Origin of the sequence: Mycobacterium sp., assembly GCF_035506235.1 — a bacterium.
In the GTDB taxonomy this organism is placed as follows: domain Bacteria; phylum Actinomycetota; class Actinomycetes; order Mycobacteriales; family Mycobacteriaceae; genus Mycobacterium.
This window is the reverse complement of record NZ_DATJPU010000090.1, coordinates 1-41,256: the sequence shown is the minus strand read 5'-3', so window position 1 is coordinate 41,256 and position 41,256 is coordinate 1. Positions and strand designations below refer to the sequence as shown.

The window sequence follows — 41,256 nt, the reverse complement described above, 5'->3', positions numbered from 1 at the left end:
GGCTTTCAGCGTCGCCTTCACGTCGATTTCGGTGAGCACACCAAAGCCCTGATCCGCGAGCGCCTCGCGGGTCCGCGCGACCGCGTCCTGGAACGAGGTCTGCAGCGGCGTCGAAATGGCGATGTTCATCCTGACTTCCTTTCCTTGGTTTCCTTGGTTCCGGATAGCGCTTAAGCGCTCAGGCGAGCGCCAGGAACAGCTTCTCCAGCTCGGCCTCGCTCAGCGAGGTCGTGCCGTCCGCGGTGGCACCCGTGACGCATTCCTTCAGCCCGGTCGCGACGATCTTGAACCCGGCGCGGTCGAGGGCGCGCGAAACCGCGGCGAGCTGGGTGACGACGTCCTTGCAGTCGCGGCCCTGCTCGATCATCGAGATCACCCCGGCTAGCTGGCCCTGGGCCCGCCGCAGCCGATTGAGCACCGCGGCGACGCTGTCCTGATCACCAATCACTGGATCCTCCGTCTCTCGTATTGCTACGGACAGGGTACCCGCCCGGGTATCAACCGATCCAACCCTGAATATACCCCGTAGGGTATAGGTTGTCACGGGCAAGGAGCCGGACCGACCTCCCTCACCCGCGCGACGTTCGAGTCGACCATCGCCGACACCCGCTTGTGCTTGTTGACTTTTCGGCCGAGTACTGCCGCCCCTGTCAGGCGTTCGCACCCGTGTACGACCGGTCGGCGCGGGCGCACCCCGAGGTCGTGCATGCCAAGGTCGACACTCAGGCCGAGCCGGAGCTGGCCGGCATGCTGGGCATCCGTTCGGTTCCGACCGTCATGGCGTTTCGCGACGGCGTGCTGGTCTACAGCCAGCCCGGTGCGATGCCCCCGGACGTGCTGGAAGACCTGATCGCCCAGGTGAAATCGCTGGACATGGATGGCGTGCGCGCCAAGATCGCCGCCCGCAGGGCCGCCGCGACCGGGTAAGCCCTCCCCTCAGAGGATGGCCCCGAGATCCTTCGCCCCGGCGATGGCGTCCCAGTCGACGCCGAGCTCCAGCAGGATCTCTTCGGTGTGCTGTCCGTGTTCCGGGGCGCGGGCGGGCGCCGGTGGGGTCTCGTCGAATTGAACGGGCGCCGCGACGATGCGGTACTTCTGCCCGTGGGCGTCGACGTTTGTCACCACATACCCGTTGGGTTCGACCTGCGGGTCGTTGAGGGTTTCGCGCGGCGTCGCGAGGGCGCCCCACACGCCGGGTTCGTCCGCGAGAACTCGCTGCCAGTGCGCAAGGTCATGGCGGGCAAAGGCATTCGCCACCAGCTCGGTCGCCGCGGCCGCGTTGGCTATCAGGTTGCTCGACGGCACAAACCGCTTGTCGGTGGCCAACTCCGCCAGGCCCATGCGTTCGCAGAACCCGGCCCAGAACTTGTCGGGCTGCAAGAACACCAGCTGAATCCACCTGCCGTCCTTGGTCTTATACCGGTTCACCAGGGGGTTGATGGCCAGGCCGGGTGGCGCACCGGGGATGCCGTCGATATCGAAGAAATCGGCCGCCGAAATCGACGGCGCGATCGCCCACATCGCCTGCGCCAGCAGCGACGAGTCCACGATCGTCGGTTCACCGGTCCGTTCCCGGTGGAACAGCGCCGCGCACACGCCGCCGGCCAGCGTCGCCCCGCCCTGCAGGTCTCCGAAAGCGGGACCCTGGACCGCGGGCGTGTCGGTGCCGAACGGCGTGAGCGTGTACGCCACCCCACCGCGCGCCAGGTACGTGGCGGCATCGAACCCGCCGCGATCCCGGTCCGGCCCCCGCACCCCCAACCCGGTGCCGCGCGCGATGATGATCTTCGGGTTGAACCCGCGGACGTCGTCGACGGTGAGCCGCGCCCGCTCGAGCGCGCCGGGCAGCCAATTGGTCAGGAACACATCCGCACTCGCCAGAAGGCGGCCGAAAAGCTCACGCCCCGGCTCGGACTTGATGTCGATGGCGATGCTGCGCTTGCCGCGATTGCCCAGCTCGAGGATGAAGTCGGCGTCCGGGCGGGCCGCTTCGCGGGTGAACCCGCCGACGACCAACGCGCGTCCGGGATCCCCCGAGGTGACGCCTTCCACCTTGATCACGTCGGCGCCCCAGTCGGACAGGGCGGCACCGGCCGACGGGACGTAGGTCCACGACGCCAACTCGACGACTCGGACCCCTTGGAGCACACCGTCGTGCACACCGGACAAGGCAACCCCCTCGGTCGTCGTCCATTTCTTGCTATTTTAAGTATTCTAGCTACTCTAAGGGATATCGATAGCCCGGCCGTGGCCACGCGCAGTTTTCGTGGCAGAGATGCGATGGAGCCGACCATTGGTTCGCTCCACCTCCACGATGTGGCGAGCGCGCGCCGCGGTCCCCCTCCTCGCCCCATCCGGAGTCGATCCGCCAACTCTTGGGTAGCGAATAGCTTTGGCGCCCAACGCGGATCGCGGATCAAGGCAGCGGGGTAAAAGGACGGCATATGGGCAGGGTAACGGGCAAGGTGGCGGTGATCAGCGGGGCCGCTCGCGGCCAGGGCCGATCCCATGCGCGCCTGCTGGCCGCGGAGGGCGCCGACATCATCGCGGTGGACCTGTGCGCGGATATCGAAACGAACGAGTACCCGCTGGCGCGTCCGGAAGATCTCGACGAGACGGCGCGGCTGGTGGAGAAGGAAGGTCAGCGCGCGTTCACGGCGATCGCGGACGTGCGCGACCGGGTGGCCCTGGCCGCCGCGATCGACCAGGGGGTGGCCGAGTTCGGCCACCTCGACATCGTGGTGGCCAACGCCGGCATCTGCCCGCTCACCGCGGGCCTTCCGCCACAGGCGTTCGCCGACGCCGTCGACGTCGATCTGGTCGGCGTGCTCAACCTGGTGCACGCGAGCCTGAAGCATCTGCGGGCCGGCGCGTCGATCATCGTGATCGGCTCGAACGCGGCATTCATGTCGTCGATGAACACCACCGGCATCGACGGCGGCCCCGGCGGAGCCGGCTACGCGTTCGCGAAACTCGCTGCCGCCCACTACGTCAACGACTTCGCGCTGGCGCTGGCCAAGTTCTCCATCCGGATGAACGCGGTCCATCCGACGAATGTCAACACAGACATGTTGCACAGCGCACCGATGTACCGCGCGTTCCGGCCCGACCTGAAGGACCCGAAACGCGAGGACGCCGAACCCGTCTTCCCGGTGGTTCAGGCGATGCCCATCCCCTACGTCGAACCCGAGGACATCAGCGAGGCCGTGCTGTTCCTGGCGTCCGACGCGGCGCGCTATATCACCGGCCAGCAGCTCCGCGTGGACGGGGGCGGCTTCCTCAAGGTCAAGCCGTGGTCGGGCGGCTGAGGACGGCGCCGCCAAACATGGTGAGGGGCAACGACACTGGAGGGATTCGGTGAGCGACGGTCAGGCCGCAACGGACGTTGAACGTCGCCTGTACGAGTTGATGATCCTGATGAAGGCCGCCGACGACCGGCTGTCCAAGGGCATCGGCACCGGCGAGTTCATGTGCGTGTACTGGCCGTCGCGCGGGCAGGAGGCGATCGCCGCCGCGATGGGGGTGGCGCTGCGGCCCGACGACCAGTTGGTGACCACCTACCGTGGCCTGCACGATCTGATCGGCAAGGGCGTCCCGCTCGAGGAGATCTACGGCGAGATGATGGGGCGCACCGCCGGCGCAAGCCGGGGCAAGGGCGGCGCCATGCACATCGCCAATCCCGAGAGGGGTGTCATGCTCTCGACCGGGATCGTCGGGGCGGGGCCACCGGTGGCGGTCGGGCTGGCGATGGGCGGCAAACGCAAGGGCCTCGACCGCGTGACGGTGGTCAGCTTCGGCGACGGCGCGACGAACACCGGCTCGTTCCACGAGGCGGCCAACATGGCCGCGCTGTGGGATCTGCCGCTGGTCTTCGTATGCCAGAACAACCTGTTCGCCGAGATGACGCCCACCTCGGACACGATGAAGCTCGAGCACGTCGCCGACCGCGCGGCCGGCTACGGCATGCCGGGCGTGCGCGTCGACGGCAATGACCCGCTGGCGGTGAAATCCGCGCTCGACGCGGCCCTGCACCGCGCCCGCGGCGGGCAGGGCCCAACGTTCATCGAGTGCGTGACGTTCCGCTTCCGCGGCCACTACTTCGGCGACCGGATGCCCTACATCCCCAAGGAGCAACTGGCCGCCGCGATGGCGGCCGACCCGGTGCCGCGGTTCCGCGACCACCTCGCGGAGGCCGGAATCTGCGGCCCCGAGGAGCTCGACCGCATCGAGCGCGACGCGCTGGCGAGGGTGGAGGACGCCCTGGCGACGGCCATGGCCGCGGAGCCCCCCTCGATCGACGAGCTCGACCACGATGTGTACGCCACCCCGATCGGGTTTCCGGTATGACGCAGGAAAAAGAGATGACGATGCGCGAGGCGCTGAACCTCGCGCTCGACGAGGCGCTGGGGGCCGACGAGCGGGTGTTTCTGCTCGGTGAGGACATCGCCGATCCCGGCGCATCGGGGCCGACGGCGGGGCTGTCGACGAAGTACGGCCACGACAGGGTCCTGGATACGCCCATCTCCGAAGCCGCGATCGTGGGGGCCGCGATCGGTGCGGCGATCGACGGGATGCGGCCCGTGGCGGAGATCATGATCATGGACTTCATCGGGATCGCCGCCGACCAGCTGATCAACAACGCCGCCAAGTTGCGGTTCATGACCGCCGGCCGGACGACCGCGCCGATCACCATCCGCACCCAGGTCTACGCCGGGCTGGCCACCGGCGCCACCCACTCGCAAAGCCTGGAGGCGTGGTTCATGCACATCCCCGGCATGAAGGTCATCGTGCCGTCCACCCCGCGCGACGGGAAAGGCCTTCTGACGGCGGCGATCTTCGACGAGGACCCCTGCCTGTTCATCGAGACGATCCGGCTGCAGGGCAAGAAGGGGCCCGTTCCCGTCGAACCCGGATTCTCAATTCCCTTGGGCCGGGCCGACATCAAGCGGCCCGGCACCGACGTGACGCTGATCGCCTACGGACGCGCCGTGCACGACGCGCTCGCGGCGGCGGACGCGTTGGCCGAACGCGGCGTGAGCGCCGAGGTACTCGACTTGCGCACGCTGGTTCCGCTCGACGTCGAGGCCCTCGTCGAATCCGCCCGCCGCACCGGCAGGGTCGTGATCGTGCACGACGCGGTCCAATTCGCCGGCCCCGGAGCGGAGATCGCCGCGATCCTGCAATCCGAATTGTTCGGCGAGCTGGCCGCACCCGTCGAGCGGGTGGGCGCCAGGTTCGTTCCCAACCCGGCGGCGGCCGCGCTCGAGGCGCAGGTCTATCCCTCGCCGGCGCGCGTCGTCGCGGCCGCCCAGCGCACTCTCGAACGGGCCGGGAAGGCCAAAGTGCATGGCTGACTTCATTATTCGCATTCCGCGCGTGTCGGTGGCCGTGTCGGAGGCCGAGCTCACCGGACTTCTCGTGGATGCGGGTGAGCGCGTCGAGGAGGGCACGCCGATCTACGTGATCGCCACCGAGAAGGCGGAGCAGGAAATCCAAGCCGGCGCGTCGGGCGTCGTGCAGTGGACGGGACAGGTCGGGACAACCTATGACATCGGCGCCGAAATCGGCGTCATCACTTCGTAAACCGGAAAAGCGAAAGGTAAGGGCCATATGGATCTCAACGAGACCCGCGAGAGAATCGTCTACGAGAAGGAAGGCCCGATCGCCCGCGTCACGCTCAATTGGCCCGAGAAGGCCAACGCCCAGGACCAGAAGCTGGCCGAAGAAGTCGACGCCGCGCTGCTGGACGCGGACCGCGACTACGACATCAAGGTGCTGATCCTCAAGGCCAACGGCAAAGGCTTCTGCTCCGGGCATGCCATCGGCAACAACGCGGTCGACTATCCGGCGTTCGTCGAGGGCGCGAAGGTGATGGGCACTCCGTGGAAGCCGCAGACCGACTTGTTCGTCAAGCCGATCCTGAACCTCTGGGAGTTCCCCAAGCCGACCATCGCGGCCGTGCACGGCTACTGCGTCGGAGGGGGCACCCACTACGGGCTGACCACCGACATCGTCATCGCCGCCGAGGACGCCTATTTCTCCTACCCTCCCCTGCAGGGATTCGGCATGCCGTCGGGTGAGTGCTCGATCGAGCCCTGGGTCTTCATGAACTGGCGGCGGGCGGCCTACTACCTCTACCTCGCCGAGGTCATCGACGCGAAGAAGGCACTGGACGTCGGCCTGGTCAACGAGGTGGTTCCGCGCGACCAGCTCGAAGCGCGCGCTGACGCCATCGCCCGGCACATCGCCCAGGCGCCGATGACCACGCTGCTGGCGACCAAGGCCAACCTCAAGCGCGCCTGGGAGCTGATGGGCATGCGGGTGCACTGGCAGAGCTCCAACGACCTGGTCGCGCTCGCGTCGATCAGCAAGGACGTGCAGCAGCTGATCCAGACGGTCTTCAAGGACAAGGTGCTGCCCTCCGAACAGGCCCGGCGCCAGGCGGCCGCGGCAGCATCGTCGGCCGACGGCGCCCCGCCGGCCTGACGGCATCGTCGCCATTCACCGCCTTCGGCGGTTCGGGACCATTGGACCGCACTTGACGGGACGTTAGCCATATCGAGAGACGACGTTCGGCACTGTTGCGTCACGCGGCGGTGAGCGACGCTGCTCCAGATGACCGCCAAAGAGTTCGTGGCCGAGGCGAATCGACGCGCCGTCGCGACCGCAATTCGAGGTAATCGACGCCAGTCGAACGATCTCGCCGTGTCCACCGGCCCCCGCCGAGAGATCGACCACCGGGCTGCGGTCGGCTAAGGGGCGGTACGGTGTTGGATTTCGGGGTGCTACCGCCCGAAATCAATTCCGGTCGAATGTATTCGGGCCCAGGTTCCGAGTCGATGATGGTTGCCGCGACGGCCTGGGATGCGCTGGCGGCGGAGCTGGGCCTGGCCGCGAGCGGCTACAGCTCGGTGATCGGCGAGCTGACCAGCGCGGCGTGGGTGGGGCCATCGGCGGCGATGATGGTCTCGGCGGTGGTTCCCTACCTGAACTGGATCAGCCTGTTGGCCGGCCAGGCCGAGGTAACCGCCAGTCAGGCCAGGGCGGCGGCAGCCGCCTTTGAGACGGCGTTTGCGATGACGGTGCCGCCCCCGCTGGTCGCGGCCAACCGGGTGCTGCTGATGGCGCTGATCGCGACCAACTTCTTCGGGCAGAACACGCCGGCCATCGCGGCCACCGAGGCCCAGTACATGGAGATGTGGGCGCAGGACGCCGCCGCCATGTACGGCTACGCGGCCGCCTCGGCGGTCGCGGCGCAGGTGCCCCGGTTGACGTCACCACCGAACACCACCACCGCGGAGGCGGACACCGGCCAGTTCGCCGCGGTTTCCCACGCCGTCGGCACCCCGTCCGGCAACTCCGCGCAGACTACGGCGGCCGCACAACTGGCTTCGGCCGCCACCATACCTCAAGCGCTGCAACAGATGTCGTCGTCGGTGGCCGCGTCCACGCACTATTTTATCTGGAACACGATCGTAGATTTCTTCACATACGGGTTGCCCACCCCGGCCAACAACTGGGCCGGGCTCACCCCGGCCAACTACACCACGGTGATCAAGCAGACGCTGCAGGCGTATTTCGGGGTGGGCATCGCGAACTTCGCCTGGTCGATGGGTCAGCAGTTGACATTCGGCACCGGAACGACGGCCGGTTCGGCCGGCGCCTGGTACCCGACGCCACAATTTGCCGGTCTGCACTTGGGGGGCGTGGCCGGCGTGGGTGCCAATACCGCCGGAGCAGTGACGGCGAGCGCGGGGCAGGCCGGCAAGATCGGAGCGTTGTCGGTCCCGGCGAATTGGTCCGCTCCGGCGGCGGAGGCAACTTTGGCCGGCGCCGCGACGGACGAGAGCCCCCCGGCAACCGCCGCTGCCACCAGCGGACCGGGCAACGCCCTGCTGCGGGGAATACCGCCCGGGGGCGTAGGCCGGCGCACCGCCGGCTACGGACACACCAACGTCTATGGGGCCCGCCACAGCGTGGTCACCCGCCCGCCATCGGCCGGATGACGCCATGACCACCGCGATGATTCACCAGATCCCGAAGGTCGCTGAGCCCGAAGGTTATTGAGAAGGGAGATCAGATGTCACTTGTGACCATGCAACCACAGGCGCCGGCGGCAGCGGTCGTAGGCGGCGACCGGGAGGGCCGGCCCGGCCACCGCGGGTTAAGGAGTCAAGATGCTTGATTTTGCCGCGTTACCACCGGAAATCACCTCGGCGCGCATATATGCGGGTCCGGGCTCGGCGTCGCTGATGGCGGCGGCCTCGGCGTGGAATGCGATTGCGGCCGAGCTGAATTCGGCCGCCCTGGGCTATGACCGAGTCGTTACCACATTGTCCGGCGAGGAGTGGCTGGGCCCGACGTCCGCGTCGATGGCCGCGGCGGTGCAACCGTATGTGGAGTGGATGAACAGGACGGGCGCTCAAGCCGAGCAGGCGGCGACCCAGGCCCAAGCGGCGGCGGCCGCCTATGAGACGGCGCTCGCATCGGTGGTCCCCCCGCCGGTGATAACGACCAACCGCGCCGAGCTGGCTCAGGCGACGGCCACCAACGTGCTGGGTCAGAACAACGGGATCATCGCGCAACTGGAAGCCCAATACGCCGAGTTCTGGGCCCAGGACGCCGCGGCCATGTACGACTACGCCGCTTCCGCCGCGCGCGCCGCCGAAGTTGCGCCGTTCAGCGGCGCACCACAGGTCGCCAATCCGGCGGCGCAGGCCGCACAGACTGCGGTCACGTCGTCGGGAAGCACGCAGTCCACGTTGAGACAGCTGGTTGCCGGGTTGCCGGGCCAGCTGCAAAACCTCGCGTCGCCAAGCTCGGCGGCGTCGACCGCGGCATCGATGCCGGTGCTCACCGAAATCTGGTTCCTGCTGACCGGGCAGACCACCTTGCCCACCAGCATCGGTTCATTCCTCAACGGCTACTCCCCCTACGCGAGCTTCTTCTACAACACCGAGGGTTTGCCCTACTTCGGCATCGGGATGGGCAACTTCGGTGTTCAGATATCCAAGACTCTGGGCTGGCTCGGCGGGGCGGCGGCACCGGCCGCAGCCGTCCCCAAGAGCCTGCCGGGGCTGGGCGGACTGGCCGGCGGCGGCGCCGGGCCCGCGGCGCATTTGGGCAGCGCGACCTCGATAGGCAAGCTGTCGGTGCCGGCCACGTGGGCGACGGCCGCCCCGACGGCAGGCCATGCCGGGACTCAGCTGATCAGCGCGATCCGCCCCACCGCGGAGACCGCCGGTGGACCCGGCAACCTACTGGGCGGCATGCCGCTGGCGGGCACCGGCTCGGGCAACGCCGGCGCCGCCGGACCCCGATACGGGTTCCGGCCCACCGTGATGGCCCGACCACCCCTGGGCGGATAGCCACCCACCCGGCGGGCCGCCATCGCCCGGTATCGTCGCGAAGTGGAGTCCACCGACGGCCAGGCAGACGCTTACGGCTCAAAGGGGAGCACGGGTGAACATCGCCGACCACGCGAGCACAGCCGCGGATTCGCCTGCCTTGATCACCGACGGCGGCCCGATATCGTTCGGCGGGCTGCATGCCAGAAGCCGGCGCGTCGCCGCCCTGTTGCACGGTGCCGGGTTGCGGCGCGGCGACGGCGTGGCGCTGGTGCTGCCCAATCGACCCGAATTCTTCGAAATCACTTGGGGCTGCCAGCTTTCCGGGCTCTACTACACCGCCGTCAACACCCATTTCACTCCCGACGAGGTGGCCTACGTCATCGACGACTCCGACGCCAAGGCCGTGTTCGTCGACGCATCGGAGGCTTGGGGGGCCGACCTCGCCGCACACGTCCGCGCGGCCAACGCGGGCGTCGTCGTCCACGTCGCCGTCGGGGGCGAGCTGCCCGGCTGGGGCGCATACGAGGACGCCCTGGCGGCGGCGGGCGACGCCCCGCCACCTTCGGACGGCTCGGAGATGCTCTATTCGTCGGGCACCACGGGACGGCCCAAGGCCGTCCGCCGGTCGCTGCCGGCCGACGGCAACGGGTCCTGGGCCCAAGCGGTCCTGGAGATGGCGCTGATCCACAGGTACGGGATGGACCGCTCCAGCGTGTACCTCTCCCCCGCACCGCTCTATCACGCGGCCGGGGTGAACTACACGATGGCGGTGCACCGCGTCGGCGCCGCGTCGATCCTGATGCGCAGGTTCGACGCCGAGGCGGTGCTGCGGTTGATCGAGACGCATCGGGTCACCCACGCTCAGTTCGTCCCGACGATGTTCGTGCGGATGCTCAAATTGCCCGAGGCGGTCCGGCGGAAATACGACGTTTCCAGCCTGCGGTGCGTGATCCACGCGGCCGCCCCGTGTCCGGTGGACGTCAAGCACCGGATGATGCAGTGGTTCGGCCCCATCATCCACGAGTATTACGGCGGCACAGAGGGATTCGCGGGCACCACGATCGGGCCCGAGGAATGGCTCGCCCATCCCGGCTCGGTGGGCAGGCCGTTCAGCCCCGTTCACGTGCTGGGGCACGACGGAGTCGAACTTCCGGTGGGCGAGTCCGGCGAGCTGTTCTTCGAGGGCGGACCCGATTTCGAGTACTTCAAGGACCCCGCCAAGACCGCGTCGGTCGCCAACGACCGCGGCTGGCGGTCACTGGGCGACATGGGCTACGTCGACGACGACGGATACCTCTACCTCACCGACCGATCGACCTTCATGATCGTCTCGGGCGGGGTGAACATCTACCCGCAGGAGCCGGAGAACCTGCTGGTGATGCACCCCAAGCTCGTCGACGCGGCCGTGTTCGGCGTGCCCAACGACGAGTTCGGCGAGGAGGTCAAGGCCGTGGTGCAACCGGCCGACGGCGTGTTGCCCGGCCCAGACCTGGAGGCCGAGCTCATCGCGTACTGCCGGGCTCACCTGGCCGGCTACAAGTGCCCGCGCACAGTCGAATTCGATGCCGAACTGCCCCGCGACCCCAACGGCAAGCTTTACAAACGGCGCATTCGTGAGCGTTACTGGCAAGGACGGGCCTCACGGATCGTATGAGCTGACACGAGGGATAGTGAGATGGCTGTAGAGACGGGTTCGGAGAGAACCGACGTCGATTGGACGCCGCTACCGGTGCCGTGGGCGGTTCAGACGCCCGACCGGATCCCCAAGCAGCGGTACTACGACGCGGAGTTCTACGCCCTCGAGACGGAGCTCTTCTGGCCGCGCGTGTGGCAGATGGCCTGCCGCCTCGAAGAGATTCCCAAGGTCGGCGACTTTGTCGAGTACGAGATCCTCGACGAATCGATCATCGTCGTGCGGGTCGACGGCCACACCGTGCGCGCCTACCACAACGCATGCCGCCATCGCGGGGTAAAGCTGGTGGAGGGCAACGGAAATCGGCGCACCTTTGTCTGCCCATTCCACGGGTGGTGCTGGGGCGTCGACGGACGCAACACGTTTGTGCTGCGGCCCGAAGAGTTCGCCGAGGAAAACCTGTGCCCGGACGACCTGCAACTCGTCTCGGTCAGGTGCGAGCTCTGGGGCGGGTGCGCGTGGATCAACCTCGATGACGCCGCGCCCGCGCTGCGGGACTGCATCGAACCCTTTGCGTCGATCTATGACGCGTGGAAGGTCGACTCACTGCGCACCGAGTGGTGGCAGGCGTGCCGGCTTCCGGTGAATTGGAAGCTGGCGACGGCCGCGTTCATGGAGGGCTACCACGTCCCCCAGACCCACCCCCAACTTTTGCCGTCGTCAATGCCCACAACGTCGAAAGCGCCGGGCTTGGCCCAGACCAACCTGTACTTCATGCGCACGCTGGGCGAGGGCATGGCCGGCATGACCCACGAGAACGACGTCCGCATCGCGGAAGGCCTGCAAGACATGGAGCTCCCGTCCGATCCGGCCGAGGCGATGGCCGTCTGGCGCAGCACCCTCAACGACGCCATCGTCCACTGGCATCGAGCCCGGGGCTGCGATATCCCCGACCTCAACGAGTTGCAGCGGCGCGGCATCGTCGAGGCGATCAATTTCTGCTTTCCCCACTACTTCGTGCTGCCCCAGTACAGCAGCGCCTCGTCGTACCGGATCCGGCCGCTGGGCCCCGAGGAAACGCTGTTCGAGATCTGGTCACTCACCCGCATCCCGCCGGACCAGGTCACGGCGAAGCCGACCCCACCCGTACCCATGGCGCCCGACGACCCGCGCTGGCCGCCCATCCCCGCCCAGGATTTCTCCAACCTGCCGCGGCAGCAGAAAGGCTTGCACTCCAAGGGTTTTGAATACATGCGACTGTCGGACCGGATCGAGGGGCTGATCTCCAACTTCGAGCGCATCGTCGACGGCTTCCTGGCCGGCCTGCCGTACGCCGCGCTGGTGCCCGCGATCCAGAAGACCAACACCACCATCGACGTGCCCGTCGCCGACCTGGGGTTCGGGGCGGGGACGCGATGACCATCCACTGGGACCGCTCGGTCGACCTGCTCATCGCGGGCAGTGGCGGCGGCGGCATGGTGGCCGGGCTGGCCGCACTCGACTGCGGGCTCGAACCGTTGATCGTCGAAAAGCAGGCGCTGGTCGGGGGGTCGACGGGGCTGTCGGGCGGCATCGTCTGGCTGCCCAACAACCCCCTGATGCGTACCGAGGGCATCGCGGACTCGCACGAGGACGGCCTGGCCTACCTGGCCGATGTGGTCGGCGATATCGGCGCGCCCTCCTCGCCCGCGCGCCGCGAGATGTTCCTGACCGCGGGCTACGAAATGGTTAATTTCCTTGTCCGCAAGGGTGTTCGGTTGATGCGGTGCGCCGGATGGAGCGACTACTACCCCAATCACAAGGGCGGCAACGCAGCCGGCCGCGCCATCGAGGGCGTCCCCTTCGACGCCGCGGAGTTGGGCGGCTGGAGCGACAAAGTGCAGCCGCCGCTGGCCAAGAATTACGGGTTCGTGGTCCTGACCAACGAACTGCGTTCGGTCCAGTACTACAACCGTTCGCCGCGTGCGTTCGCCGTCGCGGCCCGCGTGTTCCTGCGCACCGCGTCCGCGCGGGTCCGCCGCCGTCAGATCCTCACCAACGGGGCGTCGCTGATCGCCCAGATGCTCAAGGCGCTCATCGACCTGAGCGACGGGCAGCCGCCGTTGTGGACGGACGCGGCGGTGGAGGATCTCATAGCCGACGACGGGCGGGTCGTCGGCGCGCGCGTCTCGCGCGGCGGCGTGACGCTCAACGTGGAGGCCCGGCGCGGCGTGCTGCTGGCGGCGGGCGGTTTCGGCCACAACAAGGAGATGCGCCGCCGGTACAGCGGCGATCAGCCCAACGAGGCGCAGTGGTCGATCGCCAACGCCGGCGACACCGGCGAGGTGCTGCAGGCCGCGATGTGGCTGGGTGCCAAGACCGATCTGCTGGACGAAGCCTGGTGGCTGCCTTCGGTTTTCATCGCCAACGGCGGCGCGGTGGCCGCCTCGCTCGGCTCGGGCCGCCAGCGCCCCGGGGCGATCTACGTCGACTCTGCCGGCCGGCGATTCTGCAACGAGTCCAACTCCTACGTCGAGGTCGGCAAGGCGATGTACGCCAACAAGGCGGTGCCCTGCTGGATGATCTTCGACGAGGGGTATGTGGGCAGGTACGTCACCAGCACGAACCCGTTCAAACGCAAGCAGAATTTGCCACCGGAGCTCATCGAGAACGGCGCGGTCAAACGCGGCGACACCATCGCCGGCCTCGCGCGCCAGATCGACCTTCCCGCCGACGAATTGACGCGGACGATCCAGCGGTTCAACCGGTTCGCCGCGAAGGGCCTGGACCCGGACTTCGGGCGCGGCCAGTCGGCCTACAATGACTGCCTCGGCGATCCCGGCTACCGGCCGAACGCCGCCATCGGCCCGCTCGACCGGGCGCCCTACTACGCCACGCGGGTTCTCCCGGCCGACGTCGGGACGTGTGGCGGCGTGGTCACCAACGAGCACGCACAGGTTCTGGACGAACAAGATCTCGTCATCGACGGCCTGTACGCCACCGGGAACACCACTGCGACGGTGATGGGCCGCACGTATCCGGGCGCCGGCGCGAGCATCGCCAGCTCGATGGTGTTCGGCTACGTCGCCGCGCGGCACGCCGCCGGGCGGCGAGTGGCCGGCGAGCGCTCGCGCTAAGAACTTTCGTCGCGGCCGACGAAATCGCGGGGCTTCATGCCCGACTGCATGAGTTCGGCCCGCCGCGCCTGCACGTCGGTGGCGGCGCCGACCATGTTGGTCAGGATGTGGCTGACCTGCAGGTGCACCCGCATGCCCATCAACTCCCAGGCGCGCTTCACGTTGTTCTTCACCGCCATCAGCGTGGTCAACGGGATCTGCGCGATCCTGCGCGCCATGTCCTCGACGGTGTCTTCCAGATCTTCGCGCGGCACAACCTTATTCAGCAGACCCCAGTCGAGCGCCTCCTTGGCGGACAACGTCGGAGCCAGCAGCAGCCAGTCCATGGTGCGGTGCCAGTTCATCATCAGCCAGGGTTCGATCATGGTGTGGCCGCCGGGTTCCCCGAGGCTCTGGGCGAGCGGCATCTGGAAATAGGCGTCGTCGGATGCCACGCAAAAGTCGGTCAGCAGGCCGAGATAGATGCCGCCGCCCATGCAGTAGCCGTGGATCTGGGAGATCGTCGGCTTGGGGAATTCCCACAGGTACAAGGTGGGCCACAGGAACAGGTCGGCGGTCCCCTTGTAGAGGTCCTCAAAGGTGTTTCCGAAGTCCGGGTACGGGTTCTCGTCGGGGCCCCAGCGCGCGACGTGCCCGCCGCAGAAGCCCTTGCCGTTGGCCTTGAGGATGACGACCTTGATCTCGTGGTCGCGGTCCGCCTCGTGCAGGCAGTTGTCGACCTCGGTGACCAAGACGGCGTCCTTGGTGTTGGCCTTCTCGACCCGATTCAGGATGATCCGCGCAATCGGCGGTTCGCGTTCATAGATGATCGCCTCGAGCACGCGCCGCTCCATCTGCGTGACACTACCGGGTCTCGAGCGATCGGCGGCGGGCCAGCAGCCACGCCTGACCCTCGCCTTCGCCGGCTGCCACCTGATCGAGTTCGGCGAACGCGGCGGGCAGCTCGCCGGGCGCAGCGCGGAACGGCCCCGGTGCGGCACCCACCTCGCTGAGCGCGGCGATGGCCAGCAGCCCGCCCGGCGCCAGGCGCTCGATGACCGCCCGGTCGAGGCGGCGGTCCCGGAATCTGTGGCAGAGGATGACGTCGACGGGCGGCCCGGCCGGCAGGCCGTCGTCGAGGTCGACCACCTCGAAGCGGCAGCGGTCGGCGACGCCGGCGAGCCGGGCCACCTCACGAGCCTGGTCGACGGCGACCGCGGAAACGTCGAAGCCCCGTACGTCCAGGCCGCGCCGGGCCAGCCACACCGCGCCGGACCCCCGTCCGCAGGCCAGGTCGAGGGCCCGTCCCGCCGTCGGAAACTCCTCCGCGTGGCGTGCCAGCACGTCGGGCGGCTCCATCGCGCCCGCCGGCGGCGGTCCCTGCGCGGCGTACCTCTCATCCCAGCGGCGCCGGTCGCCCTCGGCCATGGGCGCCACCCTAGGCCGCCCGGGCCGTTTCTACACTGGACCGGTGTCTAGGGAAGCGGTTTCTCCGGCCACCAGCACACCCCGCCGCTCCGACCGTCGCCCCGCGCAGACGATCCGCAAGGTCCTCGACGCCGGGCTGGAGGAACTGCGCGAATCGTCGTACGCGAACCTGACGATGCGCGCGGTCGCAACCCGCGCCGGGGTGTCCCCGGCCAGCGCGTACACCTACTTTCCGTCGAAGAGCGCGCTGGTGGCCGCGGTATATCTCCGCTTTCTGCGCGACCTGCCGCTGCACACCGACGTCCAGGACACCACCCCGGCCCGGGTCAGCGCGACGTTGCGCGACATGGCGCTGATGGTCGCGGACGAGCCCGAGCTGATGACCGCCTGCGGCGCCGCGCTGATGGCCGACGATCCAGCGGTCAAGCCGCTGCGCGAGGAGATCGGGGCAGAGGTGTCGAGGCGGATCGGGGCCGCGTTGGGTCCCGGGTGGCCGCGCGCGGTGAAATCGGCCCTGCAGATGACGTTCGCCGGCGCGCTGATGACGGCACGGTTCGTCAGCTACCAGGAGATCGCCGGGCAGCTCGACGAGGCGGTCACTCTCATCCTGGCCGCGGCCAACGCGTAAAGAGTTGCCGCTCAACGGAATCCGCTTCGACGGCCTTCCCACCCGTGCGGCGCCCGATAGACGTTATGATCCAGCGATGGGGACGACCGGATAAGCATGCGCAGCCACGGTTGGGCAGGGAACACGCCCGCCTCCGACGAGGAGGCGATCGAGCGCATCCTGGACGCCGCCGACAAGATCATCGACGAACGCGGCCCGACGACGCGGATCGCCGACGTGGCGCGGGCCCTCGGCGTGACCCGGCAGACGGTCTACCGGTACTTCCCCGGCACCCAGGCGTTGCTGGTGGCAGCCGCGATGCGGTCCGCGGACGGCTTCCTCGATCGGTTGGCGAGCCATCTCCACGGTGTGACCGACCCGGTCGTTGCGATGACCGAGGGGATGGCGTTCGCCATCGAACAATTGGCGTCGGACAATCAGGTCGAATTCGTCCTGGATCGCCGCCACCGCGGCGACCGGGCCGCCTCCATCATCTCGGATACCGCGTTGGCGTTCGGACGCTCGATGCTGCATCGCTACGACATCGATTGGGAGCAGTACGGTTTCGATGAGGCGGCCTTGGACGAACTGAACGAGTTCTGCCTGCGGGTGCTGCACTCGTTCCTCGCGGACCCGGGCCGTCCGCCCCGCGGCGGCGACGATCTCCGGCGGTATCTCACCCGCTGGATCGGGCCCGCGATCGCCTACCCGCAGCTGGTGCGCGCGATGGACGCGCTCGGGGGCCCACCCGCCACGCCGGCTCGGGGGCGCCCGTCGAAAGCGTCCTGACGACTGCGCCCGCCGGTCGCTGCAACCGAGCGGTTGATCCGTTCCGCGAGTTCGGCGATTCTCAACGAACCGGCGTTGACCACGACGGATAGCTGACCGATGGAGGACGGACGTGGTGGGTTTGGGACAAATCGCGCTGAACAGTGCGCCTGTATTCGGTGGCCTGATGCTGGCCGTTGCGGCCGGGCAATTCAGGGGCCCGGACTATCGAGCGCTGATCAAACAGGACATGGAACTGCTGGACCGTCTCCCGGCGGAGGCCACCGGCAGACGCGCGGAGCTGCAGCGCACCATCGATGACCGCATCGATGACCTGGTCGACGTCGCCGACCGGAATCGCGCGGTACGCAAGGCGGCGCTGTCGTACCGGGGCAATTGGCGCGACGTGGTGCTTTTGCTCTGCGTGGTGTTGTTCACCATCATCTGGTGGGAAGTCGATCACAGCCGGGGCAACTGGTTGCCGATGTTCGTCCTGTTGATCCTGCTGTCGGTGGTGGCGGCCGCCTACGCGTTTCGCGGCGTGCTGCGTTCGGCCAGTTCGTTGGTGCGTGGGCGGCACGCGGATCTGCCTGCCGGTTCGGGCACCGGGAAATAAGTCGACCGACCGGGGCGGCGGAGCCGCCGTCATGGCCGTGAGCTGGGCTTGGCCCCTGCCGGAGCGCAGGTCGCGTCGGGGCCGGGATGCTCGCCGAGCATCAGCTGACGCCTTGTGCCAAAATTTCGGCGTGAAGTTGCCTCCCCTCCCCAACCTCATTTGTGCTGCGGCGGCGCCGATTTGGGTGTCGGCGATCGCGCCCGTTCCGTCGGCGTCGGCGGAGCCGTGCCCCGACGTCGAGGTGGTGTTCGCCCGGGGCACCAGCGAGCCTCCCGGCGTCGGCGGCATCGGCCAGCATTTCGTCGACACGCTGCGCTCCCGCGTGGGCGACAGATCGCTGGGTGTGTATCCGGTCAACTACCCGGCCACCACGGACTTCCCCACCGCCATCGACGGCATCACCGACGCCGGCCACCACGTCGAGTCCATGGCGGCGAGCTGTCCCCGGACCAAAATGGTGCTGGGCGGATATTCCCAGGGCGCGGCCGTGATGGGTTTCGTCACCGCGAACAAGGTGCCGGACGGCGCAAACCTGGCGCAACCGCCCCAGCCAATGCCTCCCGACGTCGCCAGCCATGTGGCCGCGGTCGCCCTCTTCGGCAAGCCGTCGAGCCAGTTCATGAGCATCATCAACGAGCCGCCGGTCACGGTCGGCCCCTTGTATGCGCCCAAGACGATCGACCTGTGCGTCCCCAACGATCCGGTCTGCTCGGGCTCGGGATTCCCGGCCGCGCACCGGCAATACGTCGACGCCGGGATGGTGGATCAGGCGGCGGATTTCGCCGCGAGTCGCCTGTAGAACCGCCCGGACGTGGGACCATCCAGGTGAACACGTTCGGTGATGGTGACCGAGGAGGTCGATGGCGATGAACGTGGGGCATGTCGGGAGCACAGCCTTCGATGTCGCCGACAGGCTGGCCATCATCAACCTGTTCGGCGCGTACGCCTACACCTACGACGAGAACCGGCTCGATGACTTTCGGGCGTTATTCACCGACTCACCGGAGCTCGTCCTGCTGCACGAGGGCCGCCCGCTGTCGGCCGATATCGACACGGTCATGAGCCTGCTCGCGGTCAGGAAGGCGGGTTTCAAAGCGGAAAACAACCAACGCCGCCACGCGCTGAATTCGTTCTGGTTCTCCGGCCAAAGCGACCGCAAGGCCACCGGGCACTGCTATGTCCAGGTGTTCGCCATCAAAGACGGCGGCCCGCCCACCCCCGACCTGACCGGACGTTACGAGTTCACCGCGGCCAAGGGGGACGGCGCCTGGCGGTTCAGCCGGTGGGTGGTGGCGCTCGATCAGAAGTCCGACAGCGGCGAGTGAAAAGCGCTGCGCTACGGCGTGATCCGGCGTGACAGTCAGAAGCGGGGGCCGGCCCCGGCTCTGAGAACTTCGAGGGCCGCGTCGATGTCGGGAATGGCCGTGGGACCGTAACCGGTCACCAGCTGGCCGAGCGATGACTATCGCGGCGAGCTATCTACCAGCTGATCTTCGTTGCATTCCAGCAGCTCCTTGAGCGCATCGGGGAACGCGTCGGCGATGCCCCACAAATCCGGCACCAGGTCGGGACAGGCGATGACGCCGATGCCGAGATCCCCGTTGAGCGACATGACGGTGATGTTGAGACCCGCGCTCCCGATGATCGGGCCCATGGGATACATGCTGCCGACGTGGCAGCCCAGGAAATACAACTGGGTCTGCGGGCCGGGCACGTTCGACAGGATCAGGTTGTACGCGGGGCTGTGCGATATCGGAATGTGCGGCAGGATCCGCATGGCCGCGCCGAACATGGTGGGTCCGCCGAACTGGGTCCAGTCGTGCAGCAGCGTCGGACCGATCGCCGCGGTGTGGTCTTTCGCGGCGGAATTACCCGCCGCGGTGGCGCGGATGCGTTCGGCCGGATCGCCGATTTGGCTTTCCACCCGGCAAAACATCCACGTCGTCTGGTTGCGGCCGGGCCGGTGGCACTTGTCGTGCACGGACACCGGCACGGTCGCCACCAGCGGGTGGTCGGGCAGCTCGCCGCGCTCGAGCAGGAACCGCCGCAGCACCCCCGCGCATAGCGTCACCACCACGTCGTTGACGGTCACCCCGAACCGGTCCTTGACCCTCTTGACGTCGCGCATGTCCAGCTGGGTGTAGGCGATGTTGCGGTGCCGGCTGACGGCGCCGTTGAAGGGGGTGGGCGGCGCGGTAAACGGCGCGGCCATGGTGCGGCCGTCCCGCGCGCGAAGAACCGTCCGCGCCAACGTCAGCATTGTCGCCGGCACGACGGTAGCAAGCCGAAACGGCCGCAATGCGAAACCCATCAGTCCGCTCGCGGCAATCTGCAGCGAATTACCGCGACCCGCGCCGCACGCCGGCTGCGGCGGCGGCGCGTCGGGCTCCAGGGTGCATAGCTGGGCGAGCAGGTTTGCGCCGGCCACCCCGTCGACCACGGCGTGGTGGACCTTGAGCATCACCGCCACCACGCCCGCGCGGGCACCGCCTTCAAGCACCCACATCTCCCACAGCGGGTGATCGCGATCCAGCGGAAGCCCCGCGATGTAGCCACAGATGTCGGCCAGTTCGCGGCGGCCTCCGGGGGCCGGCACCCCGATGCGGCGCAGGTGGCGCCGCAGCCGGAAGTCGTCATCATCGACCCACACCGGGTGATCCAGGTTCAGCTGCGTATCGGCGAGCTTCATCCGAAATTCCGGCATCGCGGCCACGCGTTTGGCCACTGCGGCACGAAAGCGGCCGTAGCTGTAGCCGCCCGGCATCGTCGACGTGTCCAACTCCAAAATGCAACACACGTTCAATGGCTGCGTCGGAGTCTCCAAATAAAGGAAGAATGCATCAAGTCCGCTTAGTCGTTCCATAGTCGCCCCGCTCGACTGGTGACCTCTAAATCCCCGCCTAACCCCACAGAGTTTAGGTAGCGGAAATGAGGAGATCCACTGCTTAACAAATCTTTACGCGTTAAATGTTGGTGACCGCGGCGTGGTATCGCCGGCCCCGCTCCGAAACGGGACGCAATAACTCCCCCGGGTGCGGTTCGCGCCTGGTTGGAGACCGACGGATTTCCCCGAACGCCGGGAAAGTTAAACATCTTTCCCGGCCGCCGCCGCCCCGGAGGCCATGCGAGTGAACCGGTCGCGGCGCGGCCTCGTTATCCCCATACCAGCGCCTTGGAGCACGGTCTGTGCGGGGGCAATCCGTGCGCTGATGAGCCGGACGCGCGGGAGGGTCATGTTCAGACGGATCGACACCTGCACTACATCGGGGCACAGCCTGCTGACCATCGAGCTTCGCGACGTGGTGCGCGAGTACCGTGTCGGCGGTCAATCCGTGCGTGCGCTCGACGAGATCAGCCTGCATCTCGAGGGCGGACACATCCTGTCGGTCGTCGGGCCGTCGGGGGCGGGCAAGAGCACCCTGCTGCATCTGCTTGGCGCACTGGACTCACCCGATTCGGGGTCGATCGAATTCGACGGCGACGAGATCGGCCGCCTCAGCGATGAGCAGCAGTCGGCGTTTCGCCATCGCCGGGTGGGCTTCGTCTTTCAGTTCTTCAACCTGTTGCCGACGCTGTCGGCCTGGGAGAACGTCGCGGTACCGAAGCTGCTCGACGGCGTCCGGCTGGGCAGGGCCAAACCGGACGCGATCCAGCTGCTGGACCGCGTCGGGCTCGGCAACCGGACCGAGCACAGGCCCGCCGAGCTGTCGGGCGGCCAGATGCAGCGGGTCGCAGTGGCGCGCGCATTGATGATGGATCCACCCCTGATCCTCGCCGACGAACCGACCGGGAACCTCGACTCCGCGACGGGAGCGTCGATCCTTGCGCTGCTCGGCGAGGTCGCGCACGAGCCGGGCCGCGGCCGGCTGGTGGTGATGGTGACCCACAATGCGGAGGCCGCGGACGCGACCGATCGGGTGATCATGCTGCAGGACGGCCGGATCAGTTCCGATGAGCGGTTGGCGGTCCCGGTGTGACACCGGGCTCCGCGATCGGCGCCGCGGCGAGCCGGCTGCGCCTGTTCAGCGTCCGTGAACTCGCAGTGCACCGCCGACGCACGATCGCATCGATCGCCGTGATGGCTGTGTCGGCCATGTATCTGGTTGCGGTCTTCGGCATCTTCGGCTCGATCACCGGATCGGTCGATCGCCTCGCCGACGGGATCGCGGGCGTCGCCTCGTTGGAGGTCTCGGGCATCACCGACTCCGGGTTTCCCGACACGATCACCGCCGACGTGGCCGCCGTTCCCGGCGTCGCGACCGCGGCGCCGATGATCCGGACGACGGCGTCCACGTCGTCGGGGCCGGTCCTGCTGTTCGGGGCCGACGACCGCCTCGGGGCGCTGGGCGGCGCCCTGAAAGACGCCCTGAAAGACGCCCTGAAGGATGGCGCGAAAAACGACCCCCCGGGGCAGCTCGCGGCCAACGCCGTCCGGGTGGGGCCCGGGATCGGTCGCGCCAAGGGTGAGACGTTCCAACTGGGTTCGGCGTCGGTGACCGTCGGTGAGGTGCTCACGGGCAAGCAGGTCGCCGCCCTCAATGGCGGGCACTATGTCCTCGCCCCGCTTGCCCCGGCGCAGAACATCACCGGGCGGCAGGGCCGGCTCGACTCGATACTGATCACCACGAAACCCGGCGCCGATCCGGCCCGGGTGCGCGCCGCCGTCACCCGCGCGGTCAACGGCCGGGCCATCGTGGCCGACCCCGGCATGCGGGCCACTCGCGCCGGTGACGGCGTCAAGCTGATGAACTACATGGCGCTGATGGGCGCCATGGTCGCGTTGATGGTTGGCGCGTTCCTCATTTACACCGCGATGACGATGGCGATCACCCAGCGCCGCCCGGTCATCTCGTTGCTGCGTGCGATCGGCGCCCGGCGGGCCACCATCGTCCGCGACATGCTCGCCGAGGCGGCGATCCTCGGAATCATCGGGGGGGCCATCGGGTCGTCCATCGGAATAGTGTTGGGCCGCAGTGCGATTGGCCGACTGCCCCCGGCCATGACCCAGGGGCTGGAAGCCCGCATCGAGTACTGGCTGCCCGGCTACGCGATCCCAGCCGCGGTCGCGGTGACGGCGCTGACCAGCGTGGTGGCGTCGGCGATGGCGGCGCGGCAGGTGTACAAGGTGGCACCCATCGAGGCATTGGCACCCGTGGGGGTTTCGGCCGCCGACCGCGTGCCGCGGTGGCTGCGGATCACCAGCGGGGTTGCGGCCATCGCGGTCTTCGGGGTGTCGATCGGAGTGGTGCTCAACGAGCGGGGCGCGGCGGCCTTCGTCGCGGTCTCCGCGGTGTTCTCCGCCGAGATAGCGCTCGGCTTCGCGCTGAGCGGGCCGATCGTCAACACCACCGCCGCGGCGGCCCGAGTGTTCGGGTCGGTCGGGGCGCTCGCGGCCGCGACCATCGAGCGTGCGCCGCGACGGGTGTGGGCGACGGTGATGACGGTGCTCATTGCCGTGGTCACCACCGTCACGATCACCGGCACCAACGCCGACATGATCCGGTCCGCGCGGGGCATCTTCGCCCCGGTCGCCGAGGTCCCGGTGTGGGTGAGCGCGAACCCCCCCGACGGCTACCCCACCGACGCTCTGCCGCAAGGCCTTTCGGAGAAGGTCGGGGCGTTGCCGCGCGTGCGGCGCGTCACCGAGGGCGCGCTCGGCTTCGCCGAGGTCGGCGGCACCCGCGTCATGCTCGACGGCTTTTCCCCGGGCACCGCCGACCCGCTGTACCGCGCGCTCGACGAACGGGTTCGCGACCAAGTGCTCGCCGGTCGCGGCGTGGTGCTCTCGCGGAATCTGGGCACGACCCTGCGCGTCCGGGTCGGCGACCAATTGCGCATGCGGACACCGCACGGCGCCCGGCAGGCAACCGTGCTGGCCCTCGTTCCGTACTTCTCGACCGTCATCGGCACGGTCGGGATGGGCCTCGATCAACTGCGCTCGTGGTTCGACCGCCCGGTGGCGACCACGCTCGAAATCGCCGCCGCCCCAGGCGTGGACGCCGATCGCCTACGGGCGGAGGTCCGCCGCGTGGTGCCCCCGCAAGACTATGTGTACGACGGCCGTACCAAGCTGGCCGGCCTACAGGCCCCGATGCGCCAGAGCATGTTCATCGCGAACGCCGTATGGATCATCGTCGTGTGCGTGGCCGCGGTGGCGCTGCTCAACACGTTGACCCTTTCCGTGCTTGAACGGCGCCGCGAAATCGGTGTGCTGCGGGCCATGGGCGCCAGTCGCCGGTTCACGTTGCAGATGGTGCTGGCCGAGGCGACGGGCATCGGTGTCATCGGCGGCGTGACGGGCCTGGTGTTCGGGTTTGCGGACCAGTGGCTGTTCAGCCTGGTCAGCGGGGACATGATGAACTTTCAGGTCGCGTTCCGCCCGGGCTGGACGGCGGTTGGCTTCTGCCTCGGCGCCCTGGCGATCAGTTTGCTCGGCTCGCTGCCGCCGGCCCGGCGTTCGGCCCGCCTCAACATCATCGAGGCCGTGGGCGTCGAATAGGTATCCGCGCCGAAAGCTCAGAAGCCGAGCGGAAGGAGCGCGGTGAACAGCGGGGCCAGCGGGTCCGTAACCGGAAGGGCTATCGAACTATTCAAGAACGGGGCAACCGGGCTCCGGAACGCCAATATCGTCTGCCCGGGCGCCCCCAGGCCCAGCATGGGCTCGGCGCCCGAAGTCACCGCGGCCGTGAACAGCGGGCTGGCGAAGGTTGTCCCGACGAAATTGTTGTCGTCGGGGTCGGCAACAGAGATGTTCGACACCAACCCGCCGAACCCACTTGTCTGGCTAATGAAGTCGGGGTCACCGGGCACGGGATTGGTAACCGGGCCGAGGCCCAGCGCCGCGGCGAGCCGGCCCGCCAAGCCATGCACCGCCTGCTGCCACTGCGGCAGCTGCGCGGCCGCGGCCGAGGCGCCGGCGTGATAGCCGGCCATCGCGGCCACGTCCTGGGCCCACATCTGCTCGTACTCGGCCTCGGCGGCCGCGATCGCCGGCGCGTTCTGCCCGAGCACATTCGACAACACCAACTGCACCAACCCATTTCGATTGGCCGCCACCTGCAGCGGATGCACCGTCGCCGCCCGCGCGGCTTCGAACGCGCCGGCCACCACCCGGGCCTGTCCGGCAGCGCCCGTCGCCCCGCTAGCCGCCGCGCTCAACCACCCCGCATACGGGGCCGCCGCGGCCGCCATCGCCGCGGATGCCGGACCCTGCCACGCCTGACCCGTCAGGCCCGACGTGACCGAGGAAAACGACGCCGCCGCGGACCCCAACTCGGAGGCCAGCGCGTCCCAGGCGGCGGCCGCCCCCAACATCGGGGCCGCACCCGCACCAGCGAACATCCGCGCCGAGTTGATCTCCGGCGCCAACACCGAAAAGTTCATCACCACAGCCCATTCCGTCACGGTCCGCGGCGACGTGCCGACGGCGTCAACATCGACGACACGCCACGTGTCTTTCCTACACGAGATAGGCACCCGGATAGTTCAATGCGCTCAGGCGCTGCCCTCGGTTCGGGTGGCGAAACCCTGAAGATGCGGCTTGCACGGGAACGGCACCGGGGTGCGGATGCGGCGCAGCTCGGACGTATCGAAGCCGGCCGCGGCGATGGCGTCGACGGTGCGGCGGTTCGGATGACAGCCGGAGGCCAGCCACGACCACGGCCCGGCAACGAGGTCCTGAAGCCGGCCCGTGGCGCCCTCGCCGCGGACGTGCTCGAGGACCACCAACCTGCCACGGGGGACGAGCACCCGCCGGATCTCACCCAGCGTCGCCGCCACATCGTCGACCGAGCACAGCACCAGCCCGATGTGGACAGAATCGAAAGCATTGTCCGGGAACGGGATTGACTCGCCCGTCCCGTCGACGATGTCGACGGCGATGCCACGGCGGTCGGCAAGACGAGACGCCATCCGCCGGAACGCGGCCACCGGCTCCACGGCGGCGACCGACGTCACCGCCGGCGGCACGAACCTCAGGTCGGTGCCCGGCCCCAGGCCGACCATCAGTAGCCGGCCGGTCGCGTGTGCGATCGCTGCGCGCCGATACCGGTCGTAGAAGAGCCGGTCGAAAACCGGCTGGCCGAACCGATACACGTAGGGGAACAGAGGGTTTTCGCGCGTCATCCACCGCCTAGATCCAGTCGGAACGGGGGATACTCGTCGGACATCAGCGATACATACACCGCCACCCGGTAGCGCCATCGAACGATTCCCATGAGGAGGTCGAACATGCCGGGGTGGATGGATCCGGTGCACAGCAACCACGCCGCGGAGATCACGCAAAGCACCTGCAGCAGGGGCTCCATCGCCCAGCACAGCAGTATCTGCGGGAGCCCGAGCAGCCACCACTTCACCAGCACGGCCCAGGGGGTCAGTCGCCCCGGGTAGTCGACCACCAGGTCACCGGGATAACCGGGCCGCGACGCCAGCGCGAACGGCGGGTACTTGTCGGTGCTGTTCATCGGAAATCGGTAATTCATCACCCGCCACGACCAGCGCAGCACGCCGACGTTGAAGTCGAACAGCGGGCGCGGATAGCGGCCGGTGAACAGGATCGTGACACCGGCGGCGATCGTCAGCAGCGGATACACCGCATACAGAAGTATCAGTATCGGGTAGTGCGGAACGGCCAGCACGCACCACTTGACGAGCCATCGCCAGCGCGAGGGTGCGTCGGGATCGGCGCGCACCCGGACGGGACCGTCGGGATTCCGCACCGTGGCCAGATCCGGGGTATCGAGCGCGTTCACCGGCGGCTCGAGGCGACAGGGGTTGCGGTAGCGGGGTCTCGATCGATCGCCGCCGACATCCGGCGATGACTCGTCCAGTACAGGAACATTGTCAGCACCCAGGTGTGTAGCCGGTCCGAGATCAATGCCGCGGGCCTCAGGGTGTTCTCGCCGTGGGCCAGCTGCAGCGATGCCACCCGCGACACCGCCGCCACACGGCGGCGCCGAGTCTTCTCATACCGGCGCAGCGCGTCCGAAATCCCGTTTGGAGAGTTGCGGGCCGCCGAAAGCGCCTTGCACAACACCATGGTGTCGAGGAGCGCCTGGTTGGTTCCCTGGGCGAGGGTGGGCGGCATGGTGTGGGCGGCGTCGCCGAGCAACGTCACCGGGCCAGGGGCCAGGGCGGGGGAAATGGGATGCCGAAAATGGGGATACGGCGAACCGACCAGGTCCTGGTCGGTCAGTTTCCCCAGCACGAGGTCGACGGTGTCAGACCAGCCGGTGAACTTGGACCGGATCACGTCGAGCGGGCTCTCCGGCCTGACGAAGTCGTATGACCACGGCAAGTCGAACCACCACTGCACCTCTGAACCGCCCGCGGGCCACACGCCCGCGTTTCCCTGCTCGCCGATGGCGATCGTCGCCTCGCGCGTGCCGGCGAGCTCGGGAACGGCGAGGAGTCCCTGCCAGCTGCACCAACCGGTCGGTTCGGCGGCAGGCGCGCCGACCACGTCTCGGAGGACCGAGTGCAGACCATCGGCACCGATCACCACGTCGCCCCGGGCCACGGCGCCGTCTTCGAATTCGACTCCCGCACCACTGCGAGCAGCGACGACCCCCACGGCACGCGCACGGCCCCGGATGCGATCGGTCGGGAAGCCCTCCAACAACCGTTCGAGCAGGACGCGGCGCGGAACCATCCGAACGGGAGCGCCCAGCCGGTTCACCATCGCGGTCACGTCCAGGGTCGCGAGCCGGCGCCCCCGAGACGTCACCACGCGCACGCCGGAAAGCAGTTGGCCGGCCCCGTCCATGTTGGCGCCCAGCTGCCGCAGAACCGCTTCGCCGTTGGACCAGATGGTCACGGCGCCGCCACCCGGGCGGATGTCCTTGCGCTGATCGAAGACCGTGACGTCATGGCCGTCCCGCAGCAGTCCCCGCGCAACGGAAATGCCGCTCACGCCGGCGCCGATGACCAGGATCCGAAGTGGGGTCGTCGGCGGCGCTGTCGCACCCCGCCCCAACCGCTCCGGACCCCCGTAGTTGGACGTGATGGCCCCGCCGCTCGTCACTCGATTGAACACGTAAGCGGCCGCCGATCGGTTCACGCGTGGCGGCCCGGATCGGGCGCTATTTCTGCGCGGGTCAGGCGGGTGCGGGCGAGCCGATCATCTTGTGCAGGTCCTCGACCGACCACGGCTCGGCGTCATGGTGGTCGCGGTACCCCAGCACGCGCGGCGCCGGCCGATCGAAGCTGCCGACGAAGCCGCCCGCGGCGACGAAGATCTGGCCCGTCACGTCGCGCGACAAGTCGCTGGCGAGATAGGCGTAGAGCGGGGCCACGAACGCCGCCGGGGCGCTGTCCAATGAGGCTCGCATCGTCGCCTCGTCGAGCAGCCCGCGATGGTAGAGGCCGGCAATGTGGTTTTCGTATTCCGCGCCGGTGGACAGCCGCGTCCGCGCGCCGGGACACACCACGTTGGCCCGGACACCATGGGGCTTCAGTTCCGCCGCGATGGCCATCGTGAGTCCGTTGACGGCACCTTTGCCCGCGGGGTAGCCGGTTCCGCCGTAGTCGCCGAGAAAGGCCACCGAGCCGGTGTTGATGATCGCCCCGTGCCCTTGGGCAGCCATGACGCGGGCCGCGACCCGGCAGGTGTGAAACGCCGTACCGAGGTGCGCGCCGATCAGGCGGTCGAATTCCGCCGGCGATACATTCAGGATCGACGAACCGGGCGGCTCGGCGATCCCGGCGCAATTGACCAGGGCGTCCAACCGACCGTAGGAACTCACGCATTCGTCGATGAGCGCGGCGGCTATGCGTTCGTCGTCCGCGGCCCCGATGACCGGGCTGACGCGCCCGCCGGAGTCCGTGATCGCCGCGACGGTCTCCTCCACGGCGTCGGCGTCGCGACCGTTGACGACGACACCGGCGCCGAGGTTGCACAGCAGTTCGGTGACCGCGCGCCCGATACCGCGGCTGCCGCCGGATACCACCACACCGCGGCCGGCCAGCGGGCTCGCGCTACGCATTGGCGTGAGCTGCGGTGTTCCCAGGCATGAGGCGAACAGTACCCACGCGGCACAGGAATGGCACAGGAATGAGAAACGCCTGCCGGCCAGCGGCAACGGCCTCGCGGCTCTGTGGCCGGCGAACTTCGCGCGATTCCCGACAATCCGCCTTCGTACCGCTTTGTGTGAGAGAACGCGGGCTCGTGCCGTGGGGCGTATAGTCATGGGTGAAGTCCGTTCTGGACATGTCGCCGTTTAGCTCAAAGCGGTCAATCAGCCCGCACGGCTGTTGGGCTTGACGTGGCTCCGGCGATACCAGCACCGTCACCCCCTCCCGTTGTTGCAACGTGTGCTGATCATCGACTCGTCCTGCGGATAGAAGTGCGGCGGAGGCGACTGTGCGCATAGCTGCGATGCCTCGCCGCACGTGACCCATAGGAAGTGGGCCAGAATGCAAACCTGTTCGTACCCTAATCTTTTCACCGCGAGTTGCGTCGGCAAGACGCGATTCAGCTTATGACCGACGTCGCGACTCCACCCCGCCCGACTCGGTCAGCCAACACGCAAACGGACGATTCATACGACGACGTTGTCGAGATGTTCATCGAGCTGCGCCAGTTGCCGGGCGAATCCCACGAGTACTGCCGGCAACGCGAGCGCATCGTCGCCCGATGCCTGCCCCTGGCGGACCATGTGGCCAGCCATTTCGCGCGTCGCGGCGAAGGTCTGGACGACCTGATACAGGTCGCCCGCCTGGGGCTGATGAATGCGATCAACCGATTCGACCCCGACAAGGGACCCAGCTTCATCGGTTTCGCGGTGCCCACCATGATGGGCGAGGTTCGGCGTTACTTCCGCGACTACAGCTGGGGCATGCGTGTGCCGCGGCGTTTACGCGAGCTGCACGTCCAAATCAGCAGAACCACAAGCGATTTAGCACAAAAGCTGGGCCGCGCGCCCACCGCCGGCGAGCTCTCCCAGGTGCTCGAAGTCCCACGCGAGGAAATCGTCGAATGCCTCGTCGCGGGCGATGCCTATCGGCTCGACTCTCTGGACGCGCCCCTTGGCGCCGACGGCTCGGGCAAATCGCGATTGGTGGCCGACGCCGTGGGCGGCATCGATCCGCAAATCGAGCACATCACCAACCGCGAGGCGGTGCGTGCCCTGGTGGGCGCGCTCCCCGAGCGCGAACGCCAGGTGCTTCATATGCGGTTCTTCGAATCGATGACCCAAAGCCAGATCGCCGAGCGAATCGGCGTGTCGCAGATGCAAGTCTCTCGCATCCTGGCCAACACGCTGCGCTGCCTGCGCGACCAATTGGACTAGTGGCGATCGCAAGCGCGGCGTGACCGGGCGCTGCGGGTCGCCACCATCGGTCTCGTGGCGATCGCAAGCGCGGCGTAGCCGGGCGCGGCGGGTCGCCACCATCCAACACCCGCCCTCCGCACCGCCCGGCCCGGCGGCACCTTCGGCGATCCCCGGCGATGTACTGTGCGATTCGGAAACGAGTCGACTGTGTCGCCGGAGTCAGCGTGGAAGGAGCGCGATGTGATGAGGATTTCTCGGACGGTGATCGCGGGCCTCGCGGCGGCGCTGACGCTGACGGTGGCTGGCTGCGGCAGCAAGCCGGCTCCCTCGACGTCACAGACGCCGCAGTCGGGCTCGTCCAGCCCGGCCACGAATACCAGCAGCTCGGCGGCGAAATCCTCGGCGCAGGCACAACCGGGCGAGTACACCTCGCTGTTGATCCAGGCGACGGACATCGACGCCCCGATCCAATTCACCGGCAGCCCGCCGACGAACAACCCCAACGGCCAGCCGGGCGTCGCGACCACGTTCAAGACCGACGACAACAGCCACGTCATCAAGGACACGATCCAGGTGCTCCCGGACCCGGCGGCCGCCACGAATGCGCTGAACGCGGCAAAGGGCGCACAGGCCGGCAACGTCAAGAACCCGAAAACGGATCCGTTCAACGTCGGAACCGGCGGAACGACGCTGACCGGGAACTCGCCGGACAACTCCAAGGGCGTCTTGATACTGATGTTCACCGAGGGCAGGGCGTTCGTCACGCTGGAGTTCGACGGCCCGGTCGACTCGCTCCCACCGCAGGACTTCGTCACCGACGTGGGCCAGAAACAAGACGCGGCCGTAAAAAAGGGGCTCGGCGGCTGAGCCCCGTGGCCGGCGCGATCACCCGAGGGGATTTATGAACGTCGTCAACGGCCTGCCGGCGCACGCCCTGTGGCTGCATCTCGTGGTGGTGCTCGTGCCGCTGACCGCGCTGCTCGAAATCCTCTGCGGCTTATGGCCGGCCGCCCGGCGGGGCCAGCTGTTGTGGCTCATGCTGGTCATGGCCGCCGCCACCATGGTGATAACGCCCATCACCGTCAACGCCGGCCAATGGCTCTATGACCTGAGGAAAAAGCCCGCTCCCATCCTGCAAGAACACGCCGACCGCGGCAGCACGATGGTGTACTTCGCTGCCGCCCTGCTGGTGGTCGCAATCGGGCTGGTTGCGCTGCGCTTCATCGAACGACGATCCGACAACCGCGGGGTGGCCACGCGGGTCATCGTCGCGATAATCGTTCTCGCCGTGAGTGTTTCGTCGATGGTCCAGATCTACCGCACCGGTGATGCCGGCGCCCAATCGGTGTGGGGCGGCGAGATCGCCCGCCTCAAGAAGTCGAACGGCACCTAGCGATCCGCCTCATATCACGCTCAACGCGACGCGCGCCCACGCGTTGTTGCCGTACCCCCGCGGATTCCACAGCGACGCCGCCCATTCCGGCTGCGCGGCACCTGTCTCGTCCCAGGCGCGGGCGGTGATGCGCAACGGTCCCGGCGCGACGTCGACGACCAGCGACCACGGCCGCCACGACCATTTACCGGGCGCGGGGTGCAGGTCGGCTTGCCGCCAGGTGAGGCCCTCATCGAGCGACACGTCGACTCGCTCGACGCTGCGGCCGTCGCCGGCGATCCCGTAGCCCCGGATGGTCAACTGACCCCGCGGCACACGGTCGTCGTCGGTGGGATCGAGGATGTCGCAGTTGAGCGCCACGGACGAGAGCGCAATGCCCTCCCCCGCGGCGACGGCTTCGGGGTCGGCGTCCGCTGGCAGGATGCGGTAGTCGCGCGACTGGAAGTAATTCTCCGAAGGGCCGCTTTGCACCGTGATGTCGGAGATCCACTTGACGCTGCGCGCACCGATGTAGCCGGGCACCACGACCCGCACCGGACCGCCGTGGGTGCGCGGAAGGGGTTCGGAATTCATCCGCCACGCGAGCAGGACTTCGGGCGACATGGCCTTGCTCAGCGGGATGGAGCTGCCGTAGGGCTGGAGGGGCTTCGCCTCCTCGGCGATGTCCAATGCCTGGAAGGCGACGTGCAGCCCGTCGTAGTGCTGCGCTCCCGCGGCCGCCAGGACGTCGGTCAGCCGGGCACCGCGCCACTCCGCGGTGGAGATCGCCCCGTGCGCCCAGGGTTCTTTCCCCGGTATGGGCCGCACCCGCAGCATCTCGGCGCGCCGGTTGCCGGCGCATGCCAGCGTCGCCACCACATCGTGTTGATCGAACTCGGTGGTCAGTTGCTCATACGTGACGGTGAGCGGCCTTTCCACCTGCCCGTTCACTGTCAGCTGCCAGTCCTGCGGCGCGGTGTCGGGAAAGCTCCCATGATTGCGGGCGTAGAACGCGTCGATCGGGGTGAGGGCACTGTCGGCCAGCACCGCGGGAGGCGGTTCGGCGTTGTAGGGCTGGTTGGCACGCACGATCATGTCGTCGCGCTTACCCCACGATGCCGTGGTCGGCGTCATGGCGCCTATTGTCACGCTTCCTCCTCTGGCGGCGATATCACCGAATCGTTCCCCGGTTGACGGGCCACGGCCGGAGGGCTGGGTTTTGTGGGCTCACAAGCATTGCTTGTGGGTCCCCAAAAGACTGCCCCAAAAGACTGCCCCAAAAGACTGCCTTGTACCGGAAGGGATTGTCATGCCACTAAGCAGTCACGTACCCGACCTGTTCGCGTTCGAAATCTTCTTGGCCATCGCCCGGACCGGCAGCCTCGCCGCGGCGGGCAGGGAATTCGGGCTGACGCGGCAGGCGGTTTCGGCGCGACTGGCCTCCATCGAAGCCCAGATCACCGCCGTGCGCGACGGGAAAGCCGATCTCGGGTTCATCGAGACCCCTTACCTGCCAAAGGGGTTGCGCAGCAGGGTGGTCGCGCACGAGGAGCTTGTGCTGATTGTGCCCGCCGACCACAAGTGGGCGCAGCGCCGGCGACCGGTAACGGCGGCGGAACTGAGTCAAACACCGCTGGTGACCCGGGAACCCGGATCCGGGACGCGCGACTCGTTGACCGCCGCCCTGCGCCAAGCCCTCGGCGACTCCTCCCGGCAAGCGCACCCGGTCCTCGAACTGTCGTCTGCCGCCGCGGTGCGCGCGGCCGTCGTCGCGGGCGCCGGGCCCGCCGTGATGAGCCGGCTGGCCGTTGCCGACGACCTGGCGATCGGACGGCTGCGGACCGTGGCAATCCCCGAGTTGAACCTGCGACGCCAACTGCGGGCCATCTGGGTGGGTGGAGGCACACCGCCCGCGGGTGTCGCCCGGGACTTGCTTACGCACATCGCAGCCCACGATCCCCGTTAGCTCCCTTGCCCCGCCGCCGCATCGTCCAATATGTTCCGTTCGTTGTGACGCGTCACACCGGGCCCAAAGCGAAACGGAGCTGATCAGATGGACGTCATTCACGGACACTGCGACGCGCGTTTCGACAAGGTCCGGGCGGCGCTGGCGGACAACATCACCTCCGGTGAAGAGGTTGGCGCGTGCATCGCCGTCGACGTCGGCGGCGAAACCGTCGTCGACATCTGGGGCGGCTGCTCCGACGCCGGACGCACTACGCCGTGGGCCGAGGACACCATCGTCAACGTGTGGTCCTCCACCAAGACGGTCACCAGCCTCGCCGCCCTGATGGTCATCGACCGCGGCCTGGTCGAACCGACCGCTCCGGTGGCGGCTTACTGGCCGGAATTCGCCGCAAATGGCAAGCAGGACATCCAGATTCGCCACATCCTGTCGCATACTTCCGGGGTGTCCGGGTGGGATCTACCCTTCGCCACCGAGGACATGTATGACTGGGACAAGGCCACCACGGCCCTGGCGGCCCAGGCGCCGTGGTGGGAGCCGGGCACCGCGTCGGGGTATCACGCCCACAACCAGGGCCACCTGATCGGCGAGGTGATCCGGCGCGTCACCGGTCATTCCCTCAAGGAGTTCGTCCGCGACGAAATCGCCGGCCCGCTGTGCGCCGACTTCCAAATCGGCGCGGCGCCTGCCGATTACGAACGCATCGCCGAGATCATCCCGCCGCCTCCCCTCGAGCTGCCGCTCGACCAGCTCCCCGAGGACAGCCCGATGCGCAAAACCTTCAGTGGCCCCCCACCCAACGCCGATGCCGCGAACACGCCGGCCTGGCGCGACGCCGACATGGGCGCCCTCAACGGCCACGGCAACGCCCGTTCCCTGGCGGCGATCCTCTCGGCGATTTCGTTGGGCGGCAAGGCCCACGGAGTTCAATTGCTCAAGCCCGAGACCGTCGACCTGATCTTCGACGAGCACGCGAGCGGCGTCGATCTCGTCCTGCCCGCGCCGCTGCGCTGGGGCCTCGGATACGGGCTTCCGCAGAAGGAAGCGCTGTCCTACGTCCCCGACGAGAGAATCTGCTTCTGGGGCGGATGGGGCGGCTCGATGGTGTTGATGTGGCCCGAACGCCGGACCACCGTCGCCTACGTCATGAACAAGATGGGCCCCGGGATTCTGGGCTCGGACCGGATGGCGACCTACGGCAAGCTGATCTTCGACGCGCTCGGATCGGCAGCTTGATGGCATGCGTTGCCGCCCGGGTTTTTCCGGCCCTGGTCGCGGCGCTCGCCACGACGCTGACGGGGACGTCGACAAGAGCGCTCGCCCAGCCGTCCGATTACACCGGGTTGTTGATCCGGGCGAGCGATCTCAACGCGCCGCGGGGCTTCACGGCCACGCCGCCGATCAACAACCCGAACGGTCAGCCGGGCGCCGCGACGACGTTCAGCGACCAAGACCGCACGCACGTCATCTTCGACAGTATCCGGATCCTGCCGGATCCGGCCACGGCTGTCCGAGCGCTGGAGTCGGCGAAGGCGACACGGGATGGTTACGTCCACGGCATACCCGAGCCGATCGCCGTCGGAGCCGGCGGCACGACGATCTCGGGGCCCTCACCCGACGGCTCCAAGGGAGTCACGCTCCTGCTGTTCACCGAGGCCGCCGCGTTCGCGGAGCTGGAATTCGACAGCCCGCCCGATGATCTGGTGCCGGTGGACTTCGTCACCGACGTCGGTCTCAAGCAGGACGCGGCGATCAAGAGGGAGCTCACCGGCTGAACGCCTGTGGCGCCGGCGTGAGAAGGAAAAGGCGAAAGCGACGCCGCCCGGCGCGGTCCTGGGCGATCTGATAATTCGGCCAATCCTGCACCACCTTCGCCCAGGCCTTGTCGCGCTGCGCCCCGGTGAGCAACCGCACCGTCGCGGTGAACCGCTGACCGCGTCGGCGAACTGTGACCCGTTCCGTCGCTGTGAGATTCGCCGACCAGGCGGGGTGGCGGGGAAGACCCCAGTTGGAGCCGACGACTATCAGCCCGTCCGCGACGGGCACGCACTGCACGGTGGCCGTGCGGGCCAGGCCTGTTTTGCGCCCCGAGGTGGTGACCTGCACATTGGGCAGGCCGGTCAGGTCCAGCACACCGAGGCGTCCTTTGCTTGCGAACCGGAGGAACGCCTCTACCCCTTCCGCGACCGGTCGCCCCCGCAGCACCAGCCAGCGATAGGCGGTCGGGTTTCGCGCCACCCGCTGCAGCGGATTCACATCCGTACTCTATTCCGGGCGGTCCGGTCGGGCATCCCGACGCGGTTGACGCAAGGCGCCGTTGCGGCCACCCGACGACGCGACCCGCCGGTGCCCGCCGGACAGATTAAATAAATTGTTTGATTTAACTGGGTGCGGGGTGTTCACTGAGGCGATGAACTCCGAGCGGATGCCACGCTCCGAGAGGTCGACGGGCACCAGAGAGGCGATCTTGGCGGCCGCGGAGGTGCTGTTCGCAGAGCGTGGCATGTACGCGGTGTCCAACCGGCAGATCAGCGAGGCCGCCGGGCAAGGGAACAACGCCGCGGCTTGCTACCACTTCGGAACGAGGACCGACCTGCTCCGGGCGATCGAGAGCAAGCATCGGGAGCCGATCGAGGCGCTGCGCGCGCAAATGCTGGCCGACGTCGGCGATTCGAGCGAGCTACGGGACTGGGTTGGCACGTTGGTGCGCCCCCTCACCGACCACCTGGCCGCCCTCGGCGCCCCCAGCTGGTACGCACGGTTTGCCGCTCAGGCGATGGCCGACCCCACCTATCGTCACGTCGTCACCAAGGATGCGCTCACGTCGCCGCGGCTGGTGCAGACCATCGACGGAATCACCCGCTGCCTTCCCGAGTTGCCCAAGCGAGTGCGTTTCGAGCGCATCGCGATGGTCCGCAACCTCCTGATGCACACCTGCGCCGAGCACGAGGGCGCGCTGGCCGAGCACGGGCCGCGGTCGCGGTCGAGCTGGCCGGTTGCCGGCGAGGGACTGATCGACGCGATCGTCGGTCTGTGGCGTGCGCCGGTCCACGTGGGCGCGGCAGTGGAGAACCGAGGAGGACGATGACCGAGATCTCGACCGCCACCGAGATTCCCGACTTTCCGATGACGCGGGCGCCCGTTTGCCCGTTCGCCCCGCCGCCAAAGGTGTTGGCGCTCAACGCCGACAAGCAGCTCAGCAGGGTCCGGATCTGGGACGGCAGCACGCCGTGGCTGATCCACGGCTACGACGCGATACGAGCGTTGTTCACGGACTCGCGCACCAGCGTCGATGACCGCCTGCCACGTTATCCGCACTGGAACGAAGGGATGCTGGCGACGGTCCATAAGAGGCCACGCTCGGTGTTCACTTCCGACGGCGAAGAGCACACCCGGTTCCGCCGGATGCTGTCGAAGCCGTTCACCTTCAAACGCGTCGAAGGGCTGCGGCCGGCGGTGCAGAAGATCGCCGACGATCGCATCGACGCCCTGTTGGCCGGCCCCAATCCCGGCGACGTCGTCGGCACCGTCGCGCTGCCTGTCCCCTCGCTGGTCATCAGCCAACTGCTGGGCGTGCCCTACGAGGACGCGGATTTCTTCCAGGAGCAAGCCCAGCGGGGCACCGGGCGCTACGCGACCGAGGAGGACACGGCTCAGGGCGCCGCCTCGTTGGCGCGATACATCGCCAAGCTGATTCGCGCCAAGATGCAAGAGCCGTCAGAGGATTTGGTGTCCGATCTGGCCGAGCGGGTCAACGCCGAAGAGCTCAGCGTGCGCGAGGCCACCCAACTGGCCCTCGGCGTGCTGATCGCCGGTCACGAAACCACCGCGAACATGCTCAGCCTGAGCGTCGCCGCGCTGCTGGAGCATCCCGATCAGCGCGCGGTGCTGCGCGACGCCGACGACCCGAAGTTCGTCGCCACCGCGGTCGAGGAATTGATGCGCTATCTCAGCATCATCCAGACCGGTCAGCGCCGCATCGCCATCGAGGACATCGAGGTCGGTGGGGAGACCATCCGGGCCGGCGAGGGCATCATCCTCGACGTCGCGCCGGCGAATTGGGATTCCCGCCGATTCCCCAACCCCGACCGGCTGGACCTGGGGCGTGAGGACGGCCCGCACGTCGGCTTCGGCTACGGCCGCCACCAATGCGTGGGCCAGCAACTGGCCCGGATGGAACTGCAGATCGTGCTGCCCACCCTGCTGCGCCGCATGCCGACGCTGCGGCTCGCGGTCCCGCTCGAGGACCTGCCGTTCAAACACGATTCGTTGGCATACGGCGTCTACGAGCTCCCCGTGACATGGTGAAGCCCGATCTGACCCTCGAAGTGCCGGATTTATCCGGCAGGTTCGCGCTCGTGACCGGAGCCAACAGCGGTCTGGGGCTCGGTCTGGCGAAAAGGCTGGCCGCCGCGGGCGCCGACATCATCCTGGCGATTCGCTGCCGGACCAAGGGCGAAACCGCTATCGCCGAGATCCGCCGGGGGGCACCGGCGGCCAAGCTGGCCATCAGGCATCTGGACCTGTCATCGCTGAAAAGCGTGGCGGCGCTCGGTGAGGAGCTGGCCGCAGAGGGCCGCCCGATCGACGTCTTGATCAACAACGCCGGCGTCATGACACCGCCACAGCGCCAGGAAACCCGAGACGGCTTCGAATTGCAGTTCGGCACAAATCATCTGGGTCACTTCGCCTTGACGGGGCACCTGCTGCCCCTGCTGCGCGCGGCGAAATCCGCGCGCGTGGTGACCGTCAGCAGCATCGCCGCAACTCAGCGCAATCTCGACTTCAGCGATCACAACGCGCAACATGGCTACAAACCCATGCGCTCCTACGGAATGGCCAAGCTGGCGCAACTGATGTTCGCGATCGAATTGGATCGGCGCAGCCGCCTCGGCGGCTGGGGGGTGATGTCCAACGCGGCGCACCCCGGGTTGAGCAAGACCAACCTGCTCAGCGGCGCGTCGTACGGTCGCGACAGACCGACGCTGCAGGCCCGGTTGACCCGGCTGACCTGGCGGCTGCTGCCGTTCATGTGGCTCGACGTCGAGGAGGGCATCAAGCCTGCGCTTTATGCGGCGGCATCTCCGGACGCCCGCGGCGGCGCGTATTACGGACCGCGCGGCTTCTACGAAACCGCCGGGGGCGGAGTAACGTTCGCCGGAGTGCCCAACTTGGCGCGCAGCGAGGCCGGCACGCAGCGCCTGTGGCAGCTGTCCGAACAACTCACCGGCGTCAGCTACCCCATGCCGGGGTGATGAAGGGACCATGATGTCAGGTCAAGCCCGCAACCTGTATCCCGAGGACGTGATCGGCGCGCCCAAGCGGCACCGCGGTCCGCAGACGGGGTTCAGATGACGAATTCACTCACCGCCCGCGGCTCGGTCTTCGACATTCCCGACGAGCCGGACTTCGTGCGCATGCGCGCCGAGACCGGCGCACGGCTCCGCGCCGCGATGGCCGACCACGGTGTCGACGCGCTCATCCTGCTGATGAACGGCTACGTCGGGTACGCGACGGGGACCAGTTGGCCGCTGCTCGATGCGGGCCTCTCGCACGTCGAGCGCCCGGTGGCCGTCGTGCTGGCCGACGACGAGCACCCACACCTGTTCATGCCGTTTCGTGGCGGAGGGTTCCCCGAATCGTCCGGGCCGCCGGTGCGCGATGATCATCTGCACGGGCCGGTCTATCTCGAATTCGACCAGGGCGTCGGCGATTTCGCCCGAGAGCTGGCCGACCTCATCCCTCGGGGCGCGAGCGTGGCCGTCGACGAGCTCACGGGCGCGATGCGGCGGGCGGGCGGCACCCTGTTTCCGTCCGGCCCGCCGTCGGATGCGGCGATCGTGGTCGGCGCGGCGCAGTTGGTCAAGACGCGCGACGAGGTTTCCTGCCTTCGCCGCGCCTGTCGCATCACCGAGCGGGCCATGGCCGACGTGCAGGAGGCATTGGCACCGGGGGTACGGCAGCTTGACCTTTCGGCCAAGCTGGTCCGGCGCGCCTTCGAGCTGGGCGCCACCACCAACATGCTCGAGGCCATCTGGCAGGTGATGCCCAGCTCGCGGGAGGCCGGTGTGTGGACGACCCACGGTGACCTGGCGTTGCCCCTGCTCCCCACCGCTCGCGAACTGGCCGCCGGGGACGTGCTGTGGACCGACATCAGCATCAGCTACGCGGGATACTGCTCGGACTTCGGTCGAACCTGGCTGGTCGGCGACCGACCGTCGCCGCGGCAACAGGACCAGTTCCGTCAGTGGCGAGCCATCCTCGACGAAGTGCTCGCCGTGACCAAAGCCGGTGTCACGTCGGGTGATCTGGCGCGGGCGGCGATCGCCGCGAACGGCGGACGCAAGCCGTGGCTGCCGCACTTCTATCTGGGTCACGGCATCGGCACCTACCCCGCCGAGGCCCCGATGATCGGCACGGACCTCGGCGAGGAATTCGACGACAACTTCGTCTTTCCGCCCGGCATGGTGCTGGTGCTCGAACCTGTGGTGTGGGAGGACGGCACAGGCGGCTACCGCAGTGAGGAGATCGTGGTGATCACCGAAGACGGCTACACGCCGATCACCGACTACCCCTACTCCCCCTATGGCGACTGACGTTTTGCCCGACCCCCTGCCGTTGCGGACGGGGCGTCGGGATCGGGCGCTGGCCCAAATGGAAGCGCACGACCTCGACATCTTGGTGCTGGGGCGGCAAGCCAACATTCGTTATGTCACCGGCGCCCCCCAGCTGTGGATCGCGGGGACGCGACCGTTCGCCCCCATGTGCGTCGTGGTGCGCGCCACCGGCGAGATCTACCTCAACAGCACCGATGACGAGGGAGTCCCCGACGAGATCGGTCGCGATCACCTGTACGGGCTGGCCTGGAACCCGATGACACTCATCGAGGTTTTGAAGCACATCGACGGCGCGGCGACGGCGCGACGGGTCGGAACCGACGCCATCACACCAACTTTCGCGGCATTGCTGCCTGCGGCCTTCCCCGGCGCCGACCTCGTCGACGGCGAGCCGGCCATGCGGGCGGCGCGCCGCATCAAGACGCCCGACGAGATCGCGGCGATGGGCCCTGCGCTCCGCGTGGCGGAAAAGGGACTGGCCGCCGCCCTGGCGGAGTTGCAGCCGGGAGCGTCCGAGCAGGCGCTGGCCGGGGCCGCGCTGGAGGCCATGGCCGCCGGCGGGGTGAGCACGCCGGCCACCCAGGACGTCGCATGGGTCACCTCGCGGGAACACCCGTGGCGACGCTGCCACACCGAGTTTCGGGCCGGTGACCTGGTGGCGTTGGCCGTCGGCGCGCTGGCCGACGGATATGTCGCCGAGGTGGCCAGGACGTGGCCCGCGGGACAGACGACTAACGGCTCGGCCCGCGCGCTCTTCGACCGCTCAGATGCGCTGTACGACAGGATGATCGCCGCCTGTCGTCCCGGTGAACCCACGACCGCGCTGCTCGCCGCCTATGCGGCCGCGGGCGAGTCGCTGCCGCCCATGCCCGTCGCGCACGGCGTGGGACTCGGTTTCGACCCGCCCGTCGTGTCCGAAAAGCTGCCCGCAGCAGCCGAACTCGACCGGCTCGAGGCCGGGATGGTGCTGGCGATCAGCGGCTACGTGTGGCAAGAGGGCATCGGCACGGTATTGCGCCGTGACACCGTGCACATCACCGACGAGGGCGCCGTCGCGCTGACCAGCAGCCCGTCACCCGTTTGATGTCCCGGGTCAATCGGGTTCGTCGACGTCTTCGTCGTCCTCGTCTTCGTCCTCGCCGAGGAATCGTTCGGGGTGGTGAAATCCATTGGTTCGGGGTTGGCCGTGGTCGAGGTGGGGTGGGGGTATCCATTCGGTTTGGCCTTGGGCGTTGGTGCGGGTGGTCCAGCCGTTTTCGGCGAGTCGGTTGTCGGGACCGCAGGCCAGGGTGAGGTCGTTGATGTCGGTGCGGCGGGTGGTTGCCCAGCCCCGGACGTGGTGGACTTGGCTGTGGTAGGCCGGGGCGTCGCAGCCGGGTTTGGTGCAGCCGCGGTCCTTGGCGTACAACATGATCCGCTGGGCGGGGGAGGCCAGGCGCTTGGTGTGATGTAGCGCCAGGGGTTTGCCCTGGTCGAAGATCGCCAGGTAGTGGTGAGCGTGGCTGGCCATGCGAATCAGGTCCGACATCGGAAGC

General features: G+C 68.1%; 41 protein-coding genes and 3 pseudogenes. 30 read left to right on the top strand and 14 right to left on the bottom strand.

What is annotated here, in order from left to right:
- Window positions 1-129: pseudogene (locus VMD50_RS08460) on the bottom strand (DUF302 domain-containing protein); the annotation flags it as partial.
- A gap of 49 nt (window positions 130-178) precedes the next feature.
- Complete coding sequence (locus tag VMD50_RS08455; protein ID WP_325426724.1) at window positions 179-448, bottom strand: metal-sensitive transcriptional regulator; 270 nt, start codon at window positions 446-448, stop codon at window positions 179-181.
- An 84-nt stretch (window positions 449-532) separates the two neighbouring features.
- Here VMD50_RS08455 and VMD50_RS08450 point away from each other — a divergent pair.
- Window positions 533-927: pseudogene (locus VMD50_RS08450) on the top strand (thioredoxin family protein).
- A gap of 9 nt (window positions 928-936) precedes the next feature.
- On the opposite strand, the gene VMD50_RS08445 reads toward VMD50_RS08450, so the two are convergent.
- Complete coding sequence (locus VMD50_RS08445; protein ID WP_325426739.1) at window positions 937-2,160, bottom strand: CaiB/BaiF CoA transferase family protein; 1,224 nt, start codon at window positions 2,158-2,160, stop codon at window positions 937-939.
- A 284-nt stretch (window positions 2,161-2,444) separates the two neighbouring features.
- On the opposite strand from VMD50_RS08445, the gene VMD50_RS08440 reads away from it, so the two are divergent.
- The 11 genes from VMD50_RS08440 to VMD50_RS08390 all read left to right on the top strand — a co-directional run bounded on the left by VMD50_RS08440 (window position 2,445) and on the right by VMD50_RS08390 (window position 14,099).
- Complete coding sequence (locus tag VMD50_RS08440) at window positions 2,445-3,308, top strand: mycofactocin-coupled SDR family oxidoreductase (protein ID WP_325426722.1); 864 nt, start codon at window positions 2,445-2,447, stop codon at window positions 3,306-3,308.
- A gap of 100 nt (window positions 3,309-3,408) precedes the next feature.
- Window positions 3,409-4,347: a thiamine pyrophosphate-dependent dehydrogenase E1 component subunit alpha gene (locus VMD50_RS08435; protein ID WP_325426737.1), complete on the top strand. Its 939-nt coding sequence runs from the start codon at window positions 3,409-3,411 to the stop codon at window positions 4,345-4,347.
- On the top strand, window positions 4,344-5,354 hold the full coding sequence (locus VMD50_RS08430) for an alpha-ketoacid dehydrogenase subunit beta (protein WP_325426720.1): 1,011 nt from the start codon (window positions 4,344-4,346) through the stop codon (window positions 5,352-5,354). Before VMD50_RS08435 ends, VMD50_RS08430 begins: the two co-directional genes overlap by 4 nt.
- On the top strand, window positions 5,347-5,583 hold the full coding sequence (locus VMD50_RS08425) for a lipoyl domain-containing protein (protein WP_325426718.1): 237 nt from the start codon (window positions 5,347-5,349) through the stop codon (window positions 5,581-5,583). The genes VMD50_RS08430 and VMD50_RS08425 overlap by 8 nt, the downstream gene beginning before the upstream one ends.
- Before the next feature lie 27 nt (window positions 5,584-5,610).
- Window positions 5,611-6,486, top strand: a complete 876-nt coding sequence (locus VMD50_RS08420) for an enoyl-CoA hydratase-related protein (protein ID WP_325426716.1) — start codon at window positions 5,611-5,613, stop codon at window positions 6,484-6,486.
- 129 nt (window positions 6,487-6,615) lie between these two features.
- The gene (locus tag VMD50_RS08415; RefSeq protein WP_325426714.1) at window positions 6,616-6,756 is read left to right on the top strand and encodes a hypothetical protein; all 141 of its coding nucleotides are present in this window, start codon (window positions 6,616-6,618) and stop codon (window positions 6,754-6,756) included.
- Window positions 6,757-6,767: 11 nt separating this feature from the next.
- A complete protein-coding gene (locus VMD50_RS08410) occupies window positions 6,768-8,006 on the top strand; it encodes a PPE family protein (RefSeq protein ID WP_325426712.1) in 1,239 nt (412 codons plus the stop codon).
- A gap of 171 nt (window positions 8,007-8,177) precedes the next feature.
- Window positions 8,178-9,368, top strand: coding sequence for a PPE family protein (locus VMD50_RS08405; protein WP_325426710.1), 1,191 nt, complete (start codon window positions 8,178-8,180; stop codon window positions 9,366-9,368).
- Window positions 9,369-9,462: 94 nt separating this feature from the next.
- On the top strand, window positions 9,463-11,004 hold the full coding sequence (locus VMD50_RS08400) for an acyl-CoA synthetase (protein ID WP_325426708.1): 1,542 nt from the start codon (window positions 9,463-9,465) through the stop codon (window positions 11,002-11,004).
- 21 nt (window positions 11,005-11,025) lie between these two features.
- Window positions 11,026-12,402 carry an aromatic ring-hydroxylating oxygenase subunit alpha gene (locus VMD50_RS08395; RefSeq protein ID WP_325426706.1) on the top strand — a complete coding sequence of 459 codons (1,377 nt, stop codon included), beginning with the start codon at window positions 11,026-11,028 and terminating at the stop codon, window positions 12,400-12,402.
- Window positions 12,399-14,099: an FAD-binding protein gene (locus tag VMD50_RS08390; RefSeq protein WP_325426705.1), complete on the top strand. Its 1,701-nt coding sequence runs from the start codon at window positions 12,399-12,401 to the stop codon at window positions 14,097-14,099. The genes VMD50_RS08395 and VMD50_RS08390 overlap by 4 nt, the downstream gene beginning before the upstream one ends.
- Here VMD50_RS08390 and VMD50_RS08385 read toward each other — a convergent pair.
- Both VMD50_RS08385 and VMD50_RS08380 read right to left on the bottom strand, forming a co-directional pair.
- The gene (locus VMD50_RS08385; protein ID WP_325426703.1) at window positions 14,096-14,932 is read right to left on the bottom strand and encodes an enoyl-CoA hydratase-related protein; all 837 of its coding nucleotides are present in this window, start codon (window positions 14,930-14,932) and stop codon (window positions 14,096-14,098) included. The genes VMD50_RS08390 and VMD50_RS08385 overlap by 4 nt on opposite strands.
- 10 nt (window positions 14,933-14,942) lie before the next feature.
- Window positions 14,943-15,506 (bottom strand): SAM-dependent methyltransferase, encoded by a 564-nt coding sequence (locus tag VMD50_RS08380; protein WP_325426701.1) that lies wholly within the window; start codon window positions 15,504-15,506, stop codon window positions 14,943-14,945.
- Window positions 15,507-15,549: 43 nt separating this feature from the next.
- On the opposite strand from VMD50_RS08380, the gene VMD50_RS08375 reads away from it, so the two are divergent.
- From VMD50_RS08375 to VMD50_RS08355, 5 genes are all read left to right on the top strand, one after another.
- Window positions 15,550-16,134 carry a TetR/AcrR family transcriptional regulator gene (locus tag VMD50_RS08375; protein ID WP_325426699.1) on the top strand — a complete coding sequence of 195 codons (585 nt, stop codon included), beginning with the start codon at window positions 15,550-15,552 and terminating at the stop codon, window positions 16,132-16,134.
- 96 nt (window positions 16,135-16,230) lie between these two features.
- Entirely contained in the window at window positions 16,231-16,902 is a 672-nt protein-coding gene (locus VMD50_RS08370; protein WP_325426697.1) for a TetR/AcrR family transcriptional regulator, read from the top strand.
- Window positions 16,903-17,068: 166 nt separating this feature from the next.
- Window positions 17,069-17,497, top strand: a complete 429-nt coding sequence (locus VMD50_RS08365; RefSeq protein WP_325426695.1) for a hypothetical protein — start codon at window positions 17,069-17,071, stop codon at window positions 17,495-17,497.
- A gap of 157 nt (window positions 17,498-17,654) precedes the next feature.
- Entirely contained in the window at window positions 17,655-18,296 is a 642-nt protein-coding gene (locus VMD50_RS08360) for a cutinase family protein (RefSeq protein WP_325426735.1), read from the top strand.
- 61 nt (window positions 18,297-18,357) lie between these two features.
- On the top strand, window positions 18,358-18,822 hold the full coding sequence (locus VMD50_RS08355; RefSeq protein ID WP_325426693.1) for a nuclear transport factor 2 family protein: 465 nt from the start codon (window positions 18,358-18,360) through the stop codon (window positions 18,820-18,822).
- 137 nt (window positions 18,823-18,959) lie between these two features.
- Here VMD50_RS08355 and VMD50_RS08350 read toward each other — a convergent pair whose 3' ends face one another.
- On the bottom strand, window positions 18,960-20,360 hold the full coding sequence (locus VMD50_RS08350) for a WS/DGAT/MGAT family O-acyltransferase (protein ID WP_325426691.1): 1,401 nt from the start codon (window positions 20,358-20,360) through the stop codon (window positions 18,960-18,962).
- A 415-nt stretch (window positions 20,361-20,775) separates the two neighbouring features.
- Between VMD50_RS08350 and VMD50_RS08345 the strand changes: the two genes are divergently transcribed.
- The gene (locus VMD50_RS08345; protein WP_325426733.1) at window positions 20,776-21,474 is read left to right on the top strand and encodes an ABC transporter ATP-binding protein; all 699 of its coding nucleotides are present in this window, start codon (window positions 20,776-20,778) and stop codon (window positions 21,472-21,474) included.
- Window positions 21,471-23,996, top strand: coding sequence for an ABC transporter permease (locus tag VMD50_RS08340; protein WP_325426689.1), 2,526 nt, complete (start codon window positions 21,471-21,473; stop codon window positions 23,994-23,996). Before VMD50_RS08345 ends, VMD50_RS08340 begins: the two co-directional genes overlap by 4 nt.
- Window positions 23,997-24,339: 343 nt before the next feature.
- On the opposite strand, the pseudogene VMD50_RS08335 reads toward VMD50_RS08340, so the two are convergent.
- The 5 genes and pseudogenes from VMD50_RS08335 to VMD50_RS08315 form a co-directional block, all read right to left on the bottom strand.
- A pseudogene (locus VMD50_RS08335) lies at window positions 24,340-24,880 on the bottom strand (PPE family protein); the annotation flags it as partial.
- Window positions 24,881-24,991: 111 nt separating this feature from the next.
- A complete protein-coding gene (locus VMD50_RS08330; protein ID WP_325426687.1) occupies window positions 24,992-25,621 on the bottom strand; it encodes a class I SAM-dependent methyltransferase in 630 nt (209 codons plus the stop codon).
- On the bottom strand, window positions 25,618-26,187 hold the full coding sequence (locus VMD50_RS08325) for a DUF4389 domain-containing protein (protein ID WP_325426730.1): 570 nt from the start codon (window positions 26,185-26,187) through the stop codon (window positions 25,618-25,620). Before VMD50_RS08325 ends, VMD50_RS08330 begins: the two co-directional genes overlap by 4 nt.
- A 56-nt stretch (window positions 26,188-26,243) precedes the next feature.
- Window positions 26,244-27,428, bottom strand: coding sequence for an FAD-dependent oxidoreductase (locus VMD50_RS08320; RefSeq protein ID WP_325426728.1), 1,185 nt, complete (start codon window positions 27,426-27,428; stop codon window positions 26,244-26,246).
- A gap of 163 nt (window positions 27,429-27,591) precedes the next feature.
- Complete coding sequence (locus VMD50_RS08315; protein ID WP_325426685.1) at window positions 27,592-28,479, bottom strand: SDR family NAD(P)-dependent oxidoreductase; 888 nt, start codon at window positions 28,477-28,479, stop codon at window positions 27,592-27,594.
- A gap of 495 nt (window positions 28,480-28,974) precedes the next feature.
- On the opposite strand from VMD50_RS08315, the gene VMD50_RS08310 reads away from it, so the two are divergent.
- From VMD50_RS08310 to VMD50_RS08300, 3 genes are all read left to right on the top strand, one after another.
- Window positions 28,975-29,784, top strand: a complete 810-nt coding sequence (locus VMD50_RS08310) for a SigB/SigF/SigG family RNA polymerase sigma factor (protein ID WP_325426684.1) — start codon at window positions 28,975-28,977, stop codon at window positions 29,782-29,784.
- A 225-nt stretch (window positions 29,785-30,009) separates the two neighbouring features.
- Window positions 30,010-30,633: a hypothetical protein gene (locus tag VMD50_RS08305; protein ID WP_325426682.1), complete on the top strand. Its 624-nt coding sequence runs from the start codon at window positions 30,010-30,012 to the stop codon at window positions 30,631-30,633.
- 34 nt (window positions 30,634-30,667) lie between these two features.
- Window positions 30,668-31,159, top strand: a complete 492-nt coding sequence (locus tag VMD50_RS08300; RefSeq protein WP_325426680.1) for a DUF2231 domain-containing protein — start codon at window positions 30,668-30,670, stop codon at window positions 31,157-31,159.
- 9 nt (window positions 31,160-31,168) lie between these two features.
- Here the strand turns inward: VMD50_RS08300 and VMD50_RS08295 are convergent, their stop codons facing one another.
- Window positions 31,169-32,272 (bottom strand): sulfite oxidase, encoded by a 1,104-nt coding sequence (locus tag VMD50_RS08295; protein ID WP_325426678.1) that lies wholly within the window; start codon window positions 32,270-32,272, stop codon window positions 31,169-31,171.
- Between the two features lie 175 nt (window positions 32,273-32,447).
- On the opposite strand from VMD50_RS08295, the gene VMD50_RS08290 reads away from it, so the two are divergent.
- From VMD50_RS08290 to VMD50_RS08280, 3 genes are all read left to right on the top strand, one after another.
- Window positions 32,448-33,104: a LysR family transcriptional regulator gene (locus tag VMD50_RS08290; protein ID WP_325426676.1), complete on the top strand. Its 657-nt coding sequence runs from the start codon at window positions 32,448-32,450 to the stop codon at window positions 33,102-33,104.
- Window positions 33,105-33,191: 87 nt separating this feature from the next.
- Window positions 33,192-34,340 (top strand): serine hydrolase domain-containing protein, encoded by a 1,149-nt coding sequence (locus VMD50_RS08285; RefSeq protein ID WP_325426674.1) that lies wholly within the window; start codon window positions 33,192-33,194, stop codon window positions 34,338-34,340.
- On the top strand, window positions 34,340-34,879 hold the full coding sequence (locus tag VMD50_RS08280) for a hypothetical protein (protein WP_325426726.1): 540 nt from the start codon (window positions 34,340-34,342) through the stop codon (window positions 34,877-34,879). Before VMD50_RS08285 ends, VMD50_RS08280 begins: the two co-directional genes overlap by 1 nt.
- Here the strand turns inward: VMD50_RS08280 and VMD50_RS08275 are convergent.
- Window positions 34,869-35,360, bottom strand: a complete 492-nt coding sequence (locus tag VMD50_RS08275; protein WP_325426673.1) for a nitroreductase family deazaflavin-dependent oxidoreductase — start codon at window positions 35,358-35,360, stop codon at window positions 34,869-34,871. The genes VMD50_RS08280 and VMD50_RS08275 overlap by 11 nt on opposite strands.
- A 139-nt stretch (window positions 35,361-35,499) precedes the next feature.
- Between VMD50_RS08275 and VMD50_RS08270 the strand changes: the two genes are divergently transcribed.
- From VMD50_RS08270 to VMD50_RS08250, 5 genes are all read left to right on the top strand, one after another.
- Window positions 35,500-36,192 (top strand): TetR/AcrR family transcriptional regulator, encoded by a 693-nt coding sequence (locus VMD50_RS08270; protein WP_325426671.1) that lies wholly within the window; start codon window positions 35,500-35,502, stop codon window positions 36,190-36,192.
- The gene (locus VMD50_RS08265; protein ID WP_325426669.1) at window positions 36,189-37,412 is read left to right on the top strand and encodes a cytochrome P450; all 1,224 of its coding nucleotides are present in this window, start codon (window positions 36,189-36,191) and stop codon (window positions 37,410-37,412) included. The genes VMD50_RS08270 and VMD50_RS08265 overlap by 4 nt, the downstream gene beginning before the upstream one ends.
- Window positions 37,406-38,359, top strand: a complete 954-nt coding sequence (locus tag VMD50_RS08260) for an SDR family oxidoreductase (RefSeq protein ID WP_325426667.1) — start codon at window positions 37,406-37,408, stop codon at window positions 38,357-38,359. The genes VMD50_RS08265 and VMD50_RS08260 overlap by 7 nt, the downstream gene beginning before the upstream one ends.
- 96 nt (window positions 38,360-38,455) lie before the next feature.
- Window positions 38,456-39,700, top strand: a complete 1,245-nt coding sequence (locus tag VMD50_RS08255; RefSeq protein WP_325426665.1) for a M24 family metallopeptidase — start codon at window positions 38,456-38,458, stop codon at window positions 39,698-39,700.
- The gene (locus VMD50_RS08250) at window positions 39,690-40,805 is read left to right on the top strand and encodes a M24 family metallopeptidase (RefSeq protein WP_325426663.1); all 1,116 of its coding nucleotides are present in this window, start codon (window positions 39,690-39,692) and stop codon (window positions 40,803-40,805) included. Before VMD50_RS08255 ends, VMD50_RS08250 begins: the two co-directional genes overlap by 11 nt.
- A gap of 9 nt (window positions 40,806-40,814) precedes the next feature.
- Here VMD50_RS08250 and VMD50_RS08245 read toward each other — a convergent pair.
- Window positions 40,815-41,256 (bottom strand): HNH endonuclease signature motif containing protein (locus tag VMD50_RS08245; RefSeq protein WP_325426661.1); only part of this gene is annotated, 442 nt, incomplete at its 5' end.

Coding starts and splice junctions, on each gene's coding strand:
- VMD50_RS08440 (WP_325426722.1), top strand. CDS start 2,445: ATGGGCAGGGTAACGGGCAAGGTGGCGGTGATCAGCGGGGCCGCTCGC.
- VMD50_RS08435 (WP_325426737.1), top strand. CDS start 3,409: ATGATCCTGATGAAGGCCGCCGACGACCGGCTGTCCAAGGGCATCGGC.
- VMD50_RS08430 (WP_325426720.1), top strand. CDS start 4,344: ATGACGCAGGAAAAAGAGATGACGATGCGCGAGGCGCTGAACCTCGCG.
- VMD50_RS08425 (WP_325426718.1), top strand. CDS start 5,347: ATGGCTGACTTCATTATTCGCATTCCGCGCGTGTCGGTGGCCGTGTCG.
- VMD50_RS08420 (WP_325426716.1), top strand. CDS start 5,611: ATGGATCTCAACGAGACCCGCGAGAGAATCGTCTACGAGAAGGAAGGC.
- VMD50_RS08415 (WP_325426714.1), top strand. CDS start 6,616: ATGACCGCCAAAGAGTTCGTGGCCGAGGCGAATCGACGCGCCGTCGCG.
- VMD50_RS08405 (WP_325426710.1), top strand. CDS start 8,178: ATGCTTGATTTTGCCGCGTTACCACCGGAAATCACCTCGGCGCGCATA.
- VMD50_RS08395 (WP_325426706.1), top strand. CDS start 11,026: ATGGCTGTAGAGACGGGTTCGGAGAGAACCGACGTCGATTGGACGCCG.
- VMD50_RS08390 (WP_325426705.1), top strand. CDS start 12,399: ATGACCATCCACTGGGACCGCTCGGTCGACCTGCTCATCGCGGGCAGT.
- VMD50_RS08385 (WP_325426703.1), bottom strand. CDS start 14,932: ATGGAGCGGCGCGTGCTCGAGGCGATCATCTATGAACGCGAACCGCCG.
- VMD50_RS08380 (WP_325426701.1), bottom strand. CDS start 15,506: ATGGCCGAGGGCGACCGGCGCCGCTGGGATGAGAGGTACGCCGCGCAG.
- VMD50_RS08370 (WP_325426697.1), top strand. CDS start 16,231: ATGCGCAGCCACGGTTGGGCAGGGAACACGCCCGCCTCCGACGAGGAG.
- VMD50_RS08365 (WP_325426695.1), top strand. CDS start 17,069: ATGCTGGCCGTTGCGGCCGGGCAATTCAGGGGCCCGGACTATCGAGCG.
- VMD50_RS08355 (WP_325426693.1), top strand. CDS start 18,358: ATGGCGATGAACGTGGGGCATGTCGGGAGCACAGCCTTCGATGTCGCC.
- VMD50_RS08350 (WP_325426691.1), bottom strand. CDS start 20,360: ATGGAACGACTAAGCGGACTTGATGCATTCTTCCTTTATTTGGAGACT.
- VMD50_RS08330 (WP_325426687.1), bottom strand. CDS start 25,621: ATGACGCGCGAAAACCCTCTGTTCCCCTACGTGTATCGGTTCGGCCAG.
- VMD50_RS08315 (WP_325426685.1), bottom strand. CDS start 28,479: ATGCGTAGCGCGAGCCCGCTGGCCGGCCGCGGTGTGGTGGTATCCGGC.
- VMD50_RS08310 (WP_325426684.1), top strand. CDS start 28,975: ATGACCGACGTCGCGACTCCACCCCGCCCGACTCGGTCAGCCAACACG.
- VMD50_RS08305 (WP_325426682.1), top strand. CDS start 30,010: ATGAGGATTTCTCGGACGGTGATCGCGGGCCTCGCGGCGGCGCTGACG.
- VMD50_RS08300 (WP_325426680.1), top strand. CDS start 30,668: ATGAACGTCGTCAACGGCCTGCCGGCGCACGCCCTGTGGCTGCATCTC.
- VMD50_RS08295 (WP_325426678.1), bottom strand. CDS start 32,272: ATGACGCCGACCACGGCATCGTGGGGTAAGCGCGACGACATGATCGTG.
- VMD50_RS08290 (WP_325426676.1), top strand. CDS start 32,448: ATGCCACTAAGCAGTCACGTACCCGACCTGTTCGCGTTCGAAATCTTC.
- VMD50_RS08285 (WP_325426674.1), top strand. CDS start 33,192: ATGGACGTCATTCACGGACACTGCGACGCGCGTTTCGACAAGGTCCGG.
- VMD50_RS08280 (WP_325426726.1), top strand. CDS start 34,340: ATGGCATGCGTTGCCGCCCGGGTTTTTCCGGCCCTGGTCGCGGCGCTC.
- VMD50_RS08265 (WP_325426669.1), top strand. CDS start 36,189: ATGACCGAGATCTCGACCGCCACCGAGATTCCCGACTTTCCGATGACG.
- VMD50_RS08260 (WP_325426667.1), top strand. CDS start 37,406: ATGGTGAAGCCCGATCTGACCCTCGAAGTGCCGGATTTATCCGGCAGG.
- VMD50_RS08255 (WP_325426665.1), top strand. CDS start 38,456: ATGACGAATTCACTCACCGCCCGCGGCTCGGTCTTCGACATTCCCGAC.
- VMD50_RS08250 (WP_325426663.1), top strand. CDS start 39,690: ATGGCGACTGACGTTTTGCCCGACCCCCTGCCGTTGCGGACGGGGCGT.